This window comes from Janthinobacterium woesei, from assembly GCF_051380875.1.
Lineage (GTDB): Bacteria > Pseudomonadota > Gammaproteobacteria > Burkholderiales > Burkholderiaceae_D > Janthinobacterium.
On record NZ_JBNYXW010000005.1, the window covers coordinates 170,952 to 227,782 of the forward strand.

A 56,831-nucleotide genomic window follows, 5' to 3' on the forward strand; every position below is an offset into this window, starting at 1 on the left:
CTCGATTTCCTGTGGGAAGTGGCCGGCGAAGACGAATTCGGCTTTGCCGAACTGGGCACCGAATATTTCGGCCATGCACCATTGCCAGCGGAAGCTGCCGGCCTGATCCTGGCCCTGCATTCGGCGCCCGTGTATTTCTACAAGAAGGGCCGTGGCCGCTACAAGGCCGCGCCAGAAGTATCCTTGAAGGCGGCCTTGGCCGGCATCGAAAAGAAAAAGCAGCAGGCGCTGGTACAAGCGGCGTATGTGGAAGAGCTGAAACAGAACCGCTTGCCCGCCTCGATGCAGGCGATGGTGCTGCAACTGCTGTTCAAGCCGGACAAGAACACGATTGAATACAAGGCGCTGGAAGCGGCGTGCTCGGAATTGCACACGACACCGGCGCGGCTGATGCTGGCCGCCGGCGGTATTGCTTCGCCGAAAGACTTGCACCTGTCGAAATTCCTCTTCGAAAATTTCCCCAAAGGCGCCGGTTTCCCGGCCGTGCCCGTGCCAGCGGTGACGGCCAAGCTGCCGCTGGCCGACGTGGCCGCCTTTTCCATCGACGACGTAACCACCACCGAGATCGACGATGCCTTCTCCGTGCAGCCGCTGCCCGATGGCACGGTCAAAGTGGGTATCCACATCGCCGCGCCGGGCCTGGGCATCCGCCCGGAAGACGTGATCGACAAGATGGCGCGCCAGCGCATGTCCACCGTCTACATGCCGGGCGACAAAATTACCATGCTGCCCGATGAAGTCGTGCATGCTTTCACTCTCGCCGAAGGCACGACCTGCCCGGCCCTGTCGCTGTACGCCACGCTGGACCCGAAAGCGGACTGGGCAGTGGTCAGCACGCAGACGCGCGCCGAGCTGGTGCCGATCGCCAGCAACTTGCGGCATAACCAGTTGGATGACCTGGTCAACGAGGAAACCCTGGCCAGCGGCGAGGGAGAGTATCCGCACAAGGCCGATTTCGCCATCCTGTGGCAATGGGCGCAGCAGCTGGAACAGGGCCGCATGAAGAAGCGCGAAGCGTTTGGCCTGAAGCCGGAACAGAACAACCGCGTCGATTTCAACTTCTATGTGGAAAACGACATCGTCACCGTGGCGCGCCGCAAGCGTGGCGCGCCGCTGGACAAGATCGTCGCCGAACTGATGATTTTTGCCAATAGTACCTGGGGCAAGATGCTGCACGACCATGGCGTGCCGGGCATCTACCGCAGCCAGGGCGGCGGCAGTGGCAATAGCTGGGCGGCAAAGATGCAAGTGCGCATGGTCACCCATGCTGCGCCACACCAGGGCCTGGGCGTGGATCAATACGCCTGGAGCACTTCGCCCTTGCGCCGCTACACGGACCTGGTAAATCAATGGCAAATCATCGCCTGCGCCGAACATGGCGTGACGGCGCCCCTGGTGGCCCCGTTCAAGCCGCGCGACGCCAATTTGTTCGCCATCGTCTCCGCATTTGATGCGGCCTATGCCGCGTATGGCGATTTCCAGTCGAACATGGAACGCTACTGGTGCTTGCGCTGGCTGGGCCAGGAAAACGCGCGCCAGGTCGACGCCGTCGTCCTGAAAGACGAAATCTTGCGCCTGGTCGACATTCCGCTGGTCATCAAGCTGCCAGGCATGCCAGCCGTGGCGCGTGGCGCCCAGGTAAAACTGGACTTGCTGCGCTGGGATGAAGTCGACCTGAGCATCGAAGCGCGCCTGCTGGAAATTGCCGCCGTGCCGGAGGTGGCGGCCGATGCCGAACTCGACTACGAAGAAGCCGTTGACGACGAAGCCGCTGACGACGGCGGCGTGGCGGCCGAGCCATCGCTCGATGCGGCCAACCAAGTCAGCGACGCCGACGCGGAAGTGGCTGAACTGGCCAGCGAAGATGTGGTCAGCGAGCCAGAGGTCAAGTAAAGACTCAAGTAGGCCGTGGGGCGGTGCTGAAAATGCGTTCCGGCGCCGCCCTTTGACGTAAAATTGAGCAGTCTTGTATCTTGTGCTTGTTGCGAACTGGGTTGCGCGTGAAGTCTTTCCAAGAGTATCGTTTCCTGATGATAGCCGTGGCAGTATCGCTGCTGGCGCACGGCGCCTTGCTGGCGATGCATTTTGTCGCTCCTGCACCGCAGCGTGCCGTCGCCACCGATCCCGGCCTGGAAGTGATACTCGTCAATGCCAAGCATGCGAACAAGCCACTGAAGGCCGATGCGCTGGCGCAAGCCAACCTCGATGGCGGTGGCCAGGCCGACAAGGGCCGTGCCAAGTCGCCTTTGCCGGACATGCGCAAGGTGGAAGAGGGCGACAGCGTCAAGGCGAGCGCCCGCCGCATCGCCGAACTGGAGCAGAAGCAGCAGGAGCTGCTGACGCAGGCGGCCAAGACTACACCCTACCGCGCCGCGCCCATCACCGAAAAAGACAAGCCCAATCCCCTGGCCACCGGTTCGGACTTGATGGAAAGCAGCAAGGCCATCGCCCGCATGGCGGCCGAGATCAGCCAGACCGTGGAAGACCAGAACAAGCGTCCGCGCAAGACCTTCATTACGCCCAGTACGCAAGAGGTTGGCTATGCCATGTATTACAAGACCTTGCAAAAACGCATCGAGGAAATCGGCACCTTGAATTTCCCGCAAAAAAATGGCCGCAAGATGTATGGCGAGCTGGTCGTGTACATTCCGATCTTCCAGGATGGCACGATTTACCAGAAAGAAGGCGGCGCCCGTGTCGAGCGCAGCTCAGGCAATCCCGCACTGGATGCGGCCGCCCTGGCCATCGTGCGCCGCGCCGCACCGTTTGGTCGTTTCCCGCCGAATATGTTGTCGAGCGACAAGGATGACCTGTGGGTGGTGATTACCCGATTCAAATTTACCCGCGAAGAAAAAATGGAAGCTAACCTGACTGGCGGCAGCAATTGAACACACACACGATAAATCCTGATCAATATTGCGTCTTCGGCAATCCGATCGCCCACAGCAAGTCGCCGCTGATTCACGCCGCCTTTGCCTTGCAGACGGGCGAGGCTATCGTCTACGAGCGCCGGCTGGCACCGCTGGACGGTTTTGCGCTGGCGGCGCGCACCTTTGCCGCCGAGGGTGGCAAGGGCGCGAATGTGACGGTGCCCTTTAAACTGGACGCGTGCGCGCTGGCCACCGAACTGACGCCGCGCGCGCAGGCGGCGGGCGCCGTCAATACCCTGCGTTTCGATGGTGAAACCATTCTTGGCGACAATACCGATGGCGCCGGCCTGGTGGCCGATATTGTGCGCAACGCCGGCATGGCCATAGCCGGCAAGCGCATCTTGCTGCTGGGCGCGGGTGGTGCCGCGCGCGGCGTGGTGCTGCCCTTGCTGGAACAGGCGCCACAGGAAATATTCATTGCCAATCGCACCGTGGCCACGGCCGAGGCGCTGGTGACGCAATTTGCCGAGTCGCTCAGCCACCCCGGGCAGTTGCGTGCCGGTGCTTTCGCACAGCCCGAGGGCCAGTTCGATATTGTCATCAATGCCACTTCGGCCAGTCTGGCGGGCGACTTGCCGCCCGTGCCCGTCAGTGTCTTCGGCAGCCAGACCCTGGCGCTGGACATGATGTATGGCGCGCAAGCCACCGTCTTCATGGATTTTGCCGCCCAGCATGGCGCGCAGGTGCGCGATGGCCTGGGCATGCTGGTCGAGCAGGCGGCCGAAGCGTTTTATGTGTGGCGCGGCGTGCGGCCGCAGACGCAGGACTTGCTGGCGCAGCTGCGCAGTGCCCTGTGAGCGGCGGCAAGAAGGGTATCCGCAGCGCCAGTCGCTACGGCTGGATCAAGTGGCTGTTCATCGTGCCCGTGCTGGCCTTTATCGTCGTGCAACTGTATTTCTTCCTGCAAATCTGCTGGTGGGTCGAGCATAATCCCGGCAGTACGGCTTTCATGCGCGAGCAATTATCTGCTTTGCAAGAGAAGAACCCGAATGCGACGATCAAGCAGACCTGGGTGCCGTACAACCGCATCTCGAACAATTTGAAGCGCGCCATCATCGCCTCGGAAGATGCGAATTTTTCCGAACATGAAGGCGTCGACTGGGATGCCTTGCAAAAGGCCTATGAAAAAAACACTAAAAAGCAAAAGGTCGTGGCGGGTGGCTCCACCATCACGCAGCAACTGGCGAAGAATCTGTTCCTGTCCGGATCGCGCAGCTATGTGCGCAAGGGCCAGGAGCTGATCATCACGTATATGCTGGAAAGCCTGATGGACAAGCAGCGCATTTTTGAAATCTACCTCAATGTGGTGGAGTTTGGCACGGGTATCTTCGGTGCCGAGGCGGCGGCGCGCCATTATTACCACGTCAGCGCGGCCAGCCTGAGCGCGGCGCAAGCGGCGAAACTGGCGGTGATGCTACCCAACCCCCGCTTCTATGACCGCCACCGCGATACGGGCTACCTGAACCGGCGCACCGGCGTGATCCTGCGCCGCATGGGAGCGGCTGCATTGCCCTGACGGCAGCCAAGGTTGCTTTGCATAAAATCAAAGCTGCATCATTGCCACTATTGCGGCGCAGCATCTTAATCCACCCATTTGGTGCAGCGCCGCGCATTTTCCATGAAAAAGGGCAGTGCAGGGGTGGTCGTGAAAAGGCCTTTGCGGGTACACTTGCGCTGTTTTCATTTTTGGCGCCAGCGCCAGCACATCACGATAACCTAACCTCCGGCTGAGAGCGCGCATGATCAATGTCTTTGTATTACAGAATGGCCGGCTCAACCAGGTGCCGATCGACAGCCGCGCAGACCTGGAAAACGCTGAACCGGTGTGGGTCGACCTGACCGATCCCACCGATGACGAACGGGCCTGGGTCAAGGCCATCTACAACGTCACCCTGCCGGGCGAAGACGAAGTCAAGGATATTGAAGCGTCGGCCCGCTATTACGAAGCGGAAAACGGCGACCTGCATCTGCGCACGGACTTTTTGCGCGAAGAAGACGATGGCCCGTCGCGTGTCATCACCGTGGCGTTCATTCTTGCCCGCAAGATTTTATTTTCCATGCATACGGACGACTTGCCCGTGTTCCGCCTGGTGCGCATGCGCGCCCGTTCGCGGCCCGGTTCCATCGCCGACTACATGGATGTGCTGCTCGATCTGTACGCTACCGATGCCGAATATTCGGCGGACGTGCTCGAAGGCATCTACCAGAACCTGGAAGAAGTCAGCACGCGCGTGCTGCAAAAGGAATTTACCGATGCGCATGCGGCCGAAGCGCTGAATGCTATTGCTCACGAGGAAGATTTGAATGGGCGTATCCGCCGCAACATGATGGATACGCGCCGCGCCGTGAGCTTCCTGATGCGCGGCCGACTATTGAATTCCGAGCAGTTCGAGGAAGCGCGGCAGATTTTGCGCGATATCGAATCGCTCGATGGCCACACGTCTTTCCTGTTCGACAAGATCAACTTCCTGATGGATGCCACCGTCGGCTTCATCAACATTAACCAGAACAAGATCATCAAGATCTTCTCCGTGGCCAGCGTCGCCTTTTTGCCGCCCACCCTGATTGCCAGCGTGTACGGCATGAACTTCAAGCTGATGCCCGAGCTGGAATGGTCGTTCGGCTACCCGTGGGCCTGGGGTTTGATGATCACCAGCGCCATCGCGCCATTCCTGTACTTCCGCCACCGCGGCTGGCTGAAATAAATCAGCAGCGCCGGGACGCTCCACAGCGTCCCGGCGGCGGCATTGGTCCACTGCCGATTTCAAGGCAAACGCAGAAAATTCAAAAATCAGCGATAATCAGTGGGTTTACGTGGTATTGAATTGGTATTTTTCGCTGCTGTCACTAATCTTGCCCCGCTTGCGCTCTTCCTGAAAAAAAGTATCACTATCTGTCCGCTTTTGGCGTGGCAGCGCCCGCCTGTTCCACCCATGATCGTTGCGACGCCAGCCTAGCCGGCTCGCCGCTGCATTCCCGTCACCGTTGTTCTTCTGGAGAGTCCATGTCTGATACCGCTACCACCCCACCGCGCTTTACCCATTTGATCAGCGACTGCGATGGCGTACTGATCGACAGCGAGGCCGTGGCCCTGCGAGCGCTGCTGGAGCTGCTGACGCCGCGCCTGCCGAACTTGCCCGAAGGCATCACCGTGCAAGGCTTGATCGAGCCGCGGCTGGGCCAGCGCCTGGTGCCGCTGATGCAGGATATCTACAAGGAACTGGGCTTGCCGCAATTGCCAGCCGACGACATCATGGCCATCGGCAATGCCGTCGATGCGGCCTGCGATGCGCAATTGCGCGCCGTGCCGGGCGTGGCGCAGGCGCTGGCCGCCATTCCCCTGCCCAAGGCCGTGGCCTCAAACAGCGTCAGCGCGCGCGTGCTGTCAGCGCTCGAACGCACCGGCATGGCACCCTTGTTCCAGAGCCGCGTTTTTACGCCGGACCTGGTGGGCCACGCGAAACCGCATCCGGGTGTCTACCTGGCGGCGGCGGCCGCCTTCGGCGTGCCACCCAGCCAGTGCCTGGTGCTGGAAGACAGCGTCACGGGCGTGACGGCTGCCGTGGCAGCGGGCATGACGGTATTGGGTTTCATTGGCGGCGGGCATATCGCCGCTGGCCAGGAGGAGCGCCTGAAGGCGGCCGGCGCGCAGGTCGTCTTTGCCGACATGGCCAGCCTGCCGGCGCTGGTGGCCTCGCTCATGCAGACCGCCGACGTGCAGCAAGCTGCCTGGGTTTAGCGGCAGGTATAGCCCCCATCGATCGGCAGGCTGACGCCGCTGATCATGGCGGCGGCGTCGCTGAGCAGGAATAAAATCGGTCCGGCCACGTCTTCCGGCGTGGCGAAGCGGCGCAGCGGAATAGCGGCGAGCATGGGATCGCTCTTGGCCGGATCGCGCCACGCCCGTTCGGCCATCGGCGTCAGGGTCACGGTGGGATTGACGCTGTTGATGCGGATGCCGTGCGGCCCCAGTTCCAGGCACAGGCTGCGCGTGATCGCATCCAGGGCGGCCTTCGACGCGCAGTAGGACAGATGATCGTCCAGTGCCACCAGCGATGCCTGGCTCGACACATTTACGATGCTGCCCGCACGCCCCTCGCGCAGCATGATCTGCGCCACATGGCGCGCCATCATGGCCGCGCCGCGTGCATTGACGGCCATCACACGGTCAAAACTCTCCGCATCGAGCGCCAGGCAGGGCCCAAGCAGCGCTATGCCTGAACAATTGACGAGGCCGTCGATGCCGCTCAGCGGGGCCAGCGCGGCCACCATGGCTGGCGTATCGCTGATGTCGAGCTGCAGGGGCTGGCATCCCGTCTCGTCGGCCAGCGCGGCCAGCCGTTCGGCGTTTTGCCCGATGGCGAAGACCTCGGCGCCGGCCGCGCGCAGCATGCGGGCCGCGACCAGGCCGATGCCGCTGGAGGCGCCCGTGACGATGAATTTCTTGTGGCGAAAATCGAATAGCATGCGGTATTTACTCCTGGTTGTCGCTGTGGATGCGGTGCATCAATGGTTGCAAGGCGGGATAGGCCTCGCAGTAGCGGGCGAAGGCGTGGCGGTAGGCGCTGCTGGCGGCGGCCTGCGGCGTGCTGCGCGGCACCAGGGTGACCCAGCCCCGCTGCGCCGCTTCCTTGCCGATCAGGCCCGTGCCTAGCGCCGCCAGCAAGGCCGCACCCAGCGCCGCTTCGACGTTTTCCGCGATGGTATAGACGGGATAGCCGGTGATGTCGGCAATGATCTGCATCCACAGGCTGGACTGCGCGGCGCCGCCGACGACGATCAGCTTGTCATCGAGCGCGACATTGCCAGCCCCCTTGGCGCCGGCCTCGATATTGTGTTTCAGTGCAAAACTGACTCCTTCCAGCACGGCCCGGTACAAATGGGCGCGTCGGTGATACAGGCTCAGGCCCAGGAAGGCGCCGCTGGCCCTGGCATCCCAGATGGGGCTGCGCTCGCCCATCAGGTAGGGCAGGAACAGCACGCCGTCCGAGCCGGGCGGGATTTCTTGCGCATAGTCTTCCATCAACTGGTGCACATCGGCATGGCCCAGCTGCCTGGCCGCCTCCACATCGGCTTGGCAAAACTCGTCGCGGAACCAGCTGACGGAGGCGCCGGCCGTAATGGCGCCGCCAAACACATACAGGTCAGACTGGCTGTTGAATACATGCGGCATGCTGATCAAGCCATGGCGGGCATCAACTTGCTGATGGATATAGCCCCAGCACATGCTGGTGCCTATCATCGCCACGTGCTGCCCGGCGCGGCTGGCGCCAGCCGCAAACGTGGCTACGGCCGCGTCCACGCCGCCCGCGATCACGGGGGTGCCGGCCAGCAGGCCAAGCTGCTGCGCCGCGAGGGGCAGCAGCGTGCCCACCACCTCGGACGAGTCGACCAGGCGCGTCGGCATCATGCGCGCGGGAATGCCAAGTTCCTCCAGCATGGGCGCTGACCAGCGGCGCGCGGCCAGGTCGTACACGCCACCGATATTGCCGGCCGAACTGTGATCGACGGCCACTTCCCCGCACAGCAGATAGTTGATGTAGCTGTTCGGCGGCAGGAAGTACTGCGTTTTTTCCCAGATGGCGGACCGGTGGCGCTTGAGCCACAGCATTTTGGTGTAGCCGTAATAGCTGTCGACGCCGTTGCCGGTGACGGCATACAGGCGTTCTAGGTCGACATGTTCCTTGACCCAGGCCACTTCCTCCGTGGCGCGGCGGTCCATCCAGATCAGGCAGGGATGCAGGGGTTCCATGGCGGCATCGACGGCAATGCCGGAGCCGCCATACAGGCTGCTGACGCAGATGGCCTTGATGCTTTCCGCCGGCAAGCCGCTTTTTAGCAGCACCTGCCGCACGCACGCCAGCACGGCGTCGTACCATACGGCCGGCCATTGCTCGGCCCACAATGGCCGGGGCGTGTCGACCTGGTAGCCGTGTGCATGCTGGGCCACGATGGCGCCTTTGCAGTCGACCAGCAGCGCCTTGGTGCTTTGCGTGCCGATGTCAACACCGATGACGTAATCCATGCCGGTTTTCCTTGTTTAGTTTTGCGTTGCCGGCTTCAGCAGCACCTTGATGGAATCGAGCGAATTGGCCAGCGCGAAGGCCTGTTCCCAGTCTTCCAGCGGGAAATCGTGCGTGACGATGCCTTTGGAAGTGACCAGGCTCCGTTCCAGCAAGTCGATGGCGATCGGGTAACAATATGGTCCCAGGTGGGCGCCGCGCACGTCGAGTTCCTTGCGGTCGCCGATGATGGACCAGTCGGCGCTGGTTTCCTTGCCGAACACGCTGAATTCCACGAAACGTCCCAGCTTGCGGATCAGGTTTAAGCCCTGCGTCACGCCCGCCGGCACGCCCGTCGTTTCGATATATACATCGCAGCCATAACCGTTCGTCAAGCCATGGATGACGGCCAGCGCATCTTCGCGGCTGGGATCGACGGTGACGTGGGCGCCAAACTGCCGCGCCAGCGCCAGGCGTTCGGGTACCAGGTCGATCACCACCAGTTTTTTCGGCGTCTTCAGCGCGGCGATCTGCGCCATCATCAAACCTAGCGGCCCGGCGCCGGCGATCACCACCACGTCGTCGAGTTGCACCTCGGCGCGGTTGACCGTGTGGATGGCGCATGCCATCGGCTCGATGATAGCCGCGTCTTCCAGCGAGATGCTGTCGGGTATTTTATGCACGCGGGCGGTGGGTGGGATGCGCATGTAGTCGGCCATGCCGCCATCGGCCACCTCGCGCTGAAAACCGAAGATGTTGTGCACTTCGCACATCCAATATTTGCCGGAGGTGCAAAAACGGCACTTGTCGCAAGGAACGATCTGTTCGGCGATGATACGGTCGCCCACCTTCACGCCGAAGTGCTGTTCGCCGTTTTCTCCCGCCTCGACCACGTAGCCGAAGAATTCATGGCCTGGCACCACGGGCGGCTTGACCCACGATGGCTGGCCGTCGCCGCCCCAGAACATGGCGGCGCCGGAATGGCATTTGCAATCGCTGGCGCAAATGCCGCAGGCGGCGATGCGGATGAGCAATTCATTCAGGCGCGGCCTTGGGCGCTGGATTTTTTGCAGGCGGTAATCTTTTGGTCCGTGGCAAACGACGGCTTGCATCTCGACTTCGGTGTACTTCATGTGAGGCTCCAGGTGGGGGAAGTTGTCAGGCGCGCTTGCTGCTGTTGCGGCTGATATAAATGGCGAGCAGGATGATCACGCCCTTGATGATGTTTTGCAGGTACGGCGAGACGCCCATCATGTTCAGGCCGTTATTGAGCACGCCCAGCATGACGGCGCCGATCAGGGTGCCGATGATGGAACCGCGTCCGCCCGTGATGGCCGTGCCTCCCATGACGACGGCGGCGATCGCGTCCAGTTCGAAGCCGATGCCGGCATTCGGCTGGCCGCTCATCAGGCGAGAAGTCAGCACCAGGCCCGCGATGGCGGCCGTGCAGCCGCTGAGCGCATATACCAGCAGCTTGTATCGCGCCACGCGCACGCCGCTCAGGCGCGTCGCCTCCTCGTTGCCGCCGATGGCGTAGATATAGCGCCCCAGCGGCGTGTGATCGAGCAGTACGTAGGCAATGACGAACACCAGCAACATGATCAGGATAGGCGTCTGCAGGCCCAGCACATTGCCGCGCCCAAAGAACTCGAACCAGTCCGGCAAGTCGTTGATCGGGTAGCCGCCCGTGTACAGCAGGGCCAGTCCCCGCGCGATGCCCATCGTGGCCAGGGTGACGATGATAGGTGGCATCTTGGCGTAGGCGACAAAAAAGCCATTGCCCACGCCAAAGGCCACGCCGACGGCCAGCCCGGCCAGGATGGCCAAGCCGGGTGGCAGGCCGGCCACCATCAGGCCGGCCGTCAGGGTGCCCGTCAGCGCCATCACGGAGCCGACCGACAGGTCGATGCCGCCGCTGAGGATGGCACACGTCATGCCGACGGCAATAATGGCGTTGATCGACACTTGCCGCGCGATATTGACCAGGTTATCGCTGGAAAAGAAATGCTCGGTGGTGAGTGCCATCGCCGCAGACACCAGCAGCAGGCCGATCAGCGGAAAAAAGGCGGGCGACTGTTTCAGCATTGCCCACAGGGAGCTTGCCGACAGGAAGGACGCGGCGCTGCGGCGCGGCGCGGCGAGCGGATCAGTGTTTACCGGCTGTTGCATGGCGCATTACCTCGCTAGAATGAATGGAAGCGCCTTCAAGCAGTGCCACGATGGCGCCCTGCTTGAACACGGCGACCCGGTCGCACATGCCGGTGATTTCCGGCAGTTCCGATGAAATCAGGATGATGGAATAGCCACCGCCGGTCAGTTCGCGCATCAGGCGGTAGATTTCCGCCTTGGCGCCCACGTCGATGCCGCGCGTGGGTTCGTCGAAGATGAGAATCTTGCAGTGATGGTTGAGCCAGCGGGCGATCACCACTTTTTGCTGGTTGCCGCCGCTCAGGGTGCCCACCCGTGTGCCCGGGCCGGGGGCCTTGACGCCTACCTTGGCCATCATGGCCCGGGTGGCGGCCAGCTCGGTCTTGCGATGGATCAAGCCATATCCTGTGTATTTCCCCAGGTTATTGATGGAAATATTTTCCGTGATGTCGAAATCGATGATCAGCCCTTCGGTCTTGCGGCTTTCCGGCAGTAGGCCGATGCCGTGCCACAGCGCATCGGCCGGATCGCGCAGGCTGGCCTTCTCGCCGTGGATGCTGATATCCTTGCTCCACGCGGGATGGGCGCCGATCACGGCCAGCGCCAGTTCCGTGCGGCCCGAGCCGACCAGGCCCGCAAAACCGAGGATTTCGCCCTGCTGCAGCTGGAAATGGTTGACGGGGCCATCCTTGCTGAGGCGCACATTGCGAGCGTCGAGCACGATGGGGGGCGAGGGTGGGCGTACAGGCTTGGCTGGAAAGCTCGCTTCGAGCTTGCGCCCCACCATCATTTCCACCAGTTGGCCGATATCGGTGGCGGCCACCTCCGTCATGCCCACGTAATGGCCATCGCGCAAGACGGTGATGCGGTCGCAGATTTCGAAGATTTCTTCCATATGGTGCGAGATGAAGATCATCGCCACGCCTTGCTGCTTGAGTTCGCGCATGATGGCGAACAGGTGATCGGCCTCGCTGGGCGTCAGGGTGGCAGTGGGCTCGTCGAGGATCAGGATGCGGGCATTGAGTGACAGGGCCTTGCCGATTTCCACGAACTGCTGCTGGGCGATGCTGAGCTGGCTGATTTCGGCCGACAGGTCGATATCGATGCCCAGGCGCGCAAAGATGGCGGCCGCCTGCCGGCGCATGGCCGTTTTCGACAGCAAGCCCAGGGCATTCGTCAGCTCGCGCCCCAGGAAGATGTTTTCCACCGCATTCAGGTAGGGAATCAGGGAAAATTCCTGGAAGATGATGGCGATGCCGGCGGCGATGGCGTCGTTATAGCTGTGAAAATCGCAGGGCTTGCCATCGACCACGATGCTGCCCGCATCGGGCCGGTAGATGCCGCTGAGAATTTTCATCAGGGTGGACTTGCCTGCGCCGTTTTCGCCCAGCAAGGCGTGGATCTCGCCCTGCCGGATCGTCAGGTTGATATCGCTCAATGCCTTCACGCCGGGAAATCCCTTGGTGATGTTTTGTAACTGCAAGATCGTATGCATGATGGACCCGGAGGAACAGTGACGCTCCCGCAGCCAGGCTGCGGGAGTGGTGAATCGCGGTTACTGCGGTGCTTACCAGCTGAAAGACTTGGCGCCCGCCTTGTCGACCAGCTTGACGTCGACGGGGATCTGCGCCGGCACGTTGGCGCCCCATTTTTTTGCCATGGCGATGCCCAGCGCCAGGCGCACCTGGTCGCGCGGAAACTGGGCGGCCGTGGCGATGAACTTGGAATTCGGTTTCAGCATCGCCTTGATCGCTTCCGGCGCGCCATCGACGCTGGTCAGTTTCACATCCTTGCCGCTCGCTTCGATGGCCGACAGCGCGCCCATGGCGCCGCCATCGTTGACGCTGAAGATGCCTTTCAGCTTAGGATGGGCTTGCAAGATGTTTTCCGTGACCGTCAAGGCTTGGTCGCGCTCCTGCTTGCCGTTCTGGGTGGTGACGATCTTGATGCCTGGAAAGGCCGCCAGCGCATCCTTGCAGCCGCGCACCCGTTCCAGGATGGGCACGACGGGGATGCCGTCGAGGATGGCCACGTCGCCCTTGCCGTCCAGGCTCTTGGCCAGGTAGGTGCAAGCGAGCTGGCCCGCATTGAAATTTTTCGAGCCGACGAAGGAATCGACGGGACCGTTGGCATTGGCATCGACGGCCACCACCACCACGCCGGCCGCGTTGGCCGACTTGACGGCCGACTGGATGCCCACCGAATCGGTGGGGTTGAGCAGCAGGATGTCGATCTTTTTCTGGATCATGTCTTCCACATCGCTGGTCTGCTTCGCCACGTCATGGCGCGCGTCGGTGATCACCACCGTGGCGCCGATGCTGGCGGCCGCCTCTTCCAGCGCTTTTTTCATGGTGATGAAATACGGATTGTTGAGTTCCTGGAAGGACATGCCGATCTTCAGGGGCGCCGCGCTGGCGGGCAGGGACAGGCAGGCGGCGCACAGGGCGGTCGTGGACAGGGCCAGCAATTTCTTTTGCATCATCATCGTCTCCTTGGTTTTTTAGAATGGTTTTTGTGATCGTCGTGGCAGCGTTGCCTTGCCTGCTGCCGGGGCATGAAGCGTAAGATCAAGTGACTGCGCAGGTCGATGCCGTGGCTATTTTCAAGCCGTCGTAGCGGCGAAATTTCGATGGCGAGATGCCTTTGTGCGCGAGGAACTGGCGGTTGAAATTGGACAGATTGTTGAAGCCCACCTGGTAGCAGATATCCGTGATGCTCAGTTCGCTGTTGCTGAGCATTTCGCAGGACAGCTTGATGCGCAGCAAGTTCACGTATTGCACAAACGAAATCCCCGTGTGCTTGCTGAACGAGCGCGAAAAGGAGCTGACGTTTTGCCCGATCAGTTCGGCCAGTGTCGATTCGCGCAGGTCGGCCGACAGGTTCTTGCCGATGTAGGCCAGCGCCAGGTTGATCTTCGAGGCCATGTAGCTGTGCGGATCGGGCAGGTAGCTTGGGCTCGACAGCTTCTTGCGTTCGCCGTCGCGCAGCAGCAGTTCCAGCAATGAAATGAAGAGCAGCACCCTGCGGCAGCCGCGCGCTTCCAGCAATTCCAGCATCAGCGGCCGGGCGGCGGCGCCCGCCTGTGGCGTGAACAGCAAGCCGCTGCGCGATTCGGCCAGCAGCGCCACGACCGGCTGCAGTTCGGGAAAGGTGGCGATGGCATTGGCGATGAACTCGGATGTAAATTGCAACACCAGGCAGCGCTGCTTCACGGGTTGGTTGTCGGGCAGTTCGCTGACCCAGTTATGCGGCAGGTTGGGACCGGACATGACCAGGTTGCCCGGCTCAAAATCGCCGATATAGTCGCCGACGAAATACTTGCCGGTGGTGTCGGTGATCAGCTGGATTTCATACTCGGGATGAAAATGCCAGCGTACCGTACGGTAAGGGTAGCCGTGCGACCAAGCCGTAAACGATTCATCGGGGTGTACGCAGACAACTTCGAGATCGGGTTTCATGGCGAGCTCCGCGCGGCTCAGACGATGGGTGGAAAAGCGCGGTGGCGTCGGGGTGTGGCGGTGGCAAGGCGGATGCGTGTCATGGCGTGTCTCCTGCTGGGTTATCGTGCGCTCCGGGCCTTGTTGCCAGCCGGGCGTGTTGTTGGCTTATGTGCTCATTCTATGCAGTTGACCTTGGCAGGGCCACTCATTACATGTGAGTAAACCGATACTTTTTTTGCATTTTCATGCCAGAGGAATGGAAAAAGTCAAAATTTGTGCATTGCGTCAAATGTTGTTGAGCAATAGCGACGGGCTGGCATCGGCCGCTGGCGCAGCGAGGGAGGTGGGGCAGCAGCGGCCAGGCGGGCCGCTGCTGGGGGCAGGCAGACGCGTGGGGATTACGCCAGTTTGGCGAAGACCTTGCGCGCAGCAGCGATGGTGGCGTCGATGACGGCATCATCGTGCTGCGCCGAGACGAAGCCTGCCTCGAAGGCGGCTGGGGCGAAGTAGACGCCTTCGTCGAGCATGGCGTGGAAGAAGGCGTTGAACTTGCTGCGGTCGCCCGCCATCATTTCCGCATAGCTGGTTGGCGGCGTGGCGCTGAAATAGATGCCGAACATGCCGCCGATGTAATCGGCGCAGAAGACCACGCCCGCCTCTTTTGCGGCCGCTGTCAGGCCCTCGGCCAGGCGCTGGGCCGTGGCGCCCAGTTGCTCGTAGAAGCCAGGCTGCTGGATCAGTTTCAAGGTGGCCATGCCGGCCGCCACGGCGACCGGGTTGCCCGACAAGGTGCCGGCCTGGTAGACGGCGCCCAGCGGCGCCATGTGGTGCATCAATGCCGCGCTGCCGCCGAAGGCTGCCACCGGCATGCCGCCGCCAATCACCTTGCCCAGTGCCGTCAGGTCAGGCTTGATGCCATACAGCGCTTGCGCGCCGCCCAGGGCCACGCGCAAGCCGCACATGACTTCATCGAAAATGAGCAGGGCGCCGTGCTGCGTGCACAGCTCGCGCATCGCCTGCAGGAATTGCGGCGTGGCTTTGACCAGGTTCATGTTGCCGGCCACTGGCTCGACGATGACGCAGGCGATCTCCGTGCCGAAGCTGTCGAAGGCGTCTTTCAGCTGTTCCACGTTGTTGTAGTCGAGAACCAGGGTGTGTTTCACAAAATCTTCCGGTACGCCGGCCGAGGTCGGGTTGCCGAAGGTGAGCAGGCCGCTGCCCGCCTTGACCAGCAGCGAATCGGCGTGGCCGTGGTAGCAGCCTTCGAACTTGACGATCTTGTCGCGTCCGGTGGCGCCGCGCGCCAGGCGCAGGGCGCTCATGGTCGCTTCCGTGCCCGACGACACCAGGCGTACCTGTTCGATCGACGGCACCAGGCGCGTGATCTCCTCGGCCATCAGCACTTCGCCTTCGGTCGGCGCACCGAACGACAGGCCCAGCGCGGCGGCATCCTGCACCGCCTTGACCACGTCCGGATGGGCGTGGCCGACGATGGCCGGGCCCCAGGAACCGATGTAGTCGATATAGCGCTTGCCGTCCGCGTCCCAGAAGTACGGGCCTTCGGCGCGCGTGATGAAGCGCGGCGTGCCGCCCACCGAGCGGAAGGCGCGCACGGGCGAGTTGACGCCGCCTGGCGTGGTTTTTTGTGCGCGGGCAAACAGGATGTCGTTCTGTGAAGTCGTCGTCATGATAATCGTGCCTTGAAAGTGGATCGTTGTCTGTGTCGTGATCTATGTCGTGATCTATGGGGTGATTATTGCGCGCCCGTCAGGCGCCGGTACAGCCGGTTCGGCACCAGCTTGCCCATGCCGTAACGCTGCGCATGCGCCAGCGCGCCAGCCGTGAATTCCTGCGCCGCCACGACCACCTGCGGCACATCGTCTTCATTTTCCGCCAGGGCTAGCAGGGCGGTGGCGGCGGCCGACAGGGTACTGCCGGCGCCGTTGAAGATGCCGGGCAGGTGGCGCCACTCGTCGTGGCGCACCACGCCGTCTTCGCCGAACAGGGTATTGGCGCGCAGCTTGCCTTCGGCCGTGCCGGACTTGCTGGCGTCGGCCGGCATGCCGGTGACGAGCACGTACTCGCAGCCAAGCGCCACCAGGTAGTCGACATCGTTTTGCAAGGTGTCGTCCGGGTCGGCGTCGCGCCAGGTTTCGGCCAGGCGTTCCAGTTCGTCCGGCGAGAGCACCAGCAGCGTCGTTTGCGGGATCAGCAACTGGCGCACGGCGGTGAGGATGTCTTCATCGTCCATGCCTTGCTCCGGCAGCGCCGAAATGAAGGGGTCGAGGATCAGCGGCACATTCGGATAGTCGGAGACGATTTCGGCAATCGCCGTGACGTTTTCCACGCTGCCCAGCGCGCCGATCTTGATGGCGGCCACCGACATGTCTTCGAGCAGCACGCGCGCCTGGTCGGAAACCCAGTCCGGGTCGACCGCCTGCACGTCTTCCACGCGCGCCGTATCGCTGATCAAGAGGCCCGTGGTGACCGACAGGCCGTGGCAGCCGAAGGCTGAAAACGTGGCCAGATCGGCCTGGATGCCGATCGCGCCGACAGGATCGGACACGCCGAAGCTTAATATGAGGGGAGAAGTTTGGTTTTGCACGGCGGGTAGATTAAGATACCTAATTCAGCATTTTACTTGATTGAAGGGTGACAGAACGTGAGTAGCAACGAAACAACGCAGCAATTCCAAACGTGGATGTGTCTTATTTGCGGCTGGGTTTATGATGAAGCGGCCGGCTTGCCCGACGAAGACATCGCTCCTGGCACGCGTTGGACCGATGTGCCGATGAACTGGACCTGCCCTGAATGCGGCGCGCGCAAGGATGATTTCGAAATGGTGTCCATTTAGTCAATCCTGATCAATTGGTCTGCCGTTGTCGCGCACTGGTGTCGTGGCAGCCTATGTTATGGTATGAAAGATTGCCGAATAATTAAATGACGAGTCCCTTACTGCCCGAGGCATCGTCCGATAGCGTGTGTGCCGGCGCCACGATCCTGGTCATCGATGACAGCGCCACGATACGCAGCGCTGCCGCGAAGATCCTGGGCGCGGCCGGTTATCGCGTGGTGGTGGCGGAAAATGGTTTTGAAGCGCTGGCCAAGATAGGCGACTGCCGTCCGGCGCTGATCGTGTGCGACATTGTGATGCCGCGCCTCGATGGCTACCGTACGTGCGCGCTGATCAAGGCCAGTGCGGCATTTCATGCCACGCCGGTGCTGATGCTGTCGTCGAAAGAAGGTTTGTTTGACCGCGCGCGCGGTGCCATGGCCGGCGCCAGCGCCTGCCTGGCCAAGCCGCTGGCGCCCGAGGCGCTGCTGGCGGCCGTGCGTCAGCACCTGGCCCGCCATTTTTAGTATGCTTTATTCACCGCAGCAAGGAAGTAAAAAAGAGATGGCCATACACACAATTCTGATCGTCGATGATTCGCCGACAGAGCGCTATTACCTGAGCGAGATGCTGGTGCGTGCCGGTTACGCCGTCGTCACGGCGCAAGACGGCGCCGACGCGTTGGCGCAACTGAAGCAGGCCAGGCCCGACCTGATCCTGATGGATGTGGTGATGCCCGGTGCGAATGGTTTCCAGATTACGCGCGCGATCGCCCGCGATCCTGAACTGCAGGACGTGCCGGTGATTATTTGCTCCAGCAAGAGCCAGGAAACGGACCGCATCTGGGGCTTGCGCCAGGGCGCGCGCGATTACCTGGTCAAGCCGGTGGTCGAAGCCGACCTGCTGGTGAAGATCGCGGCGCTGGCCTGACGCATGCGCACGATGCCCGGCAATGGCGTGCCTGCTCCGGCTTTGCTGGCCATGCCGCCGTTCGAGGCTGGCGCGCGGCAAGGACGCTTGCGCCAGTACCAGTTGCAATTGATCGAGCGCGTGCAGGCCGCGCGCAGTGGCGCGCTGGCGGCACGCAAGGAGCTGGGTGTGACGCTGGCTGGACGCTGCTGCCTGCTCGATTTGACGCAACTCGGTGAAATCGTCATTCCCACCGGCGTGCAGATCCAGGGCGTGCCGCTGGCGCAGGACTGGTACCTGGGCCTGGCCGCCATGCGCGGACGCCTGACGGCCATCATCGACCTGGCCCGCTACATGGGCGAAGCTGCCTGCGCGGCCGGCAGCGATAGCCGCATCATCACGTTTTCTCCCCGTCTGGGCATGAATTGCGCGCTGCTGGTCGAGCGCGTGCTGGGCTTGCGCCAGCAGCGCGGCATGCAGGCCATGCCATCGCAGAATGCACCGCCCTGGGCGGCGCAGACGCTGCGCGATAGCGAAGGGCAGCAGTGGCTGCGCCTTGACCTGGCGCAGCTGGCCCAATCAGCGCGTTTCCTCGATGCCGGCTTTGCCGGTGCCGCCACACGCAAGGATGATCACTGATGGGCGCCAATTCGCCTATCCTGGCGTCCGGCATGGCCGAGACGGACCACGCTGCGGGAGAGCTGGCGCTGCCGGCCGACCTGCCACTGCGCCTGCGCGACGCACTGGGGCGGCGCAAATCGCTGGCCAGCACGCCGGCCAGCGATTTGAAGCTGCCGCTGATCGGCCATTTTCCGTTGCAAAAACAATTGAGCATCCTGTCGACGCTGATGGCCATGAGCCTGGCCGCCAGCCTGCTGTTCGTTGGCTTGAATACGCGCAGCGGCAATATCGCCTCGGCACAGACGCAGCTGGCCAGCGATGCGCTGATGCATTCGCAGCGCATTGGCAAGGCTGCGCCGAACGCCGTGCAAGGCAATCCGGAAGCGTTTCGCCAGCTCGAGGAAAGCCGCAATGAACTGAACCAGGATTTCCGCCTGATGCAGCGTGGCGGCACCTATCACGGGCGCGACATCGGCGAATCGCGCTCAAGCTTGCTGGCGGCGGTGGCCGACGCGCGCAAGAAATGGGCCAGCAGCGACCGTGCGGCCAGCACCATCTTGCGCCTGAAGACGGAGCTGGGCGAATTCGACAAGACCTTGCAGCAATTGAACGCGCTGTCGCCCGCGCTGCTGGCGCAGACCGAGGAAATCGCCGCATTGAAGGTGCAGCGCGGCGGCAATGCGCGCGACCTGGCCGTCATCGGCCGGCTGATGATGCTGAGCCAGCGCATGAGCCGTAGTGCCAGCGAATTCCTCTCCTCCGGCAGCATCAGTTCGGAAACGGCGTTTTCGCTGGGGCGCGACACGACGTATTTCCGCACCGCCGTCGAAGGCCTGCTCAATGGCAGTGTCTCGCTGCAACTGGCGCCCACGCGTGATGTTGAATTGCGCGACCGCCTGATGGCGCTCAAGGCCAGCTTCGACAATTACCAGAAGCTGGTGTCGTCCATCCTCGACCGCCTGGATAAATTCAGTTCGGCGAAAAGTGCCGAGCAGCTGATTTTCAACGAGAACGAAGACCTGCGCCAGCGCCTGACCCTTCTGCAGCAGATGTACCACGCGAACCAGGAAGCGCTGGGCATTGCTTTCTGGCTGATGGTGGCCGGCGTGCTGCTGACCTTGATCGCGGCGGCCGGCATCGGCCGCGTGCTGCTGCAGGACTCCGTCAACCGCACGCGCGACGCCGAGCGCCGGCGCCATGAGGCGGAAATCCTGCGCCTGCTGTCGCAGGAAAAGGAAGAGCAGGCGAAGGCCAAGAATGACCAGAACCAGGCGGCCATCCTGCGCCTGATGAACGAATTGCAGAAGGTGGCCGACGGCGACCTGACGGTGCAGGCGACCGTGTCGGAAGACATCACGGGCGCCATCGCCGATTCCGTCAACTACACGGTGGAGGAATTGCGCGGTCTGGTGGGACGGGTGACTGCCACGGCAGAACAGGTGAACCGTGCCTCGACGCAGGCGCAAAGCATCTCCAGCAAGCTCTTGATCGCTTCGCAGCAGCAGTCGCGCGAAATCCTGGACGCCAGCGCCACCGTGGTGAAGATGGCCAATGCGATTACCGACGTGTCGAAATCGGCCAGCGTCTCGGCCGACGTGGCGCGCCAGTCGGTGGCAGCGGCGCTGCAAGGTTCGACGGCAGTGGAAAACGCCATCAAGGGCATGCATGAAATTCGCGAGCAAATCCAGGATACTTCCAAGCGCATCAAACGCCTGGGCGAATCGTCGCAGGAGATTGGCGAAATCACCGAACTCATTTCCGACATCACGGAACAGACGAATGTGCTGGCGCTGAACGCCGCCATCCAGGCTGCATCAGCCGGCGAGGCGGGGCGGGGCTTTTCAGTGGTGGCCGAGGAAGTGCAGCGCCTGGCCGAACGCTCGGCCGCCGCCGCCAAGCAGATCGGCGCGCTGGTGCGCACCATCCAGGCCGACACCCAGGATGCCACCCGGGCGATGGAGAAATCCACGCAGGGCGTGGTCGAGGGCGCGCGCCTGTCCGATGCGGCAGGTGCCGCCTTGAACGATATCAGCGAAGTGTCGAAACACCTGGCCGAGCTGATCCAGGGCATCTCATTCGCCACTGGCACGCAGGCCGGCTCGGCCAGCGGCGTGGCCTTGAATATCCAGCATATCCTGAGCGTGACGGAGCAAACCCAGGATGGCACGCAGCAAACAGCGCAATCGATCCATAAGCTGTCGATGCTGGCGCAGGAACTGAAAAACTCGGTGTCGCGCTTCCGCGTCGCCGCCTGAACGCCGCGCCAGTTCATGGCGCGGCGCGTTGTGCGTACCGATTTTTGCGCTACGATTTCTTTACCGAGGCATGCATGAGCACACCTGATAGTTTGCAGCAGTCCAAGCCGTTCGACAGCGAACCCCTGTCGTGGGTGATGGTGGAAATCGGCGAAGCGCTGGGCCGCTCGAAAACGGCCCTGTTCGAAGCGGGTGGCCGCGAGCGCGAGGAACGTGCCACGGCCCTGCAGCATGCACGCTCGCACTTGCATCAGGCGCATGGCGCGCTGGTCATGGTCGACGTAGCCGGCGCCAGCCTGCTGACGGCCGGTGCGGAACAGGCGCTGGCGCGTTTTCGCGACGGCAGCCTGGAATACACGGTGGATAACGCGCAGATCGTCGCCGAGCTGTATCAAGCCTTGACCGAATACCTGGAAGATCTGGTGGCCGGCACGCCGCCGCAGCCGACCCGCTTGTTTCCCTACTATCGCGCCCTGCAAACCATGCTGGGCATTGAACGCATCCACCCGGCTGACCTGTTTTTTCCATCATCGTCCGTGCTGGAAGGGCATGCCATCGCGCTGGCCGATGCTCCTCCGGCCGCCGATTATCCGGCCTGGCGTGGGTGTTTTGAAAAATCCCTGCTGCCGTTTTTGCAGACGCAGGATGACGAGGCGCGGCGCCAGCATGCCAGCGCCCTGCACGACACCTTGATCCTGGTGGCCGACGCGCAACTGGAAGCGCCGGCGCGCACCTTCTGGTTTGCCATGCAGGCATTTTCCGGGCTGGCGGCCAGTGGGCAGGTAACGCATGGCTTGAACGTCAAGCAGCTGTTTGGCTTGATCAACCTGCAATTGCGCCGCCAGGCGCAGGGTACGGCCAGCTTGCCCGAGGCGATGCTGCGCGACGCCCTGTTCTTCATCGCCGCAGCAAACGAGCCGACACCGGCGGCACGCCAGTTGCGTGCGGCTTTCGCGCTGGAAGGCATGGTGCCTGCCGACGTGGAAACGCGGCGCTACGGCCAGGTCGACCAGGATGCCTTGCAAGGTGCGCGTGCGGCCCTGGCGCAGGCGCGCGCCAGCTGGAGCCGTCTGGTGCAGGCCGATCTCGATCCCGCGCTGGGCGAGGATTTTGGCCAGTCGCTACAGGAGGTGGCGGCGCAAGCGGGCAGGTTAAAGCTGCCTGCCCTGGCCAGCCTGCTGCGCCAGTGCGCGGCCGTGGCGCAGCAAGCCGTGGCGAGCGGGCGCAGTGCGGCCCTGGAACAGGAAATCGGCACGGCGCTGCTGTTTGCCGAGACGGGCCTGGAGCAGGTGCGCCGCCTGCCGGACGATTTCGCGGGCAACGCGGAAACCATCGCCGCACGCCTGCAGGCGCTGCTGGCTGGCGAAGCACCTCCTGCCGCGATGGCTGGTGAACTGTCGCGCCAGATCGAACAGGGGCAGACCGTCGCCGCGCTGGCCGAGAATATGAAGACTGGCTTGCGCCAAGTGGAAAAACTCCTCAACGGGTACTACGCGGATGGCGCACGGCAAGTGCCCGTTGACGGCGTGGCGCCCTTGCTGCAGCAATTGCAGGAGCAGTTGGCGGGGCTGGGGCAGGAAGATGCCAGCGTCGCCGTGTTGCAGGTCGACGCGGCCGTGCGGCAGCTGCCCTCCAGCGTGGCACAGGCCGAACAGGCCGAAGCGCTCGACGAGATCGCGCAAAACGTCAGCGCGCTGGGCTTCTTTGTCGATATGCTTGGCCGCAATGCGCAAGCGGCCAAGGGACGTTTCCATTTTGACGCCGCCGCTGGCACTTTCCGCGCACTGCCATTTGAAAAAGTCGCCGCCGCCGGTACGGTGCCGGTGCCCCTGCTTGACCAGGCCCTTGCGCCTGCCGCGCCGTCCGCCGTGGATGCCGCACCAGCGGCGGCCGATGTCGATGCGGATATGCTCGACATCTTCATCGCCGAAGCGCGCGAAGTGCTGGTCTTTGTCGACACCACCCTGGCCTTGCCGCGCGAGCAGGCCACCAGTAGCGAACACCTGGCCATGCTGCGCCGCTCGTTCCACACCTTGAAAGGCAGCAGCCGCATGATCGGCCTGGCGCAGTTTGCCGAGGCGGCAGGTTCCATCGAACGTGTCATGAATACCTGGCTCGCTGAGGTGCGTCCCGCCAGCGACGATCTGTTCACCCTGCTCAATTACGGCTGGTACCAGCTCAGTGAATGGGTGGCCGAACTGGAAGGCGGCGCAGGGCGCGAACGCGAGGCCGGCATGCTGCTGGCGGCGGCCGAGCGCGTGCGCGAAGGTGGCCCATTCGAGCTGCGCAAGCCGCGCCCGGCTGCGCCCGTTTCCAGTACGGGCAACGTGATCGGTTTTCCGTCCGCCACCGCGCCGGCCGTGCGCGAGGCGCCCGACGATCACCTGAAGCACGTGGGCGAGCTGCGCATCAGCCTGCCCCTGTACAACATCTACCTGGCCGAGACGGACGAATTGCTGCGCGTGCTGATGCGCGATTTTGGCGAGTGGCGCCATGAACAGCGCGCCGTCAGCTTTGATGCGTTGCAAGCCGTGCATACGCTGGCGGGTACTTCAGGCACGGTGGGATTCCAGTCCCTGCGCGACCTGGCGCATGCGCTGGAGACGAGCATAGAAACGGTGGTGCCGCCACTGGCCGGTCTGCGCGATGCGCAGCACGACGTGCTGGAGCGCGCCACGCAGCGCATCGCGCAGATGCTGCAGGCGTTTGCGCTGGGCGACCTGGCGCCGCCGCAGCCGGACATGATCGAAGCGCTCAACGCGCTGTGGCGCGCATTGACGGCGCCGCCTGGCGAGAGCAAGGAAGATCAGCTCGATACCCTGTTTGCCGCCACCTATGCCAGCATCGTCGGTGCGCCGGTGCAGCCTGCCGCGCCGCTCGCCGAGGTTCCGGCGCCGCAGCTCGATACCCTGTTCGCGGCGACCTATGCCAGCATCGTCGCCGATGCGCTGCAGCCGGCTGTTCCCGTCGTTCCCACTGCGCTGGCGCTGGAAATCGGCACCAGCGATGACCTGTTTGACGCCGCCTTTGAGCACGCGCCGCTATTGGATCACGCGGCGCCCGAAACGCTGGCGCCAGCCATCATGCCGGCCGATGCGGCCGCGCTGCTGGCGGCCAGCGCCGGCATCAGCGACGAGCTCGACCTCGATTTGCTGTCCGTTTTCCTGGAAGAAGGCGCCGACTTGTTGCCGCAGATCGGCGAGGCGCTGCGCAGCTGGCAGCAGCAGCCGCACGATAGCGGCCAGGCGCAAATGCTGCTGCGTACCCTGCACACGGTGAAGGGCAGCGCGCGCATGGCCGGCGCCATGCGCCTGGGCCAGCATGCGCATGAAATCGAGACGCATATTGAAAACATGCTGCACGCCGGTACAGCCACGGCGCAGGCGTTCGAGGATTTGCTGGCACATTATGATCATGCGCTGCACCTGTTCGAGCAGTTGCAGCAGCCTTTGCTGCCTTTGCCTGGGATGGAAGACACGCCCGCCACCGAGCCAAAGGCGGCGCTGGTGCGGGTGCGCGCCGATATTCTCGACCGCCTGGTGAACCAGGCTGGCGAAGTGTCGATCACGCGCTCGAAAATGGAAAACGAGGTGGGTGTGCTGGGCGCCTCGCTGGCGGAATTTTCCGATAACCTGCTGCGCTTGCGGCGTCAGTTGCGCGAAGTGGAGATGCAGGCCGAATCGCAGATCGCCTCGCGCATGGCCGTGGGCAGCGAGCGCGATTTCGATCCGCTCGAATTCGACCGCTTTACGCGCTTGCAGGAGCTCACGCGCATGATGGCCGAAAGCGTCAACGATGTGGCGTCCTTCCATGAAAACCTCAGTCACAGCGTCGATGCGGTGACGGACGACCTGGTGCTGCAGGCGCGGCTGACGCGTGAGCTGCAGCGCGACCTGATGCAGATTCGCATGGTGCCCTTTGCCAGCATCGCCGAACGGCTGTTCCGCGTGGCGCGGCAAAGCGCCAAGGAAGTCGACAAGCGCGTCAATCTGGACATTCGCGGCGGCAGCGTCGAAATCGACCGCAGCGTACTCGAACGCATGGCGGCGCCGTTCGAGCACCTGCTGCGCAATGCCATCGTGCATGGCATCGAGCCGCGCGATGCACGCCTGGCGACAGGCAAGAGCGAAACGGGCGAGCTGCTGGTGCAGGTCAGCCAGCAGGGCAATGAAGTGGCGATCGCTTTTTCCGACGACGGCGCGGGCCTGGACCTGGAACGCATCCGCACCAAGGCGCTCGGCGCCGGCCTGGTGGCGCCGGACGCGCAACTGAGTGATGCGCAGGCGGCCGAGCTAATTTTTGCGCCGGGTTTTTCCACCGCCGACAGCCTGACAGAATTGGCGGGCCGGGGTTTTGGCATGGATATCGTGCGCTCCGAAGTGCTGGCCCTGGGCGGCCGCATCGAGACCGTTACGCAGGCAGGGCAGGGCATGCGCTTCACCATCCATTTGCCTTTGAGCCTGGCCGTCACGCAAGTGGTTTTGCTGGCAGCGAACGGAAAAACCTATGCCTTGCCGTCGGTGCTGGTGGAGCAGGTACTGCACCTGAAGGGCGAGCAGCTGGAGCAGGTGCAGGCGGCCGGGCGCATCGAGTCGCACGGCCAATCGCTGGCGCTGCACCACTTGTCGGCCATGCTGGGCGAGACGCCTGTGGCGCAGACCGTGCAGCGCTATGCTCCTGTGCTGCTGCTGAGGAATGGCAATGACCGGCTGGCGCTGCAGGTCGACGATGTGCTGGGCAACCGCGAGGTGGTGGTCAAGCATGTTGGGCCGCAACTGGCCCGCATGCCGGGGATCGCCGGCGCCACGGTGCTGGGCACGGGCGACATCGTGCTGATCCTGAACCCGGTGGCGCTGGTGCAGCACCTGGAACATCATCCGGAACTGCTGTCGCAGTACGTGGTGGCGTCGGCAGAGCAGCGTGCCGCCTCCAGCGTGCTGGCCGCACCGCGCGCCTGGGTAATGGTGGTCGATGATTCCTTGACCGTGCGGCGCGTGATGCAGCGCCTGTTCGAGCGCGAAGGCTACATGGTGTTGCTGGCAAAGGACGGCGTCGATGCGCTGGAACAGCTGCACGCGCTGGAGGCGCCGGCCATGCCGGCCTTGCTGCTGGTCGATGTGGAGATGCCGCGCATGGATGGCTTTGACTTGACGCGCAATATACGCAGCGACGACAAGACGCGCGCTATCCCGGTCATCATGATCACCTCGCGCAGCGCCGACAAGCACCGCACGCATGCCTTCGAACTGGGCGTGAATGCGTATTTCGGCAAGCCGTTCCAGGAAGATGAGTTGCTGGCGGAAGTCGACCGCTTGCTGGCAGGCAGCGCACTTACGTCACCGCCTTGAGCACCGCATAGCGCGCCAGGGTTTCCTTGCGCGCTTCGTCATGTTGCACGATGGGCTGCGGATAATCGCGGCCCAGCACGATATTTTTTTGCTCTAGCAGCATGCGCGGCACCAGCCATGGTGCATGGATTTCCTTGTCGCCCAGCGCCTTGAGCTGGGGCAGGTAGCGGCGGATGAAGCGTCCGCCCGCATCGAATTTCTCTGATTGCGTGATCGGGTTGAAGATGCGGAAGTAGGGCTGGGCGTCGCAGCCCGACGACGATGCCCATTGCCAGCCGCCGTTGTTCGACGCCAGGTCGAAGTCGTTCAGGTGCAGTGCGAAATAGGCTTCGCCACGGCGCCAGTCGATGCCCAGATCCTTGATCAAGAAGCAGGCAGTGACCATGCGCAGGCGGTTGTGCATGTAGCCGGTCTGGTTCAGCTGCGCCATTGCCGCGTCGACCAGCGGATAGCCGGTGCGTCCCTCGCACCAGGCCGCAAATGCGGCGTCGGCCTCTGGCCCCGTTTCCCAGGCGATGGCGTCATACGCGGGTTTGAAGGCGCCGCCTTCCACGTGCGGGTTCTGGTACAGGATCATGGCGTAGAAATCGCGCCAGATCAGTTCCGCCAGCCAGACGGGCGCGCCATCGCCGCCACCGCCCCGCTCCATCAGGTCGACGATGGTGCGTACCAGGTAGCGCAGCGAAACGGTGCCAAAGCGCAGATGCAGCGACAAATACGACGGTCCTTTGAGGGCAGGGTAGTCGCGCGCCATGTCATACCTGGCCGCGCGCGGCAAAAAATCCTCGAATAGCCTGCTGGCGCCCGACATGCCGGTGGGGATGGCCAGCTCGGCCAGGTTGCTGGCTTCGAAACCGAGCTCGGCCAGGGTGGGCAGGGGCGGCGTATCGGTTCGAGGCGGCGCCAGGCGGGCCGCATGCGGTTCAATGTCGAACGGCGCCAGGCAGCCAGTTTCGGCGCGCATTTTCTTCAGCCAGGCGTTCTTGTACGGCGTGTAGACGGTATACGGCTTGTGCGACAAGGCCAGCACCTCGTCTTTTTCAAAGATCACCTGGTCCTTGAAGCTGAACCACAGGCGTGCGTCGTCGGTCAGCGCGGCAGCCACGTTGGCGTCGCGGGCGATGGCTTGGGGTTCGTAGTCGTGGTTGGCGAAGACGGCGTCCACCTGCAATGCGGCCGCCAGGCGCGCAATAGCCTCGGCTGCATCGGCGTGCAGCACGATCAGGTCGCCGCCCAGCTGGCGCAGTTCGGCCGCCAGTTCGGCCACGCTGGCATGGATGAAGTCGACGCGCCGGTCGCGCCGTGGCAGCCCTGCCAGGATGGCGGTGTCGTAGATAAATACACAATGCACGGCCTGGCTCTGGCGCAGGGCGTGGTGTAATGCCGCATGGTCAAACGCGCGCAAATCGCGTCGAAACCACACCAGGGAAGTCTTGATGGTCATCATTTCGTGTATTCAGGGTCAACAATAGTCGGTTTTTCGTCGCCGCCGCTGCTTTATGGCCTCTTGCGTCGTGCCTTTGGCGTCGCTGCCGTGGCATTTCAGTGTAAACTAGTGGGCAGATTTGCCGTGTTTTACGTGCGACAACAGTTTTGCGATCAATCTTACAATGGATATGGCAATGCCAAGGATGGCGCTGGTAAATGCGCTGCCATTGGATGTTGCGCAACACGCAAAGCGTAATTTTATAATCGAATTTACAACAATAATAGCGTCCGGTACTCCGGCAACGTGCGGTCACAAGTTCCGCGCGGCGGGATTGGCCAGGCGTACGACAGCAGAGGTGAGCGAGACTTGCCAGTAAGCCACAGAGAGAGCATCGCGTATGAAGAAGAGTAAAATCGACCAGACTCTACCAGGGCATCGATTGATGCAGGGCGTTGGAGAGCCGGCTGCAATCGGTTCCTCCACCCTGAATCTGGCCAATCATTTCCTGATTGCGATGCCTGCGATGCAAGATCCCATTTTCGGCGGTACGGTTGTATACGTTTGCGAACACAATGAAAACGGCGTGCTGGGCGTCGTCATCAACAAGCCCACCGACATGACCATGGAAGTGCTGTTCGAACGCATCGACCTGAAACTGGCGGCCGGCAGCGACGCGCCCATCATCCACGAGCCGATCATGTTTGGCGGCCCGGTACAGGATGACCGTGGCTTCGTGCTGCATACGCCGGGGGCGCGCTACTCTTCGTCGCTGACGGTGACGGACGAAATCGCGTTTACCACCTCGATCGACGTGCTCGAAGCCGTCGCCAAGGGCGAAGGCCCCGAGCGCATGCTGGTCTCGATCGGCTACTCGGGCTGGAGCCCGGGCCAGCTGGAAGACGAGATTGGCCGCAACGGCTGGCTGACGGTAGGCGCCTCGGCCGACGTCCTGTTCGATTTTCCCATCGAACAGCGCTATGTGGCGGCCATCAAACTGCTGGGCATCGACCCCTTGATGCTGGCGAGCGAGGCCGGACACGCATGAGCGGCGACGCCATCGACACCGTCCTCGCCTTCGATTTCGGCCTGAAACGCATTGGCGTGGCCATCGGCAATACCATGATTTGCCAGGCCAAGCCGCTCAGCGTGATCACGGCCACGGCGAACGAGCCGAAGTTTGCCGCCATCGATAGCCTGATCAAGGAATGGGGCGCCAGCCGCATCGTGGTGGGCCTGCCCAGCCACCCGGATGGCACGGAACACGAGATGAGCGCGCGCTGCCGGCGTTTTGCCAACCAGGTGCATGGCCGCTTCAACCTGCCGGTGGAACTGGTTGACGAGCGCTATTCCTCGGCCGTGATCCAGGCCAGGCGCGGTGAAGTCATCGACGACCGCGCTGCCGCCGTCATCCTGCAGCAGTATTTCGACGCGAATTATTAATCTGACCTTTGACTCACTCCTGAATGATTAAGAACTCTATGCCGTATCCTACGAATCCTTCCCAACTGGACGCCGAGGCCCTGTATGCGGTCTTGCTGCAACAGGTGCAGAGCGGCCTGGCGGGCATCCCTAACGTGGCCATCGTGGGCATCCATTCGGGCGGTGCCTGGCTGGCCGAACGCCTGGCGCGCGACCTGAACCTGCCGGGCCGCCTCGGTGTGCTCGACGTCTCGTTCTACCGCGACGACTTCGCCCAGAAAGGCCTGCATGCGGACGTCAAGCCGACGCAGATCGCCTTCGACGTGGCCGGTGCCACCATCTTGCTGGTCGACGACGTGCTGTACACGGGCCGCACTACGCGCGCGGCCATCAACGAATTGTTCGACTATGGCCGTCCGGCGAAGATCATGCTGGCGGCCCTGGTCGACCGCGGCGAGCGCCAGCTGCCGGTGGCTGCCGATTTCGTGGCCGCCTTCACTGCCGTGCCGCCGGGCCAGGCCCTGGTCCTGAAGCAAGCCGACGATGGAAAATTCACGCTCACCATAGATACCCACCATGCTTAACCCGCAACTGAATAAACACGGCGAACTGCAGCATCTGCTGACGATCGAAGGCTTGCCAAAGTCTATCGTCAACCACATCCTCGACACCGCTTCCTCGTTCGTCGGCATCTCCGACCGCGACGTCAAGAAGGTGCCGCTGATGCGCGGCAAAAGCGTTTTCAACCTGTTTTTTGAAAACTCCACGCGCACCCGCACCACCTTCGAGATCGCATCAAAAAGATTGTCGGCCGACGTCATCAACCTCAATATCCAGGCTTCGTCGGCCAGCAAGGGAGAGTCCCTGCTCGACACCATCGACAATCTGTCGGCCATGCATGCCGACATGTTCGTCGTGCGTCACGCGCAGTCGGGCGCGCCCTACTTGATCGCCAAGCACCTGATCGACACGAAGCAGCCGCACGTCCACGTGGTCAACGCCGGTGACGGACGCCACGCGCATCCGACCCAGGGCCTGCTAGACATGTACACGATCCGCCACTACAAGAAGGATTTCACCAATCTGACCGTGGCCATCGTGGGCGACATACTGCATAGCCGCGTGGCCCGTTCCGATATCCACGCCCTGACCACCCTGGGCGTGCCGGAAGTACGCGCCATTGGCCCGCACACCCTGCTGCCGAGCGGCCTGGAGCAAATGGGCGTGCGCACCTTCACCAACATGGATGAAGGTTTGAAAGGCGTCGACGTCATCATCATGCTGCGCCTGCAGAACGAGCGCATGAGCGGCGCGCTGCTGCCGTCGGCGCAGGAGTACTTCAAGAGCTATGGCCTCACACCCGAGCGCCTGGCGCTGGCGAAACCGGACGCCATCGTCATGCATCCGGGCCCGATGAACCGTGGCGTGGAAATCGATTCGGCCGTGGCCGACGGTCCGCAGGCGGTGATCCTGCCGCAGGTGACATTCGGTATTGCCGTACGCATGGCGGTGATGAGTATTTTGGCTGGTAATCAGGGCTGATAGCCCAAGGACGAGTAAGCAAGCATGACGACACTACATATCAAGAACGGCCACCTGATCGACCCTGCCAATGGCATCGATGGCTTGCAAGACCTGTTCATCGGCGACGGCAAGGTGCTGGCCGTGGGCAGCGCGCCCGCCGGTTTCAAGGCCGACACCACATTTGACGCGGCCGGCCTGGTGGTTTCCCCTGGCCTGGTCGACCTGTCGGCACGCCTGCGCGAGCCGGGTTACGAATACAAGGCGACCCTGGAATCGGAATTGCAGGCGGCCCTGCAGGGCGGCGTCACGAGCCTGGTCTGCCCGCCCGATACCGACCCCGTGCTGGACGAGCCGGGCCTGGTGGAAATGCTGAAATACCGCGCCAAGACGCAGAACAAGGCGCATGTGCACCCGCTGGGTGCGTTGACCATGGGCTTGAAGGGCAAGGCGCTGACGGAAATGGCAGAACTGACGGAAGCGGGCTGCATCGGCTTCGCGCAGGCGGAAGAGCCGATCGAAGACACCACCGTGCTGCTGCGCGCCATGCAGTACGCGAATACCTTCGGCTACACCGTCTGGCTGCGTCCGCAGGACCCGCACATCGGCCGCGGCGGCATCGCCCATAGCGGCCCGCTGGCCTCGCGCCTGGGCTTGTCGGGCGTGCCCGTCATGTCCGAAACTATTGCGCTGCACACGATTTTCGAGTTAATGCGCGCCAGCCGCGCGCGCGTGCACCTGTGCCGCATTTCATCGGCGGCCGGCCTGGAACTGATCCGCGCGGCGAAGGCCGAAGGCTTGCCCGTCACCTGCGACGTGGGCGTACACCATGTACACCTGACTGACGCCGACATCGGTTTCTTTGATTCAAACGCCAGGGTGACGCCGCCGTTCCGCAGCCAGCGCGACCGCGATGCCATCCGCGCCGGCCTGTTTGACGGCACGGTGGACGCCATGTGCTCGGACCACACGCCCGTCGATGACGATGAAAAGTTGCTGCCGTTTGGCGAAGCCTCGCCCGGTGCCACGGGCTTGGAGCTGCTGCTGTCGCTGGCCCTGAAATGGGCCGACGACTATGCCTTGACGCAGCCGCAGGCGGGCGCGCGTCCGCTGGCGCGCGCCGTGGCCAAGGTCACGTCCGATGCGGCCAGGGTGGCGGGCATTCCGGCCGGCAGCCTGGCCGTGGGCGAAGCGGCCGACATCTGCGTCTTCGATCCAAACGCCCGCTGGACGGTGTCCTCGGCGTCGCTGGCCAGCCAGGGCAAGCACACGCCATTCCTCGGCTATGAGCTGGGCGGCATCGTCAAGGCAACCATCGTGGCCGGACAGGTGGCGTTTCAGCGCTAATGCGTTATGACTGCCGGGGATTGTTCCCTTTGTCCCCGGTATTTAATTTGGTGTGATTTGAAACTTTTGCTTACCTACCGCCTTGCGCGCATCGCCATTCACCTGAGCTGCGGCATGGCCAAGAGCGCAGTGCTGTTCCCCTGGCTGGACCTGGAAGGGCGCAACTGGCGCATTCGCCGCTGGTCCACGCAGCTGCTCGATATCTGCGGCGTGCACGTGGAGCAGCCAGCCGCCAGCCAGCCAGCCATCGCGCATGCGATGGTGGTGGCGAATCACGTCTCGTGGCTCGATATCTTCGTCATCAACGCCATCCATCCCTGCCGTTTCGTCGCCAAGGCGGAGATTCGCGCCTGGCCTATCCTGGGCTGGCTGGCGGGACGTGCCGGTACTATCTTCATTTCGCGCGGCAGCAAGCGCGATCTGCGCCTGATCTTCCAGGGGCTGGTCGACAAGCTGCGCGCAGGCGAGCGCGTGGCGTTTTTCCCGGAAGGCACCACTGCAGCGCAAGGGCAGATACTGCCGTTTCACGCGAACCTGTTCGAGGCGGCCATCGACGCGCAAGTGCCGGTGCAGCCGTTCGCGCTCGTGTATGTGGATGAAAAAGGAGCGCTGTACCACGCCGTCGACTTCATCGGCGAGATGAGCTTCGCGCAAAGCATGGTGGCGATCCTGAGCGGCCCGCCGATTACCGCGCGCTTGAGCTGCCTGGCGCCCGTGGCGACGAGTGGCGCGCACCGCCGGGAACTGGCGGCGGCAACGCAAGCTGCAGTGGCCGCTGCGCTGCCGCTGGAAAAGGCTGCTTAGTTCTTCACATGCAGCCAGCGCGCGTGGGCGGCGCGGGCCAGGTAGTCCAGGATGAAGCCCAATATGCCGATCAGCACGATGGCGGCCATCAGTTCCGAGTACGCCAGGCGATCGCGCGTATCGAGGATGAAGTAGCCCAGGCCGGCCGAGACACCCAGCATTTCCGCCGGCACCAGCACGATCCAGATGATGCCAATGGCCAAGCGCACGCCCGTCAGGATGTCGGCCGTAATGCCCGGCAAAATCACCTTGAAGACGATCTCGCTGCGTGTGGCTGACAGGCTGCGTGCGAGCAGCAGCCAGTTCGGATCGAGCCGCGCCACGCCGGCCGCCGTATTGAGTAAAATCGGCCAGACGGCCGCAAACGCCAACAGGAAATACACGGGCGCGTCTCCCACGCCCAGCACCATCACGGCAATCGGCATCCACGACAGCGGCGAAATCATGCGCAGCAGCTGGAACAGCGGCATGGCGGCGCCGGAAAAGCTTTTCGACATGGCTACCAGCACGCCCAATGGCACGCCGATGACGATCGCCAGCCCCAGGCCCACGGCTACCCTTTGCAGGCTCAGCACCACGTGCAGCCAGATGTCAAGGCCGCCCAGCATTTCCCTGAACGCCAGCGCCGTCGGCAGCGGCGCAAAGGCATTGGCGATCGGCGTGGATTTCTCCAGCGCCGTCACGCCCAACGACCATAACAGCAAGGCACAGGCCAGCCCGACCAAGGGCAGGCCGAACTTCGTGAACAGCTTGTTTGTCATCGTCAGACCGCCACGGTTTCGCTGCGCAGCAGGTTGGCGGGCAAGCCGAAGGCGGCTGGACCGCCGACGGCCGTGATAGCCTTGCGCACGAAGCGGTCATCGACCAGGTCGCGCGCGGCGAATTTCGGATCGAGGTTGGCCAGGAAGCGCGTATCGCCTTCGACCTTGGTGCGGCCGATGGCGCGCACCATTTCTTCCGTGTACGAGGCAAACGGATACGGCTGGAAGTCGATGCGGCGCTGCTGCCAGTTCTTGTGCACGATCAGCCCCTGCTTTTCGTAGCTGGCGTAATCGGTGGTGGCCAGTACCTTGGTCAGCACTTGCAGCGGATGCGGCGTGTAGCGGTGTTCGCCCACGTTCGACAGCAGCTTGGCCGTGTCGACCTGGTTCGAGCGCGTCCACAGCTGCGCCTTGACGATGGCGTTGGTGACCTTCTGCGCCCATTCGGGACGCGTGTTGATGTCGCGCTCGGAAAGGAAGGTGACGCAGCAGGCGTGGTTTTTCCACACGTCGCCCGAAAAGCGCAGGATCTTGCCGATGCCAGCGTTTTCCGCCGCCGCATTGAATGGCTCGGCCACGATGTAGCCGGCGATGGACTTGCTGGCCAGGGCGGAGAGCATTTCGGCCGGCGCCAGCACGATCAGGTTGACTTCATTCGGCTTGATGGCTGCGTTGCGCGCACGCGTAACCGGCGTGAGGCCATTGGCGCTGAGGATTTGTTGCAGCAGGATGTTGTGGATCGAGTACCAGAACGGGATGGCAACCGTGCGTCCGCCCAGGTCGGAGACCTTGTTGATCTCGTTGGCCACCGTCAGCGCGGAACCGTTGACGTGGTTCCAGGCCACGACTTTTGCCGGGAACTTGGCGCCGTAGCGCACCCACAGGGTGGCCGGCGAGAGCAAATGGATGACGTTGACCTGGCCGGCCACGAACGCTTCGATGATCTGCGCCCAGCTGCGGAACAAACGTGGCGTTTCGGCTTGCAAGCCTTCGGCTTCGAACAGTTTGCGGGCATGGGCGACGAGCAGCGGCGTGGCATCGGTAATCGGCAGGTAGCCGATTTTCACGGGCTGGTCGTCGCCTTTCGGGCCTTGTTGGGCCATGGCGTCGCCGGCGAACAATAGCGGCGAGGCGACGCTGGCCGTGGCCAGGGCCGACATGCGCAGGAAGTCGCGCCGCGTCAGGCCGCAATCGCAATCGGACGAGGCGCAGATATGCAGGGGTTTGTTCTGGTCTTGGAAGGACATGGGAGTGCTCCGGTCAATTAAAGGGGGGCGAAAGAGGGCTGCTGATCCTGTCTTTGCAGCGTCTGCAGGGCGTCGAGGATGTCCATCTTCAGGGCGATGACGTCGGCGCTGTGGCCGATCCTGGGCTGGGCGATGGCGACTGGCCACTCGCGTACGATGTTGCCTGGCTTGCCGCCCATGAGCAAGATGCGGTCGGCCACCAGAATCGCTTCGTCGATATCGTGCGTGACCAGCAGCACGGCCGTGTGCCAGCGGTGCACCACGTCCACCAGCAGCGATTGCATCTCGGCGCGCGTGATGGCGTCGAGCGCGGAAAACGGCTCGTCGGCAAACAGCAGTTCCGGCTCGCGCGCCAGCGCGCGTGCCAGCGCCACGCGCTGCGCCATGCCGCCCGACAGCGCGGATGGATACAGCTTTTCGCGGCCCGTCAGCCCTACCGCTTCGATGGCTTGCGCCACGCGCGCCTGGTGCGCTGCGCGCGTCAGCTGAGGCTGGTGCCTGAAATCCAGGCCGAAGCCGGCGTTGCCCGTGACGTTCAGCCAGGGCAAGAGGCTCGCTTGCTGGAAGACGAGCGCGCTGCGCGGGTCAGGTTCGCGCATGGGTGTGCCGAGAAATTGAATATCGCCCGTGGAGGGCGGTTGCAAGCCGGCCAGCACGCGCAGCAGGCTCGATTTGCCGCAGCCGCTGCCGCCCAGCAGGCAGACGATTTCGCGCTTGCGCACGCCCAGCGAGACGTGTTGGAAAACGGGCGCGCTGCCCGGATAGGCATAGGCGAGGTCCTGCGCCTGCAGGGCCCAGTCCTCGCGCTCTGCTGCTGCCGTCATGCCTGCGCTCCCACCGCTGTCGCCGCCTGCTGGCTGTCGAATAGCTGCAAGGCCGCCTGCAATTGCGTCAGGCTGGGCGTGACGATAGGGATGAACGACGATTCGCGCCAGCGGCGGGCAAAGCCCTGCTGCTCGGCGTTCAGGTAGGCGCGCCCGCCCATGGCCTGCAGTTCCAGCATCAGCGCCTGCTGCAGTATCTCGGCCAGCTGTATGCGCAGGCGGAACATGGCCGGTGCCTGCGTCTTGAAGCGGCCGTCATGCACGCCGGCCAGCAAGGTGTCGACGGCCGTTGCCAGGGTGGCTTGCAGCGCTTCGATGCGTGGCGTGAGCGCGTTGCGCGAGCCGGCGGAAATCTGCGCCGCCTGCGCCAGGCTGGCGCGCGCCAGGCCAATCGACAAGCCGCACTGCATGCCGAGAAAGGCTGGACGTACCTGTGGCAGCCAGGCCGGCGCGTCGTCGCTGATGATGTCCGCGGCGGGGATATGCACCTGCGCCAGCTTGACGGATGCCGTATTGCTGCCGCGCAGGGCGATCAGGTCGAGGTCATCGCTGCGCTGCACGCCTGCCGCGCAGCTGTCGAAAGCCACGATGACGGGTGGTGCGCCGTCATTTGGCGCCACGGCGGCCGCCGCGACAAAGCCCGCCTTGCGCAAGTTCGTCACCCAGGCCAGGCCACCGTCAACCAGCAAACCATCGGCATGGCGCGCGCCCGTGATTTGCAGCTGCTCGATGCCGGACAAGAATTTCATGGCATTCGACAGGCCGCTGGCGCCCGCCTGCGTGCCCGCCAGCAGGCCTGGCAAGCGGCGCTCGGCCAGTGCGCGGTTCTCGCTTTGCAGCAGGAATTCGATGAAGCAGCGCTGGCCCCAGAAGACAAAGGCCGCCGTCACCGATTGCTCGGCTACCCTGGCGATGGCGTGGATGGCGTCACGCACGTCGCCGCCCGCGCCACCGTGTTCCCGCGGCACGCCAAGGCGCAGCAGGTTGTCGCCAGCCAGGGCCGGCAAGACAGTTTCAGCCAGTTGCGGCGATTCATCGAGCTGGTCGGCATGCATGTGCAGCCAGTGACTAAGGTTAGGCATCATGTTCGCCATCTCAGACGGCGCCGGGTAGGTAGGGTGTCAATTGCGGGTTGACGGGGGTGCCGGCCAAGCTGTTGGAGAAATTGCACAGGGTGGCCAGGCTGATGCCCAGCACCACTTCCAGCGCCTGCTGTTCGTTGTAGCCGGCGGCCAGGAAGGTTTGATATGCATCGTCGCTGACGGCGCCGCGCGTGGCGATGACGGCCGTGGCGAAGGCGGCGACGGCGTCCAGTTTGTTGTCGCCCGTAGGTTCGCCATGTTGCAGGGCACGCACCGTTTCCGGCGTCTGGCCCGCTTTTTTCAGCGAGATGGCGCTATGGCCAGCGATGCAGAAATCGCAGCCGTGGATGCGCGCGGCCGTGATCTGCACCACCTCGCGTTCCATCAGGCTCAAGCTGGCGCGGGCATTGATGCTTGATACGGTCAGATAGGTTTCCAGAGCCAGCGGGGCGTTGGCCAGGACGCCGATCAGGTTGGGCAAAAAGCCATTGTTGGCGATGGCTTTTTCCACGAAGGGACGGCTGTCGGTCGGGGCGGTATCAAGAGTATGCAGCGTCAGACGGGACATGGGGTGCCTTGCTAAGTTGGTAAGTAATCCATGCATTATATCGGCCATGTCGTGCGCACAACAGACGTCAGCGTCGCCCTTTTGTGCTCGTTCGTCCTTGATTTTGCAAACCTTGATCTCAGCTGGCCAGTTGACGCAGGCGCTGGTCGCGGCGATAGGCACCCGGCTGTTCGCCCGTGACGCGCTTGAAGGCGCGCGTAAAGGCAGCGTGCGAGCGGTAGCCCACCAATTCAGCCGCGCGTTCGACGGAAACGCCATCGTGCAGGCGCCGCGCCGCGATCTTCATGCGCAGCAGGAGCAAAAACTGGGCTGGCGGGTGGCCGCTGGCGCTGGCAAAATGCTTGCAGAAGCTGGCGCGCGACATGCAGGCGGCCTTGGCCATGTTCTCGATCGACCAGTCGGCTGCGGGGGCGTCGAGCATGCGTTCGAGCAGCGGCGAAAATGCGGGCTGGTGCAGCAGCGACAGCAAGCCTGCCGCCACCTGCTCACCTTGCGCCACATGGCGGATCAGGTAAAAGAACAGCAGTTCGACCAGGCGCGAGGTCAAGGGCGAGGGCTGTTCCGGGTCGCCACCTGCTTCCGCCAGGATCAGGTCGAACAGTGCCGTGGCGGCGCTGAAGGCGGGGGCGTCGCCGCGTATCAGCAAATAGGACGGGAACGAGTCGACGATCAGCGCGGAGAGGGCGCCGCGAAACTGGAAGAAGCCGCAGGCGAGCGCTGTTGCCGGGCTCTCCGTGGACGCCTGCAGCGGCAGCATGGCTTGCGCGCTCACCGCTTGCAGCGGATCGCTGTAGGGACTGAGGAAATGCGGCAAGTCGCGCAGCAGGAAGACGCCATCGCGTGGGCCGAGCGCAATCGGCGCCGCGCCATCGAAATGCAGGTAGCAATGGCCATCGAGCACCAGATGAAAGCTGCCCAGTTCCCGTCCCGCCGTGGAGGCGCGCCAGCGGCCGCAGTACTGGCCCACATGCAGTACGGCAGTGTCGAGTTCCAGGCTGCCAAGCAGCCAGCGCGCCAGCCTGTCGGTATCAGCATTCATTGGAGAGTCTGGGAAAAAATAGCATCATACGGTGGCCGCCGCCATGCGCCAACGACGTATTTTGCCTAAGCATATGCGCAGGATGACGCTTACTTCTTGCCGCTGTGCTGCTGGAAGGCGGGACAACTGACCTGCAGCAGCGAGCGGTCTTCCAGGCATACGGCGGATAATTGGCCGCCCCAGACGCAACCGCTATCGAGACCGATCAAGTCGGGCCGCAACTGCAATCCCAGCGCCGACCAGTGGCCGAAGACGACGGTGTCGCCAGCGCTTTGCCGGCCCGGCACGTCGAACCAGGGAAGCAGGCCGGAACCTGGCGGGGCGCTACCGCTTTCCTTCATCTTGAAGTCCATCACGCCGTCTTGCGTGCAAAAGCGCAGCCGCGTCATGGCGTTGATGATGCAGCGCAACCGGTCGGCGCCCTGCAGGTCATCGCGCCAGGCGGCTGGCTCGTTGCCATACATCGTGCGCAAAAAATCCACCCAGCCATCACTGCACAGCATGGCCGAGACCTCGCCGCTCAGGGCCAGCGCCTGCTGCGCGCTCCATTGCGGCAGCAAGCCTGCATGCACGAGCAAGTGGTTTTTGTGCTGCAGGGCGAGGGGGCGGCGACGCAGCCAGGCGATCAATTGCTCGCGGTCGGGCGCTTCGAGGATCTCGGCCAGGGTATCGGATGCGTGCTGCGGACGGATGCCGTTGGCCACGGCCAGCAAATGCAAGTCGTGGTTGCCCAGGACGCTGTCGGCCAGCCCTTGTTGCGCCAGCGCGTAGACATGGCGCAGGGTGGCCAGCGAAGCGGGGCCGCGGTTGATCAGGTCGCCCGCAAACAGCAGCCGGCAGGGACCGTTTGCCGAAGCCTGGATCCGTTCGACCAGCTCGACGGTCTGTGCATGGCAGCCTTGCAGATCGCCGATAAAGTAGGTTTTCATATGTTATGAGGAGAAGGTGGAGCGACGTGCATGAACTATAAACATGCATGATGCCTGAGGTGGAGCCCATTGCTATAGTATGCGCCTGATTGCCTCAGCGGCTGGAGCGGATTGAAAATGCCGGGACGGATTACTGTCTGGCCATTTTTCGGTTTATTTCTTTGCTGCTGTTTTTAGCACCAGCTGTTTTATATTCATATGCATGTCCCTGTCGCTGAGAAAAGGGGATTGCCATGAATTTTTCGGCCATCGCAATAGACGTGGGTGGATCTTTAAAAATACCATTCCGGCCATGTTTATTAATTATCCATTATTCTTCTGCGCTATTCTTCATTTAATCTTCATATGGCACATGTAAATAATCACCTGAATATGCTGAGAAAGTTGATTAATTGTGCGCCCGACGCACATATGTTTTTATAATGTAGTATATTTCACTGGATTTTATTATTTAGATTAATGTAAAGGATGTAAGCGATGGATTTGTCAACGATGACGATGCTGGAATTGCGCAAACTGGAAGATAATGTCAAGCAGGAATTGAATGGCCGCGAACGTGAAGATTTGAACAAGGCGCGCGAACAGATCATGGCCATCGCGCAGCAAGCGGGCATCCCCCTGAAACAGCTGATTCTGGATGGCCTGCATCCGCGCACGGGCAAAGTCGCGGTACGTTATCGCAACCCGGACAACGCTGCGCAGCAGTGGACAGGCCGTGGCCGCCAGCCGCTGTGGGTCAAACAGTGGGTGGAATCGGGCAAGCCGATCGATCTGCTGCGCGTATAATTTGGTATACTCTTGGCGCAGTAACAAGCTTTTTGCTTGTGACGCTCCTTTTTGTCCTAACTCTTTATACCGACCAAACCATGCTTCCATTGTCAAAAACGATCTTCAAAGCCTACGATATTCGCGGCGTTATTTCTAAAACCCTCGATGCCAGCGTGGCACGCAAGATCGGACAGGCATTTGGCCAGGCAGCGCTGGCCAAGGGTGAACAGCGGGTCGTGATCGGCCGCGATGGACGCTTGTCGGGACCTGAATTGACGGCGGCGCTGGCGCAAGGCTTGCAGGCCGCAGGCGTCGATGTGGTCGACTTGGGCGTAGTGGCCACGCCGATGGTGTACTTCGGCACCAACGTGCTCGATACGCGCTCCGGCATCATGGTCACGGGTAGCCATAATCCGCCTGACTATAATGGTTTCAAGATGGTGCTGGCAGGTGAGGCGATTCACGGCGAGGCGATCCAGGCGCTGTACCACAGCATTGTCGCCCACGATGGCAGCGATAGCACGACGCCGGGCAGCTATGCCACGCACGATATCCGCGCCGCCTACCTGGCGCGCATCCTGGGCGATGTGAAGCTGGCGCGCCCGATCAAGATCGCCGTCGATTGCGGCAATGGCGTCGCTGGCGCATTTGCGGGCGACCTGTTCCGCGGCATGGGCTGCGAAGTCATCGAACTGTTCTGCGAAGTCGATGGCAATTTCCCGAACCACCATCCCGATCCCGCGCATCCGGAAAACCTGCAAGACCTGATCCGCTGCCTGGCCGCGACGGATGCCGAAATCGGCATCGCCTTCGACGGGGATGGCGACCGCCTGGGTGTGGTCACCAAGGATGGCCAGATTATCTACCCTGACCGCCAGATGATGCTGTTTGCCGCCGATGTGCTGACCCGCCATCCTGGCGCGCAAATCCTGTACGACGTGAAATGCACGCGCCACCTGGCGCCGTGGATCAGCCAGCATGGCGGCGTGCCGCTGATGTATAAAACGGGCCACTCGCTGGTCAAGGCCAAATTGCGCGAGACGGGTGCGCCGCTGGGCGGCGAAATGAGCGGCCATATCTTCTTCAAGGACCGCTGGTACGGTTTCGACGACGGCCTGTATTCGGCCGCGCGCCTGCTCGAAATCCTCACGCGCGAAGCCGATCCGTCGGCCCTGCTCAACTCCCTGCCGCAGTCCGACAGCACGCCGGAACTGCATCTGGAGCTGAAGGAAGGCGAAAATGTCGCGCTGATGGACATGCTGCGCCGCGACGCCGTTTTCCCTGGCAATGAACAAATCATCACCATCGATGGCCTGCGCGTGGAGTATGCGGACGGCTTTGGCCTGGCCCGCTCGTCGAACACCACGCCGGTGATCGTCATGCGCTTCGAGGCGGAAACGCCGGCAGCCCTGGCGCGTATCCAGGGCCAGTTCAAGAGCGTGATCCTGGCTGCCAAGCCAGATGCTATATTGCCGTTCTAATAGCATGACCGGTCAACCTGGTGCACAGGCGCCCTTGAAAATCCTGCTGGTGCGGGTGTCTTCGCTGGGCGACGTGCTGCATAACCTGCCGATGGTGGCTGATATCGCCCGCCATTATCCAAACGCCACCATCGACTGGGTGGTCGAGGAAGGCTATACCAGCCTGGTGCGCCTGAACCCGCGTGTTGGCACCATTTTCCCGTTCGCGCTGCGGCGCTGGCGCAAGAGCCTGGGCAAGAAAGAGACGCGCGCGGAAATCGCCGCCTTTTTCCGCAGCTTGCGCCAGACGCGCTACGATTATGTGTTCGATACCCAGGGCTTGCTCAAGACGGGCATCATCATGGGTGCGGCGCGTCTGGCGCCGCGCGGGCAGAAGGTTGGCCTGGCGAACGGCAGCGAAGGCTCCGGTTACGAAGGCATTTCGCGTCTGTTTCATAGCAAAAGCATTCCCCTCGACCCGCGCACGCATGCGGTAGCGCGTGGCCGCCTGGTGGCCGCTGCCGCATTGGGCTACACGGTCGATACGCCGGCCGATTTCGGCTTGCCTGAAGTGTCGGGCCGCGAAGCGCGGCCGGACTGGATGGGTGCGGCGCCATATTGCGTCTATTTCCATGGCACGGCGCGTGACGCCAAGAAGTGGGCGCCTGAAAACTGGATCGCGCTGGGCCAGGCACTGGCGCCTATGCCCATCCTGCTGCCCTGGGGTTCGCCCAGGGAGAAGGCGGAGGCTGAGGTGCTGGCGGCTAGCCTGCCGCATGCGCGCGTGCTGCCGAAACTGTCGATGAGCGACGCCACCGTGCTGGCGCGCCATGCGGCGCTGGTGATCGGCGTCGATACGGGCCTGACGCATATCGCTGCCGCTTTCCTGCGTCCGACGGTGGAAATCTATGCCGATTCGCCGCTGTGGAAGACGGAAGGCAACTGGTCGCCGAAAATCATCAACCTGGGCGACAAAGGTGCGCCGCCCGGCGTGCCGGAAGTATTGGCTGCGGCACAGCGCCTGCTGGCCGAATATCCTCCCGCCTGACTTCAACCTTAAACAATCATGCGACTTCTTTATACCCTTGCCTGGTGGCTGGCCTTGCCCCTGGTGCTGGCGCGGCTATGGCTGCGCGGACGCCAGGAGCCCGGCTATCGCCAGCACTGGGGCGAACGCCTGGGCTTGTATGGCCGCCAGGCCAAGCCTGTTCCTCCCACGATCTGGCTGCACGCCGTCTCCGTCGGCGAGACGCGCGCGGCGGAACCGCTGATCGATGCGCTGCTGGCCGAATGGCCCGAGTACCGCATCGTCCTCACGCACATGACGCCTACGGGGCGCGCGACCGGTAAAGCCCTGTTCGCCAAACACGGTGCGCGCCTGGTGCAAAGCTATCTGCCGTACGACACGGGCGCCATGCCCGCCAGTTTCATCCGCCATTTCGCGCCGCGCATCTGCATCCTGATGGAGACCGAAGTGTGGCCGAACCTGATCCACCAGTGCAATCGCCACGGCGTGCCCGTGGTATTGGCCAATGCGCGCCTGTCGCAACGCTCGCTGGGCAAGGCGCAGCGCCTGGGCACGCTGATCGCCGATGCCGCGCGCGGCATCACCCTGGTGGCGGCGCAGACGCCGGACGACGCGCAGCGCGTGCGCCAATTGGGTGTGCCGGACGTAGTCGTCACGGGCAGCATCAAGTTCGACGTCGTCGTGCCCGATGCGGGCCTGGCGACGGGCGCCTGGCTGCGCGGCATCATCGATGCACCGGCGGGCAAGCGCCCCGTGCTGCTGTGTGCCAGCACGCGCGAAGGGGAGGAGCAACTGATTCTCGACGCCTTGCTGCGCGCCCGCTTGCCCGATGCTGCGCTGCTATTGCTCGTGCCGCGCCATCCGCAGCGCTTCGATGAAGTAGAGCAGATGGTACTGGCGCACGGCCTGGCCGTGCAGCGCAGGTCCAGCCTGACGCGCGATGCTGCTGTTGCGGCGGGCACGCAAGTGCTGCTGGGCGATTCGATGGGCGAGATGTTTGCCTATTACGCGGCCTGCGATTGCGCTTTCGTGGGCGGCAGCCTGTTGCCGCTGGGCGGACAAAACCTGATCGAGCCGGCGGCGCTGGGCAAACCCGTGCTGATCGGCCCGCATACCTTCAACTTTGCGCTGGTGACGCAGCAGGCGATCGCCGCCGGCGGCGCGGCGCTGGTGGCGGATGCCGATGCGCTGATGGCGCAGGCATCGGCATTGCTGCAAGACCCGGCGCGCCTGGCGTCGATGGGAGAAAAAGCACTGGCGTTTGCCAGCCAGCACCGTGGCGCCACGCCGCGCACGATCGCGGCCATTCAACCTTTGCTGCCAGCTTAATTGAACAAGACAGGGAGTTCCTGCGAGCGCTTCCTCAGCGCCTGCTTGGCGCCATCGTAGTCGGGATAGATCGATTCCACGGTGGCCCAGAAACGGGGGCTGTGGTTCATTTCCAGCAGGTGCGACAGTTCATGCGCCACCACGTAGTCGATCAGCGGCAAGGCGAAGTGGATGAGCCGCCAGTTCAGGCGGATCTTGCGCTCGATGGTGCAGCTGCCCCAGCGCGTGCCGGCCGACGATAGCGACAGCGCATCGTAGCGCACGCCCAGTTTTTCCGCGTATAAGTCGAGCCTTGCCTCGAACAACTGGCGCGCCTCGTGCTGGAACCAGGTTTTTACTTTTTCCTTCAACTGCAGTTCGCTGCCCGCCGGCGTGACCCACACGTGCAATTCGTTGGTGTCGCGCTGGAAGCTGGCGCGGTGGCGTGGCGCCTGGTGCAGGCGCAGGGTGATCTCGCCACCGAGATACGGCAGCACGGCGCCATCGACCCATGCCACGGGCTGGCGCTGCTGGCGCTGCACCTTGCGCTCACCGCGTTCCAGCAGTTTCGAGACAATCCAGCCTTGCTTGGCGCGGATGGCGTTGTCGATCTCGGCCAGAGTGACGCGCTTGGGCGCGGTGACGCGCAAGCCGTTATCGTCGATCATGAAGCCGATCGAACGGCGCGTGGAGCGGCGCAGGGCGAATTCGACGAGGTGGCCGCCCAGCTGCAGCTGGCGCAGTGGCGGGCCATCGGCGCTGCGTGGCGGGGAAGGCAGGGGAGGGACGGATGGCTGATTGGGCGGTGGCGCAAGAGCGACCACCGGTGGTGGCGGCAACGCTTTCGCCACAGGCGGCGCTGGCGGTGCCGTGGGGCGCACCGCCGGGGGCGTGCTGGTCGAGACGTCGTGCGCGAACAAATCCAGTTGTTGATCGCCGACCTTGATGGTCTTCATCTGCTGGCGCAGAGTCGGCTCCTGGATGACCGCGCTGATGCCGTCTAGCCAGCGTTGTAGGCGTGAGGCGAAATGACGCGCATTTCTGATTCTATCCAATTTTCCACCTGTTGCATCATGCTGTCCGGGGTTTGCCCTTCCGGCGAAATCGGTTTGCCTATCGAGACCGTGATCAATCCCGGGCGTTTGAGAAATGACTGCTTGGGCCAGCACTCGCCTGAATTATGCGCGATGGGCACCACCACGGCGCCCGTGGCGATGGCCAGGCGCGTGCCGCCACTCTTGTACTGGCCTTTTTGTCCGACCGGAATGCGGGTACCTTCCGGGAACATGATAATCCATTGACCGTCGGCCAGGCGGCGCTTGCCATGCGCCACGACGCTTCTGAACGCGTGCTTGCCCTGCTTGCGGTCGATGGGGATCATGCGCAGCAGCGCCATGGCCCAGCCGAAGAACGGGATGTACAGGATCTCTTTCTTGAACACATACACCAGCGGACGGGGCAAGCTTGGCAGCAAGAAGATGGTTTCCCAGGCCGACTGGTGCTTTGACAGCACGATGGCCGGCGCATCGGGGAAATTCTCGGCGCCCTTGACTTCATAGCGGATGCCGCAAATGACCTTGGCACACCACAGGATGAACACATTCCAGCGCGAGGTGACCCAATAGCGCTTGTTGTAGCTCAATGGCGCGGCAAAAAAGCACACGCAGGCCCAGACGATGGTGGCCACGATCATGATGATCATGAATAGCAGGGATCGCAGGAACAGGGAAATATTACGCAATGCGGTTCTCCGAAAATTAGATACTGAATGCCACGCTGAGCGCTGGCGCAGTTGGCGCCTTGAGCAGGTGGCTGACTACGGCGGCCAGGTCAGGGAAGACCTGGGTGCCGGGTGGCAGGCCACCCGTTTCCTTGGTTTTTTCGCCCTTGCCGGTCAAGACCAGGTAGGGCACGCAGCCGCTGATGAAGCCGGCCTGCAGGTCGCGCAGCGAATCGCCGACGGTGGGCACGCCTTTCAGGCTGGTGTTGTAGCGCTGCGAAATTTCATGGAACATGCCCGGCTTGGGCTTGCGGCAGTCGCAATTGTCCGCGCCCGCGTGCGGGCAAAAGAAGATGGCGTCGATATCGGCGCCCACTTGCTGCGCCAAGGTGTGCATCTTCTGGTGGATCGCGTTCAACACCGTCATGTCGAAGTATTCGCGCGCGATACCCGACTGGTTCGAGGCGATTACCACGCGATAGCCAGCCTGGTTCAGGCGGGCGATCGCTTCGAGCGAACCGGGTATCGGCAGCCATTCGGCCGGCGACTTGATGAAATCCGGCGAGTCATGATTAATGACGCCGTCGCGGTCGAGAATAATCAATTTCAGCGCCGGAATGCCCATTATGCCGCCAGCTTGGAAATGTCGGCCACGCGGTTCATCATGCCGTGCAAGGAGGATAGCAATGCCAGGCGGTTGTTGCGCAGGGCGACATCCTCGGCCATCACCATGACGTCGTTGAAGAAGCCGTCGACATCGTCGCGCAGCTGCGCCAGGGTTTGCAGGGTGCCCGCGAAATCGCCTTTGGCGAACGCCGCATCGACTTCCGGCTGCACGCGCGAGACGGCGGCGGCGAGTTTTTTCTCCGCCTCGTCCTGCAGCAGCGCCACGTTGACGCCACCGGCGGCGACCTGGCTCACGGCTTCCTCGTTCTTTTTCAGGATGTTCGTGATGCGCTTGTTGGCAGCGGCCAGTGAGGCGCTTTCCGGCAGGGCGGCAAACGCCTGCACCGCTTCCAGGCGCTGCACGATGTCGTCCAGGCGGTCCGGGTTTTGCGCCACGACCGCTTCGATTTCATTGGGCGAGAAGCCGCGTTCGCGCAGGATGCCGCGCAAGCGGTCGAGCATGAAGACGGTAACGTCTGCCACCGGGTCCTTGAAGCCGGGAATGGTGGAAAATTGCGCGGCGGCGTCCAACAGCAAGCCCTGGATCGACAGGGGCAAGCGTTTTTCCAGCAGCATGCGCAGCACGCCCAGGGCGTGGCGGCGCAGCGCGAATGGGTCCTTGTCGCCCGTTGGCGCGAGGCCGATGGACCAGATGCCGACCAGTGTTTCGAGTTTGTCGGCCAGGGCCACGGCGGTGCCGGTGGCGGTAGTCGGCAGGCTGTCGCCGGCAAAGCGCGGCTGGTAGTGCTCGGAGGCGGCCAGTGCCACTTCCTCGGCTTCGCCGTCATGGCGCGCGTAATACGTGCCCATGATGCCTTGCAGCTCGGGGAACTCGCCCACCATGTCGGTCAGCAGGTCGGCCTTGGCGAGGCGCGCGCCGCGTTCGGCCAGGGCCACGTCGTAATGCAATTTGGCGGCGATGGCGCCGGCTAATGCCGTTACTCTTTCCGTGCGGGCCGCTTGCGTGCCCAGCTTGTTGTGATACACCACGTTGGCCAGCAGCGGCAAGCGCGACTCCAGGGTTTTCTTCTTGTCTTGCTCGAAGAAGAACTTGGCGTCGGACAGGCGCGGGCGCACCACGCGCTCGTTGCCGCCGATGATGTGCTCCGGCGTGCTCGTTTCGATGTTCGAGACGATCAGGAAGCGCGAGCGCAGCTTGCCGTCGCTGTCGGTCAGCGCAAAGTACTTCTGGTTCGTCTGCATGGTGAGGATCAGGCATTCCTGCGGCACGGCCAGGAATTCTTCCTCGAAGTGGCATTCATACACCACCGGCCATTCGACCAGGCCCGTCACTTCGTCGAGCAGCGCTTCGGGCATCAAGACCTGATCAAAGCCAGCTTTTTCCAGCAACTGGCTGCGGATACGTTCCTTGCGCTCTTCGATGCTGGCGATCACGCTGGCGTTCAGAATCAGGGAAGCGGCATAGTTTTCCGCGTGCTTGATGGTGATCGGCGCGCCATCGGTCAGGAAGCGGTGGCCGAGGGTATCGCGGCCAGCCGTCAAGCCCAGCAGGGTCAAGGGCAGCACGTTGATGCCGTGCAGGGCGATCAGGCTGTGGGCCGGGCGCACGAATTGCACGGTAGTGCCGTCCGGGCGCTGGTAGCTCATCAGCTTTGGAATCGGCAGCTTTGCGCTCGACTCCGTCAACGCGGCTTGCGCGCCCGTTTCAAGCTTGCTGCCTGGCGCCGTGTAGGTGTAGAAGAAGCTTTCAGCCTTGCCGTCAGCGGCGCGTTCGAGGTCGGCGACCGTCAGCTCGGGGAAACCCAGCGCGGCCAGTTTCTTGGCCAGTGGCGGCGTGCCGTTGCCGTTCGCGTCCAGCGCCACGGAGACGGGCAGCACTTTTTCGCGGATGGATTTGTCGGGCGAGACTTCACGCACATTAGTGATGGAGACGGCCAGGCGGCGCGGCGAGGCGTAGCTGGTGGCGACGCTGTCGGCTTCCAGGAAGTCGCGCGATTTCAAGCCGTTGACAATTCCGGCGGCAAAGGCGGCACCCAGCTTGGCCAGCGCCTTCGGCGGCAATTCTTCGGTCAGCAGTTCGATGAGCAGTGTTTGGTTCATAGTGTTTCTTGTCTGGTACGGCGGTGTAGTGGCTCGAATTAGGCGGCGGGTTTTTCTGCGCCAGGCAGCATCGGGAAACCGAGGCGCTCGCGCGAGTCGTAATACGCTTGCGCCACCAGGCGCGACAGGGTGCGCACGCGGCCGATATAGGCGGCGCGTTCCGTCACCGAAATGGCGCCGCGCGCGTCCAGCATGTTGAAGCTGTGCGAGGCCTTCATGATTTTCTCGTAAGCGGGCAGGGTCAGTTGCAGCTCAATCAGGCGCTTCGCTTCCGCTTCGTAGTTGCCGAACTGCTCGAACAGCAGGTCCGTATTGGCGTGCTCGAAGTTGTAGGTCGATTGCTCCACTTCGTTTTGGTGGAACACGTCGCCATACGTCAGCTTCTTCGTGGTGCCGTTTTCTTCCCACTCGGTCCAGACCAGGTCATACACGTTTTCCACGCCCTGCAGGTACATGGCCAGGCGTTCGATGCCGTAGGTGATCTCGCCCAGTACGGGCTTGCAATCGAGGCCGCCCACTTGCTGGAAGTAGGTGAACTGCGTCACTTCCATGCCGTTCAGCCAGACTTCCCAGCCCAGGCCCCAGGCGCCCAGGGTCGGGCTTTCCCAGTCGTCTTCGACGAAGCGCACGTCATTCTGCTGCAAGTCCAGTCCCAGCGCGGCCAGCGAACCCAGATACAGGTCGAGGATATTTTCCGGCGCCGGCTTCAGGACCACCTGGTACTGGTAGTAGTGCTGCATGCGGTTCGGGTTTTCGCCATAGCGGCCATCCTTCGGGCGGCGCGATGGCTGCACATACGCGGCGCGCCAGGGTTCCGGGCCGATCGCGCGCAGGAAGGTCCCGGTGTGGAACGTGCCGGCGCCGACTTCCATGTCGTAGGGCTGGAGCAGGGCGCAACCTTGCTTGTCCCAATAGGTTTGCAAGGTCAGGATAATTTGTTGAAATGTGAGCATCGTATGAGTTCGCCGCGCGGACAGGCTGCGCTTTGTTAAGGTTTGCTTGAAGCCCGGGCGCATGCTTTGCTAGTAAAGCGCGCCCGGGCCGGAGTTTTGCTAATTTTAGCGGTTTTTACGGACCCACTGTGACTCTTCGGACAATATCGCCCGCTTATTCCTGCACGGCGGCGCCACGGCGGGCGGCGCGCGACAGCAGGAAGGCGGTCAACAGGGCCAGTGCGGCCAGGGCCAGCACCAGTTTATTGCCGTACAGAATGTATGGCGTCATGCCGCCCATGCCTTGCACCTTGGCCGCCAAGGTGGCTTGCTGTTCCGGCGGCAGCAGGCTTTGCACCACGCCCTTGCCATCGATGACGGCGGTGGCGCCCGTATTCGTCGAACGCAGCATCGGGCGGCCCGTTTCCAGGCTGCGCATCTGCGATATCTGCAGATGCTGGGGGATGGCGATCGAGTCGCCAAACCAGGCCAGGTTCGAGATATTGAGCAACACCGACGCCGACTGCCTGCCATTGCGGTGGGCGCTGGCCAGCTGGCCAGCGATTTCTTCGCCAAACAAGTCTTCGTAGCAGATATTGGGCAGCACCAGCTGGTCGCGCACGGGCAACGGCGCCTGCACCTCGGCGCCACGGCCCATGTCGCCCAGCGGAATGGCCATCATGGCGACAAACCAGTGCAGGCCGGGCGGCACGAATTCGCCAAACGGTACCAGATGGTGCTTGCGGTACTGGTAGTACGGGCCAGCCATGTTGTTGGGCGAAATCCCCAGTGCCGCATTGTAGAAGCGCTGCTGCTCGTCGAGCACCGGCATGCCGAGCAAAATCGTGCTGCCCGTCTGCTGCGCGTAAGTGGCCAGGCTATCGAGATAACCGGGCGGCAGCTGGTGCGGCAGCACGGTGACGGCTGTTTCCGGCGTGGCGATCAGGTCGGCCGGCGCGTTGGTGATGGCCGTTTGGTACATCTGCAGCGCGCCGAGCACGAAGCCGGGGTCGAATTTCTGCTGCTGTGGCACATTACCCTGCAACAGGCGCACCGTGATGGCGCGTCCGACAGGATGGGTCCAGTTCACCTGTTGCAGGCCCAGGCCGGCCGCGTACAGCGCGATTACGCCGCCCAGTGCGACCCAGCGCGTGCGGTGCGTGAGCAGCAGCAGGGCGCCGGCGGACAGGGCCGCCAGCCAGCCCAGGCCATACGCGCCTAGAATCGGTGCGTAGCCGGCCAGCGGGCTGGTATTGTGGGCGTAGCCCGTGGCCAGCCACGGAAAACCCGTAAACAGCCAGCCGCGCGTCCATTCGAACAGGGTCCACGTGGCAGGCAGCACCAGCAGGGTCATGGTGGGCAGCGACAATACCCAGCGGCGGCGCAGCCAGGCGGCCGCGCCCATGGCCAGCGCCACGTAAATGGCCATCAACAGGGCCAGCAGGGCCACGGCGATGGCCGCCAGCGGCGCGGCCATGTCGCCATAGCGGTGCATGGAGATATATAGCCAGTGCGTGCCGGCCGCGCACCAGCCGAAGCCATAGGCCCAGCCGATCAGCGCGCCGCCCTTGACGCTTGACGCGCGCAGCACCTGGTAAAACAGCACGCCCAGGCTGAGGATTTGCAGTGGCCAGTAGCCGAATGGCGCGAACGCCAGCACCGCGACGGCGCCGGCGATGGCGGCAGTCAGCATGCGCGCCCACGTGCTGCGGGGCGGTTTGGCGGGGGCGTTGGGGTCCAAGCGTCTGAAACGCATTTACAGCACGCGCATGTCAGAGTTCCAGTTCTGGCACGTTGGGCAGGCGTTCGACGAGCAGCACGTGCACCTGGCGCGCGTCGGCGCGCAGCACCTCGAAGCGCAAATTGCCCAGGTCGAAGATATCGCCCTTGTGCGCCATGCGGCCCAGGTACTTCGAGACCAGGCCGCCGATGGTGTCGACATCGTCGTCCACCAGGTGGCTGCCCACTTCTTCGTTGAACTGGTCGATCTCGGTCAGCGCCTTGACGCGCCAGCGGGGGCCGAACTGGCCTTCCTTGAGCGAGAGGATGTTGTCCTCGGCTTCGTCGAAGTCGTATTCGTCCTCGATATCGCCGACGATCTGTTCCAGCACGTCTTCGATGGTGATCAGGCCGGCGACGCCGCTGTATTCATCGACGACGATGGCCATGTGATTGTGGTTGGCGCGGAAATCGCGCAGCAGCACATTCAGGCGTTTCGATTCGGGGATGAAGATGGCGGGGCGCAGCATGTCGCGGACGTCGAAAGTCTCTTCAGCGTAATAACGCAGCAAGTCTTTCGCCAGCAGGATGCCGATAACCTTGTCGCGCTCGCCTTCGATCGCGGGAAAGCGCGAGTGGGCAGTGGACAGGACTTCGGGCATCCATTCCTGGATCGGCTTGCTGATGTCGATGACATCCATTTGCGAACGGGGAATCATGATGTCGCGCGCACAGAGATCCGATACCTGAAACACGCCTTCGATCATCGACAGGGCGTCGGCGTCGATCAGCTTGCGTTCATGCGCATCGTGTAGAACATCGAGCAATTCTGCACGGTTCTCTGGCTCGGGGGAAATGAGTGCGGTCAGGCGTTCAAACAGTGACCGGTGGGGCTTGACGTCAGTTCTGACGCCACTAGGGTGCTCGGGCATAGGAGGCGTGAGCCGTTGTTGCGAAGGGTTATAGGATACACCAAAAGTGGGGCAACACCGGATTTCCCCGCTTTTGATGTAAATTTAACACGCTTACTGCGCCGTTGCACGACGTTTCAGGCATCCGGCCCCAGCACGCGCTGGCGCAAGGCCGCCACGTCAAGCTGCCAATCGGCAAAGTGTTCGCTGTCCTGCCACAACTGGCGCAGTTCCGACGATTCTGCCGTGATGCGCTCGAAGGCCAGGCGCGCCTTCTCCAGCAGCGGCGGCGTGACTTTCTTCTTGCAGGCAGCCACCCATTCATCGACTTCGGCGGTGGCCGGATCGTCCTCGCCGGGTTTCCCTTGCAGACGGGCGATCACCTCCAGCGCCGCCAGCGCCTCGGCGGCAAATGGCGCTTCCAGTTCCGCCTCCGCGCTGTCGATGACGTTGTCGAGCGTGGTCTCGACCAGTTCCAGCGTTGTATATTCGTGCAAGTCCTGCGCCCAATCCATGGCGTAGTCGTTGCCGAAGGCGTCGATGGCCCATGTTCCCATGATGTGTCCTTGTTGCGTGCGTGATCGATGGCGCTATTGTGGCATGCCCGGGGCGGCGGCGAGCACCTGTTCGCGCAGCCAGCGCAAGCCGGAGTCTTGCTCGCTGCGGGGATGCCAGGCCAGCGACAGGTCCAGCGGGGGCACTGCCAGCGGCAAGTCGAAGGTATCGAGCTGGCCCTCGAAGCGGTCGAGGAAGCGCGAAGGCAGGGTGCAAACGAGGTCGGTGGCGGCCAGCATGGGCGGCACCAGGTTGTACTGCGCCACGGCGACGGGTACGCTGCGCGTGCGGCCGTGCTGCGCCAGCTGATCGTCCATGAAGGCGTGGAAGCTGCCATTGGTGGAGACGACGATGTGGCGCAGCGCGCAATACGCGTCCAGGTCCAGCGGCCTTGTACCGCGCGGATGGCCCTTGCGCTGGGCCATGCGGTGCTGCACCAGCAGCACGGGCGCGCTATGCAAGTTGGCGGGGATGAAGCGGCTGCCGCCCACCAGCAAGTCGATCTCGCCCCGCTCCATCTGCCCCGCCAGATGTTCGGTTTCGGGCGTGCGGAAGGCCAGCTTCAGCTGCGGCCCGCCGCTGGCCGCCACTTGCTGCACAACGCCGAGCATCAGCATCAGCACCGCGTTGTCGTTGCCTGCAATGTGGAAGGTGCGCTCGGCCGTGCGCGGGTCGAACGGCGGCGGGTCGCGCCGCACGGCTTGCCCCAGCATGGCCAGCGCAGCGCGCAAGGGCGATTGCAATTCGAGTGCGCGCGGCGTGGCCAGCATGCCGCGGCCAGCGTCGGCCGGCACCAGCAGGGCGTCATCGAACAGCGCGCGCAAGCGGGCCAGCTGGGCCGACATGGCGGGCTGGCTCAGGTGCAGGCGCGCTGCCGCGCGCGTCACATGTTTCTCTTCTAATAAAATATCCAGCGAGACCAGCAAGGGTAGGTCGACACCACGTATATCCAGCATTTGGATGGCTCCAATTAAAATAATCGATTTCACTTATGCATGATAAACGGGTTTACTGGCGCATTATCTTTTGAAAGGCGCACATGTTTTCCATGAAACCCCTGGCCAGGTTGTTAGCAACTTCGTTGACTGGTTTAACGCTCTCCCACGCCGCGCTGGCCGCCGTTCCGTTCGACCAGGGCCAGGCACCCGGCATCTACCGCATGATGCTGGGCCAGTTCCAGGTGACGGCCCTGTCGGACGGCACGGTCACCATCGCGCTCGACAAGCTGTTGACGGAAATCAAGCCAGCCACCCTGGCCGCCAGCCTGCGCGACAACCATTTGGCGCCAATGGCGGAAACCTCGATCAACGCCTTTCTGATCAATACGGGCAAGCAGCTGGTGCTGGTCGATACGGGCGCCGGAGATCTGTTCGGCCAGCCCATGGGCGCGCGGGCGGGCCGCCTGCAGCGCAGCTTGCGCAATGCGGGCTATACGGCGGAACAGGTCGACTTTGTTCTGCTCACGCACATCCACGCCGACCATTCCGGCGGCTTGTCGCACGATGGCCAGCGGCTGTTCCCGAATGCGCACGTGTATGTGGACCAGCATGACGCCGATTTCTGGCTCAATAGCGCCAACCAGGCCGGTGCTGCCGAAGGCCAGCGCCACGGTTTCGACGAGGCCCAGGCGATGCTGGCGCCCTACGTGGCAGCAGGGCGCTTGAAGCCATACCAGGGCGGTGACGAAATCGTACCCGGCATCCGCGCCGTGCCGGCCTATGGCCACACGCCGGGCCACAGTTATTATATGGTGGAGAGCGGCGGGCAGAAATTGCTGCTGCTGGGCGACATGCTGCATGCGGGCGCCGTGCAATTCCCTCATCCAGGCACCACCATCCTGTTTGACGTGGACGCGGCCGGCGCCAAGGCGCAGCGGGCGCGTGAAATGGCCGATGCCGCCAGCAAGGGCTACTGGGTCGGCGCGGCGCACCTGAGCTTCCCCGGCATCGGGCATATCGTCAAGGATGGCAAAGCAGACGCCTATCGCTGGGTGCCGGCCAATTACAACGCATGGTAGGGATGTAAAAAAGCCGGCTTGGGCCGGCTTCGTTCACTGTGACTGCTGATCCGCGTACGGGTCTGCAATGCCGAGTTTTGCCAGGATGTCCGTTTCCAGCCCTTCCATCTCGGCCGCTTCCTCGTCATCCATGTGGTCGTAGCCCTGCGCATGCAGCACGCCGTGCACGATCAGATGGGCCGTGTGCTCTTCAACGCTCTTCTTTTGCTCCGCAGCTTCCTTTTCCAGCACGTCCGTGCACAGGATGATGTCGGCGCGCGTCGGCTCATCGTCCGCCAGCTCTTCGCCTTCGTTGTAGGCAAAGGTCAGCACGTTGGTGGCGTAGTCCTTTTCGCGGTAGTCGCGGTTCAAGGCACGGCCTTCCTCTGCGTCGACGAAGCGGATGGTCAATTCGGCTGGCGCGAACAGGGCCGCCTTGACCCAGCGGCGCACTTTTGGCCGCGTGATCAGCGTTTCCAGGCGGGCATCCGGGTATTGCACGGACAAGGACAGTTTATTTTTTTCGGACATTTTTGGCGGCAGCTGGTTTGATCAAGGGAGTGAGCAGGGCGGCGTCGGTGCCGGTGGCCTGCGCCGTTTCATAGGCGTCGACGATGCGCGCGACAAGCGGATGGCGCACCACGTCGGTGCTGTTAAATTGCGTGAAGCCGATGCCGCGCACGTCTTTGAGCACTTGCACGGCATCGATCAGGCCACTTTTCTGGCTCTTTTGCAGGTCGACCTGGGTCACGTCGCCCGTCACCACGGCCTTGCTGCCAAAGCCGATGCGCGTCAAGAACATCTTCATCTGTTCGACGGTGGTGTTTTGCGCCTCGTCGAGGATGACAAACGCATGGTTCAGGGTGCGCCCGCGCATGTAGGCCAGCGGGGCGATCTCGATCACCTGTTTTTCGAACAGTTTTTGCGTGCGGTCAAAGCCCAGCAAATCGTACAGCGCATCGTACAGGGGGCGCAGGTAGGGATCGACCTTTTGCGCCAGGTCGCCCGGCAAAAAGCCCAGGCGCTCGCCCGCTTCGACGGCAGGGCGCGTCAGGATGATGCGCTTGACGGCGTCGCGTTCGAGCGCGTCGACGGCGCAGGCGACGGCCAGGTACGTCTTGCCCGTGCCAGCCGGGCCCACGCCGAAGCTGATGTCGTGTTCGAGAATGTCGCGCAGGTAGGCGATCTGGTGCGGCGTACGGCCGCGCAGGTCGCTGCGCCGTGTTTTCAGCACGGGGCTGGCGATGTCCGGTTCCACAAACGTGCTGATGGGCGCGCTGGCATGGTGCTCCGAGGCGGCCGACAGGCCGGCGCGCTGCTCGACCAGGGCCAGCTGCACTTCTTCCAGCGGCACGACCTTATTGGCAATGGCGTAGAACTGCTCGAGGATTTCCACGGCGCGCGCGGCGTTGCTGCCGCCGACGATGAATTTCTCGCCGCGGCGGAAGATCGTCACGTCGAGGGCGGCGGAAATCTGGCGCAGGTTTTCATCGAGCGGTCCGCACAGGTGCGCCAGGCGCGTGTTGTCGAGCGGTTCGGGGATGAAGTAATGCGGCTGTATCGGGGCTTTGGTTTTCAACTGGCTCTTTTCAATGCTTGGGCGCCAGCGACGAGTTCGCCGCGCAGGGTGTAGGAATGGCTCTCGGTGATGCGCACGTCGACCAGCTGGCCGATCAGTTGCAGAGCATCGGGGCCGGCGTCAAAATTGACCACGCGGTTGTTTTCGGTGCGCCCTTGCAGTTCGCTGTCGTCCGTGTCCTTCTTCGAGCGGCCTTCGACGAGGATGGTTTGCACGCTGCCCACCATGGCCAGGCTGTACTTGCGCGTGTTGGCGTCGATGGCGGCCTGCAACTGCTGCAGGCGGGCCAGCTTGGTTTCATGCGGCGTGTCGTCTTCCAGGCTGGCGGCCGGCGTGCCGGGGCGCTTGCTGAAGATGAAGCTGTAGCTGTTGTCGAAGCCAACGTCGGCAATCAGCTTCATCATGGCGTCGAAGTCGGCCTGGGTCTCGCCAGGAAAACCCACGATGAAGTCCGAGGAAATGGCCATGTTCGGGCGCACGGCGCGGATGCGGCGGATGATGGACTTGTATTCGAGGCCCGTGTAGCCGCGCTTCATGGCGCCGAGGATCTTGTCGGCACCGTGCTGCGCCGGCAGATACAGATGGTCGACCAGCTGCGGGATCTTGGCGTAGGCGTCGATCAGGCGCTGCGTGAATTCCTTCGGGTGGCTGGTGATGAAACGCATGCGGGCGA

The 56,831-nt window shown here is 63.0% G+C and carries 52 protein-coding genes (2 of these 52 cut by a window edge); 23 read left to right on the forward strand and 29 right to left on the reverse strand.

Going from position 1 to position 56,831, the window contains the following annotated elements; translation table 11 throughout:
* The 6 genes from ACQ4W6_RS07000 to ACQ4W6_RS07025 all read left to right on the forward strand — a co-directional run.
* Window positions 1-1,893, forward strand: the 3' portion of a protein-coding gene (locus ACQ4W6_RS07000) for a ribonuclease catalytic domain-containing protein (protein ID WP_436566457.1). The gene continues 195 nt to the left of window position 1, outside the view; 1,893 of the gene's 2,088 nt are visible here — the last part of the coding sequence; its start codon lies beyond the left edge, outside the window; its stop codon occupies window positions 1,891-1,893.
* Between the two features lie 137 nt (window positions 1,894-2,030).
* Window positions 2,031-2,888, forward strand: a complete 858-nt coding sequence (locus ACQ4W6_RS07005; RefSeq protein ID WP_436566586.1) for an energy transducer TonB family protein — start codon at window positions 2,031-2,033, stop codon at window positions 2,886-2,888.
* Entirely contained in the window at window positions 2,885-3,727 is an 843-nt protein-coding gene (gene aroE / locus ACQ4W6_RS07010; RefSeq protein ID WP_436566458.1) for a shikimate dehydrogenase, read from the forward strand. Before ACQ4W6_RS07005 ends, aroE begins: the two co-directional genes overlap by 4 nt.
* Window positions 3,724-4,446 (forward strand): monofunctional biosynthetic peptidoglycan transglycosylase, encoded by a 723-nt coding sequence (gene mtgA / locus ACQ4W6_RS07015; protein WP_436566459.1) that lies wholly within the window; start codon window positions 3,724-3,726, stop codon window positions 4,444-4,446. Before aroE ends, mtgA begins: the two co-directional genes overlap by 4 nt.
* 223 nt (window positions 4,447-4,669) lie before the next feature.
* Window positions 4,670-5,635: a magnesium/cobalt transporter CorA gene (gene corA, locus ACQ4W6_RS07020; protein ID WP_034746658.1), complete on the forward strand. Its 966-nt coding sequence runs from the start codon at window positions 4,670-4,672 to the stop codon at window positions 5,633-5,635.
* A 299-nt stretch (window positions 5,636-5,934) separates the two neighbouring features.
* Entirely contained in the window at window positions 5,935-6,669 is a 735-nt protein-coding gene (locus ACQ4W6_RS07025; protein WP_436566460.1) for an HAD family hydrolase, read from the forward strand.
* Here the strand turns inward: ACQ4W6_RS07025 and ACQ4W6_RS07030 are convergent.
* From ACQ4W6_RS07030 to thiD, 9 genes are all read right to left on the reverse strand, one after another.
* The gene (locus ACQ4W6_RS07030) at window positions 6,666-7,397 is read right to left on the reverse strand and encodes an SDR family oxidoreductase (protein ID WP_436566461.1); all 732 of its coding nucleotides are present in this window, start codon (window positions 7,395-7,397) and stop codon (window positions 6,666-6,668) included. The genes ACQ4W6_RS07025 and ACQ4W6_RS07030 overlap by 4 nt on opposite strands.
* 7 nt (window positions 7,398-7,404) lie before the next feature.
* A complete protein-coding gene (locus ACQ4W6_RS07035) occupies window positions 7,405-8,955 on the reverse strand; it encodes an FGGY-family carbohydrate kinase (RefSeq protein ID WP_436566462.1) in 1,551 nt (516 codons plus the stop codon).
* A 15-nt stretch (window positions 8,956-8,970) separates the two neighbouring features.
* Window positions 8,971-10,065 (reverse strand): alcohol dehydrogenase catalytic domain-containing protein, encoded by a 1,095-nt coding sequence (locus ACQ4W6_RS07040; RefSeq protein ID WP_436566463.1) that lies wholly within the window; start codon window positions 10,063-10,065, stop codon window positions 8,971-8,973.
* A gap of 25 nt (window positions 10,066-10,090) precedes the next feature.
* Complete coding sequence (locus tag ACQ4W6_RS07045; RefSeq protein WP_436566587.1) at window positions 10,091-11,017, reverse strand: ABC transporter permease; 927 nt, start codon at window positions 11,015-11,017, stop codon at window positions 10,091-10,093.
* A 61-nt stretch (window positions 11,018-11,078) separates the two neighbouring features.
* Window positions 11,079-12,575, reverse strand: a complete 1,497-nt coding sequence (locus tag ACQ4W6_RS07050) for a sugar ABC transporter ATP-binding protein (RefSeq protein WP_436566464.1) — start codon at window positions 12,573-12,575, stop codon at window positions 11,079-11,081.
* A 72-nt stretch (window positions 12,576-12,647) separates the two neighbouring features.
* Entirely contained in the window at window positions 12,648-13,559 is a 912-nt protein-coding gene (locus ACQ4W6_RS07055) for an ABC transporter substrate-binding protein (RefSeq protein ID WP_436566588.1), read from the reverse strand.
* 88 nt (window positions 13,560-13,647) lie between these two features.
* Window positions 13,648-14,538 carry a helix-turn-helix domain-containing protein gene (locus ACQ4W6_RS07060; protein ID WP_436566465.1) on the reverse strand — a complete coding sequence of 297 codons (891 nt, stop codon included), beginning with the start codon at window positions 14,536-14,538 and terminating at the stop codon, window positions 13,648-13,650.
* Window positions 14,539-14,918: 380 nt separating this feature from the next.
* Window positions 14,919-16,208, reverse strand: coding sequence for a glutamate-1-semialdehyde 2,1-aminomutase (gene hemL / locus ACQ4W6_RS07065; RefSeq protein WP_436566466.1), 1,290 nt, complete (start codon window positions 16,206-16,208; stop codon window positions 14,919-14,921).
* Between the two features lie 65 nt (window positions 16,209-16,273).
* Window positions 16,274-17,125: a bifunctional hydroxymethylpyrimidine kinase/phosphomethylpyrimidine kinase gene (gene thiD / locus ACQ4W6_RS07070; RefSeq protein WP_436566467.1), complete on the reverse strand. Its 852-nt coding sequence runs from the start codon at window positions 17,123-17,125 to the stop codon at window positions 16,274-16,276.
* 96 nt (window positions 17,126-17,221) lie between these two features.
* On the opposite strand from thiD, the gene ACQ4W6_RS07075 reads away from it, so the two are divergent.
* The 6 genes from ACQ4W6_RS07075 to ACQ4W6_RS07100 all read left to right on the forward strand — a co-directional run bounded on the left by ACQ4W6_RS07075 (window position 17,222) and on the right by ACQ4W6_RS07100 (window position 26,486).
* Complete coding sequence (locus ACQ4W6_RS07075) at window positions 17,222-17,374, forward strand: rubredoxin (RefSeq protein WP_436566589.1); 153 nt, start codon at window positions 17,222-17,224, stop codon at window positions 17,372-17,374.
* Between the two features lie 86 nt (window positions 17,375-17,460).
* On the forward strand, window positions 17,461-17,880 hold the full coding sequence (locus ACQ4W6_RS07080) for a response regulator (protein WP_436566468.1): 420 nt from the start codon (window positions 17,461-17,463) through the stop codon (window positions 17,878-17,880).
* 37 nt (window positions 17,881-17,917) lie between these two features.
* Window positions 17,918-18,283 carry a response regulator gene (locus ACQ4W6_RS07085; RefSeq protein WP_436566469.1) on the forward strand — a complete coding sequence of 122 codons (366 nt, stop codon included), beginning with the start codon at window positions 17,918-17,920 and terminating at the stop codon, window positions 18,281-18,283.
* 3 nt (window positions 18,284-18,286) lie between these two features.
* Window positions 18,287-18,901, forward strand: coding sequence for a chemotaxis protein CheW (locus tag ACQ4W6_RS07090; protein ID WP_436566470.1), 615 nt, complete (start codon window positions 18,287-18,289; stop codon window positions 18,899-18,901).
* Entirely contained in the window at window positions 18,901-21,138 is a 2,238-nt protein-coding gene (locus tag ACQ4W6_RS07095; protein WP_436566471.1) for a methyl-accepting chemotaxis protein, read from the forward strand. The genes ACQ4W6_RS07090 and ACQ4W6_RS07095 overlap by 1 nt, the downstream gene beginning before the upstream one ends.
* Window positions 21,139-21,212: 74 nt before the next feature.
* On the forward strand, window positions 21,213-26,486 hold the full coding sequence (locus ACQ4W6_RS07100) for an Hpt domain-containing protein (protein WP_436566472.1): 5,274 nt from the start codon (window positions 21,213-21,215) through the stop codon (window positions 26,484-26,486).
* On the opposite strand, the gene ACQ4W6_RS07105 is transcribed toward ACQ4W6_RS07100, so the two are convergent.
* Window positions 26,470-27,930, reverse strand: a complete 1,461-nt coding sequence (locus ACQ4W6_RS07105; protein WP_436566590.1) for a cryptochrome/photolyase family protein — start codon at window positions 27,928-27,930, stop codon at window positions 26,470-26,472. The genes ACQ4W6_RS07100 and ACQ4W6_RS07105 overlap by 17 nt on opposite strands.
* Window positions 27,931-28,357: 427 nt before the next feature.
* Between ACQ4W6_RS07105 and ACQ4W6_RS07110 the strand changes: the two genes are divergently transcribed.
* From ACQ4W6_RS07110 to ACQ4W6_RS07135, 6 genes are read left to right on the forward strand one after another with little or no spacing between them, the layout of a single operon-like run.
* Entirely contained in the window at window positions 28,358-28,960 is a 603-nt protein-coding gene (locus ACQ4W6_RS07110; protein WP_436566591.1) for a YqgE/AlgH family protein, read from the forward strand.
* Window positions 28,957-29,355, forward strand: a complete 399-nt coding sequence (gene ruvX, locus ACQ4W6_RS07115) for a Holliday junction resolvase RuvX (RefSeq protein ID WP_436566473.1) — start codon at window positions 28,957-28,959, stop codon at window positions 29,353-29,355. Before ACQ4W6_RS07110 ends, ruvX begins: the two co-directional genes overlap by 4 nt.
* 38 nt (window positions 29,356-29,393) lie before the next feature.
* Window positions 29,394-29,918, forward strand: coding sequence for a bifunctional pyr operon transcriptional regulator/uracil phosphoribosyltransferase PyrR (pyrR, locus tag ACQ4W6_RS07120; RefSeq protein ID WP_436566474.1), 525 nt, complete (start codon window positions 29,394-29,396; stop codon window positions 29,916-29,918).
* Window positions 29,911-30,876 carry an aspartate carbamoyltransferase catalytic subunit gene (locus tag ACQ4W6_RS07125; RefSeq protein ID WP_436566475.1) on the forward strand — a complete coding sequence of 322 codons (966 nt, stop codon included), beginning with the start codon at window positions 29,911-29,913 and terminating at the stop codon, window positions 30,874-30,876. The genes pyrR and ACQ4W6_RS07125 overlap by 8 nt, the downstream gene beginning before the upstream one ends.
* Window positions 30,877-30,900: 24 nt before the next feature.
* Complete coding sequence (locus ACQ4W6_RS07130; protein WP_436566476.1) at window positions 30,901-32,202, forward strand: dihydroorotase; 1,302 nt, start codon at window positions 30,901-30,903, stop codon at window positions 32,200-32,202.
* A gap of 57 nt (window positions 32,203-32,259) precedes the next feature.
* Window positions 32,260-33,006, forward strand: a complete 747-nt coding sequence (locus tag ACQ4W6_RS07135; RefSeq protein WP_436566477.1) for a lysophospholipid acyltransferase family protein — start codon at window positions 32,260-32,262, stop codon at window positions 33,004-33,006.
* Here the strand turns inward: ACQ4W6_RS07135 and ACQ4W6_RS07140 are convergent.
* The 7 genes from ACQ4W6_RS07140 to ACQ4W6_RS07170 form a co-directional block, all read right to left on the reverse strand.
* Window positions 33,003-33,767, reverse strand: a complete 765-nt coding sequence (locus ACQ4W6_RS07140; RefSeq protein WP_436566478.1) for an ABC transporter permease — start codon at window positions 33,765-33,767, stop codon at window positions 33,003-33,005. The genes ACQ4W6_RS07135 and ACQ4W6_RS07140 overlap by 4 nt on opposite strands.
* 2 nt (window positions 33,768-33,769) lie before the next feature.
* A complete protein-coding gene (locus ACQ4W6_RS07145; protein WP_436566479.1) occupies window positions 33,770-35,014 on the reverse strand; it encodes an ABC transporter substrate-binding protein in 1,245 nt (414 codons plus the stop codon).
* A gap of 17 nt (window positions 35,015-35,031) precedes the next feature.
* Window positions 35,032-35,838: an ABC transporter ATP-binding protein gene (locus ACQ4W6_RS07150; protein ID WP_436566480.1), complete on the reverse strand. Its 807-nt coding sequence runs from the start codon at window positions 35,836-35,838 to the stop codon at window positions 35,032-35,034.
* Window positions 35,835-36,920, reverse strand: coding sequence for an acyl-CoA dehydrogenase family protein (locus ACQ4W6_RS07155; protein ID WP_436566592.1), 1,086 nt, complete (start codon window positions 36,918-36,920; stop codon window positions 35,835-35,837). Before ACQ4W6_RS07155 ends, ACQ4W6_RS07150 begins: the two co-directional genes overlap by 4 nt.
* A gap of 13 nt (window positions 36,921-36,933) precedes the next feature.
* Window positions 36,934-37,488, reverse strand: coding sequence for a carboxymuconolactone decarboxylase family protein (locus ACQ4W6_RS07160; RefSeq protein WP_436566481.1), 555 nt, complete (start codon window positions 37,486-37,488; stop codon window positions 36,934-36,936).
* 118 nt (window positions 37,489-37,606) lie between these two features.
* Entirely contained in the window at window positions 37,607-38,527 is a 921-nt protein-coding gene (locus tag ACQ4W6_RS07165) for an AraC family transcriptional regulator (RefSeq protein WP_436566482.1), read from the reverse strand.
* 89 nt (window positions 38,528-38,616) lie between these two features.
* On the reverse strand, window positions 38,617-39,456 hold the full coding sequence (locus ACQ4W6_RS07170; RefSeq protein ID WP_436566483.1) for a symmetrical bis(5'-nucleosyl)-tetraphosphatase: 840 nt from the start codon (window positions 39,454-39,456) through the stop codon (window positions 38,617-38,619).
* A gap of 477 nt (window positions 39,457-39,933) precedes the next feature.
* Between ACQ4W6_RS07170 and ACQ4W6_RS07175 the strand changes: the two genes are divergently transcribed.
* The 4 genes from ACQ4W6_RS07175 to waaA all read left to right on the forward strand — a co-directional run bounded on the left by ACQ4W6_RS07175 (window position 39,934) and on the right by waaA (window position 44,040).
* A complete protein-coding gene (locus ACQ4W6_RS07175) occupies window positions 39,934-40,242 on the forward strand; it encodes an H-NS histone family protein (RefSeq protein ID WP_436566484.1) in 309 nt (102 codons plus the stop codon).
* A gap of 80 nt (window positions 40,243-40,322) precedes the next feature.
* Window positions 40,323-41,705, forward strand: a complete 1,383-nt coding sequence (locus tag ACQ4W6_RS07180; protein ID WP_436566485.1) for a phosphomannomutase/phosphoglucomutase — start codon at window positions 40,323-40,325, stop codon at window positions 41,703-41,705.
* A gap of 4 nt (window positions 41,706-41,709) precedes the next feature.
* Entirely contained in the window at window positions 41,710-42,732 is a 1,023-nt protein-coding gene (gene waaC / locus ACQ4W6_RS07185; protein ID WP_436566486.1) for a lipopolysaccharide heptosyltransferase I, read from the forward strand.
* An 18-nt stretch (window positions 42,733-42,750) separates the two neighbouring features.
* The gene (gene waaA, locus ACQ4W6_RS07190) at window positions 42,751-44,040 is read left to right on the forward strand and encodes a lipid IV(A) 3-deoxy-D-manno-octulosonic acid transferase (RefSeq protein ID WP_436566487.1); all 1,290 of its coding nucleotides are present in this window, start codon (window positions 42,751-42,753) and stop codon (window positions 44,038-44,040) included.
* On the opposite strand, the gene ACQ4W6_RS07195 is transcribed toward waaA, so the two are convergent.
* From ACQ4W6_RS07195 to ACQ4W6_RS07235, 9 genes are all read right to left on the reverse strand, one after another.
* On the reverse strand, window positions 44,037-44,975 hold the full coding sequence (locus tag ACQ4W6_RS07195; protein ID WP_436566593.1) for a M48 family metallopeptidase: 939 nt from the start codon (window positions 44,973-44,975) through the stop codon (window positions 44,037-44,039). The two genes, waaA and ACQ4W6_RS07195, sit on opposite strands and share 4 nt — an antisense overlap.
* A 44-nt stretch (window positions 44,976-45,019) precedes the next feature.
* Complete coding sequence (locus tag ACQ4W6_RS07200; protein ID WP_436566488.1) at window positions 45,020-45,760, reverse strand: lysophospholipid acyltransferase family protein; 741 nt, start codon at window positions 45,758-45,760, stop codon at window positions 45,020-45,022.
* 16 nt (window positions 45,761-45,776) lie between these two features.
* Complete coding sequence (gmhB, locus tag ACQ4W6_RS07205; RefSeq protein WP_436566489.1) at window positions 45,777-46,364, reverse strand: D-glycero-beta-D-manno-heptose 1,7-bisphosphate 7-phosphatase; 588 nt, start codon at window positions 46,362-46,364, stop codon at window positions 45,777-45,779.
* Entirely contained in the window at window positions 46,364-48,466 is a 2,103-nt protein-coding gene (glyS, locus tag ACQ4W6_RS07210; RefSeq protein WP_436566490.1) for a glycine--tRNA ligase subunit beta, read from the reverse strand. The genes gmhB and glyS overlap by 1 nt, the downstream gene beginning before the upstream one ends.
* A 38-nt stretch (window positions 48,467-48,504) precedes the next feature.
* On the reverse strand, window positions 48,505-49,419 hold the full coding sequence (gene glyQ, locus ACQ4W6_RS07215; protein ID WP_436566491.1) for a glycine--tRNA ligase subunit alpha: 915 nt from the start codon (window positions 49,417-49,419) through the stop codon (window positions 48,505-48,507).
* 154 nt (window positions 49,420-49,573) lie between these two features.
* A complete protein-coding gene (gene lnt / locus ACQ4W6_RS07220; RefSeq protein WP_436566492.1) occupies window positions 49,574-51,091 on the reverse strand; it encodes an apolipoprotein N-acyltransferase in 1,518 nt (505 codons plus the stop codon).
* Window positions 51,092-51,170: 79 nt separating this feature from the next.
* On the reverse strand, window positions 51,171-52,049 hold the full coding sequence (locus tag ACQ4W6_RS07225; protein ID WP_436566493.1) for a CorC family transporter: 879 nt from the start codon (window positions 52,047-52,049) through the stop codon (window positions 51,171-51,173).
* 116 nt (window positions 52,050-52,165) lie between these two features.
* On the reverse strand, window positions 52,166-52,585 hold the full coding sequence (locus ACQ4W6_RS07230) for a DUF4259 domain-containing protein (protein ID WP_436566494.1): 420 nt from the start codon (window positions 52,583-52,585) through the stop codon (window positions 52,166-52,168).
* A gap of 33 nt (window positions 52,586-52,618) precedes the next feature.
* On the reverse strand, window positions 52,619-53,539 hold the full coding sequence (locus ACQ4W6_RS07235) for a LysR family transcriptional regulator (RefSeq protein ID WP_436566495.1): 921 nt from the start codon (window positions 53,537-53,539) through the stop codon (window positions 52,619-52,621).
* An 83-nt stretch (window positions 53,540-53,622) separates the two neighbouring features.
* Here ACQ4W6_RS07235 and ACQ4W6_RS07240 point away from each other — a divergent pair, with 83 nt between their 5' ends.
* On the forward strand, window positions 53,623-54,600 hold the full coding sequence (locus ACQ4W6_RS07240) for an MBL fold metallo-hydrolase (protein ID WP_436566496.1): 978 nt from the start codon (window positions 53,623-53,625) through the stop codon (window positions 54,598-54,600).
* A 33-nt stretch (window positions 54,601-54,633) separates the two neighbouring features.
* Here ACQ4W6_RS07240 and ybeY read toward each other — a convergent pair whose 3' ends face one another.
* The 3 genes in view from ybeY to miaB are tightly spaced (each overlapping or abutting the next) and all read right to left on the reverse strand, a layout consistent with a single transcriptional unit that may run on beyond the window.
* The gene (gene ybeY / locus ACQ4W6_RS07245) at window positions 54,634-55,110 is read right to left on the reverse strand and encodes an rRNA maturation RNase YbeY (RefSeq protein WP_436566497.1); all 477 of its coding nucleotides are present in this window, start codon (window positions 55,108-55,110) and stop codon (window positions 54,634-54,636) included.
* Window positions 55,094-56,158, reverse strand: coding sequence for a PhoH family protein (locus ACQ4W6_RS07250; RefSeq protein ID WP_436566498.1), 1,065 nt, complete (start codon window positions 56,156-56,158; stop codon window positions 55,094-55,096). Before ACQ4W6_RS07250 ends, ybeY begins: the two co-directional genes overlap by 17 nt.
* A protein-coding gene (gene miaB, locus ACQ4W6_RS07255; RefSeq protein ID WP_436566499.1) for a tRNA (N6-isopentenyl adenosine(37)-C2)-methylthiotransferase MiaB crosses the window boundary here: on the reverse strand, window positions 56,155-56,831 show its end. It continues 691 nt past the right edge of the window; the window shows 677 of its 1,368 coding nt (coding positions 692-1,368); its start codon lies beyond the right edge, outside the window — the gene reads right to left on this strand; the stop codon is at window positions 56,155-56,157. The genes ACQ4W6_RS07250 and miaB overlap by 4 nt, the downstream gene beginning before the upstream one ends.

Coding starts and splice junctions, on each gene's coding strand:
- ACQ4W6_RS07005 (WP_436566586.1), top strand. CDS start 2,031: ATGATAGCCGTGGCAGTATCGCTGCTGGCGCACGGCGCCTTGCTGGCG.
- corA (WP_034746658.1), top strand. CDS start 4,670: ATGATCAATGTCTTTGTATTACAGAATGGCCGGCTCAACCAGGTGCCG.
- ACQ4W6_RS07025 (WP_436566460.1), top strand. CDS start 5,935: ATGTCTGATACCGCTACCACCCCACCGCGCTTTACCCATTTGATCAGC.
- ACQ4W6_RS07030 (WP_436566461.1), bottom strand. CDS start 7,397: ATGCTATTCGATTTTCGCCACAAGAAATTCATCGTCACGGGCGCCTCC.
- ACQ4W6_RS07035 (WP_436566462.1), bottom strand. CDS start 8,955: ATGGATTACGTCATCGGTGTTGACATCGGCACGCAAAGCACCAAGGCG.
- ACQ4W6_RS07040 (WP_436566463.1), bottom strand. CDS start 10,065: ATGAAGTACACCGAAGTCGAGATGCAAGCCGTCGTTTGCCACGGACCA.
- ACQ4W6_RS07045 (WP_436566587.1), bottom strand. CDS start 11,017: ATGCTGAAACAGTCGCCCGCCTTTTTTCCGCTGATCGGCCTGCTGCTG.
- ACQ4W6_RS07050 (WP_436566464.1), bottom strand. CDS start 12,575: ATGCATACGATCTTGCAGTTACAAAACATCACCAAGGGATTTCCCGGC.
- ACQ4W6_RS07055 (WP_436566588.1), bottom strand. CDS start 13,559: ATGCAAAAGAAATTGCTGGCCCTGTCCACGACCGCCCTGTGCGCCGCC.
- ACQ4W6_RS07060 (WP_436566465.1), bottom strand. CDS start 14,538: ATGAAACCCGATCTCGAAGTTGTCTGCGTACACCCCGATGAATCGTTT.
- hemL (WP_436566466.1), bottom strand. CDS start 16,208: ATGACGACGACTTCACAGAACGACATCCTGTTTGCCCGCGCACAAAAA.
- ACQ4W6_RS07075 (WP_436566589.1), top strand. CDS start 17,222: ATGTGTCTTATTTGCGGCTGGGTTTATGATGAAGCGGCCGGCTTGCCC.
- ACQ4W6_RS07080 (WP_436566468.1), top strand. CDS start 17,461: ATGACGAGTCCCTTACTGCCCGAGGCATCGTCCGATAGCGTGTGTGCC.
- ACQ4W6_RS07085 (WP_436566469.1), top strand. CDS start 17,918: ATGGCCATACACACAATTCTGATCGTCGATGATTCGCCGACAGAGCGC.
- ACQ4W6_RS07090 (WP_436566470.1), top strand. CDS start 18,287: ATGCGCACGATGCCCGGCAATGGCGTGCCTGCTCCGGCTTTGCTGGCC.
- ACQ4W6_RS07095 (WP_436566471.1), top strand. CDS start 18,901: ATGGGCGCCAATTCGCCTATCCTGGCGTCCGGCATGGCCGAGACGGAC.
- ACQ4W6_RS07100 (WP_436566472.1), top strand. CDS start 21,213: ATGAGCACACCTGATAGTTTGCAGCAGTCCAAGCCGTTCGACAGCGAA.
- ACQ4W6_RS07105 (WP_436566590.1), bottom strand. CDS start 27,930: ATGACCATCAAGACTTCCCTGGTGTGGTTTCGACGCGATTTGCGCGCG.
- ACQ4W6_RS07110 (WP_436566591.1), top strand. CDS start 28,358: ATGCAGGGCGTTGGAGAGCCGGCTGCAATCGGTTCCTCCACCCTGAAT.
- ruvX (WP_436566473.1), top strand. CDS start 28,957: ATGAGCGGCGACGCCATCGACACCGTCCTCGCCTTCGATTTCGGCCTG.
- pyrR (WP_436566474.1), top strand. CDS start 29,394: ATGCCGTATCCTACGAATCCTTCCCAACTGGACGCCGAGGCCCTGTAT.
- ACQ4W6_RS07125 (WP_436566475.1), top strand. CDS start 29,911: ATGCTTAACCCGCAACTGAATAAACACGGCGAACTGCAGCATCTGCTG.
- ACQ4W6_RS07130 (WP_436566476.1), top strand. CDS start 30,901: ATGACGACACTACATATCAAGAACGGCCACCTGATCGACCCTGCCAAT.
- ACQ4W6_RS07140 (WP_436566478.1), bottom strand. CDS start 33,767: ATGACAAACAAGCTGTTCACGAAGTTCGGCCTGCCCTTGGTCGGGCTG.
- ACQ4W6_RS07145 (WP_436566479.1), bottom strand. CDS start 35,014: ATGTCCTTCCAAGACCAGAACAAACCCCTGCATATCTGCGCCTCGTCC.
- ACQ4W6_RS07150 (WP_436566480.1), bottom strand. CDS start 35,838: ATGACGGCAGCAGCAGAGCGCGAGGACTGGGCCCTGCAGGCGCAGGAC.
- ACQ4W6_RS07155 (WP_436566592.1), bottom strand. CDS start 36,920: ATGCCTAACCTTAGTCACTGGCTGCACATGCATGCCGACCAGCTCGAT.
- ACQ4W6_RS07160 (WP_436566481.1), bottom strand. CDS start 37,488: ATGTCCCGTCTGACGCTGCATACTCTTGATACCGCCCCGACCGACAGC.
- ACQ4W6_RS07165 (WP_436566482.1), bottom strand. CDS start 38,527: ATGAATGCTGATACCGACAGGCTGGCGCGCTGGCTGCTTGGCAGCCTG.
- ACQ4W6_RS07170 (WP_436566483.1), bottom strand. CDS start 39,456: ATGAAAACCTACTTTATCGGCGATCTGCAAGGCTGCCATGCACAGACC.
- ACQ4W6_RS07175 (WP_436566484.1), top strand. CDS start 39,934: ATGGATTTGTCAACGATGACGATGCTGGAATTGCGCAAACTGGAAGAT.
- ACQ4W6_RS07180 (WP_436566485.1), top strand. CDS start 40,323: ATGCTTCCATTGTCAAAAACGATCTTCAAAGCCTACGATATTCGCGGC.
- waaC (WP_436566486.1), top strand. CDS start 41,710: ATGACCGGTCAACCTGGTGCACAGGCGCCCTTGAAAATCCTGCTGGTG.
- waaA (WP_436566487.1), top strand. CDS start 42,751: ATGCGACTTCTTTATACCCTTGCCTGGTGGCTGGCCTTGCCCCTGGTG.
- ACQ4W6_RS07195 (WP_436566593.1), bottom strand. CDS start 44,975: ATGAAGACCATCAAGGTCGGCGATCAACAACTGGATTTGTTCGCGCAC.
- gmhB (WP_436566489.1), bottom strand. CDS start 46,364: ATGGGCATTCCGGCGCTGAAATTGATTATTCTCGACCGCGACGGCGTC.
- glyS (WP_436566490.1), bottom strand. CDS start 48,466: ATGAACCAAACACTGCTCATCGAACTGCTGACCGAAGAATTGCCGCCG.
- glyQ (WP_436566491.1), bottom strand. CDS start 49,419: ATGCTCACATTTCAACAAATTATCCTGACCTTGCAAACCTATTGGGAC.
- lnt (WP_436566492.1), bottom strand. CDS start 51,091: ATGCTGACTGCCGCCATCGCCGGCGCCGTCGCGGTGCTGGCGTTCGCG.
- ACQ4W6_RS07225 (WP_436566493.1), bottom strand. CDS start 52,049: ATGCCCGAGCACCCTAGTGGCGTCAGAACTGACGTCAAGCCCCACCGG.
- ACQ4W6_RS07230 (WP_436566494.1), bottom strand. CDS start 52,585: ATGGGAACATGGGCCATCGACGCCTTCGGCAACGACTACGCCATGGAT.
- ACQ4W6_RS07235 (WP_436566495.1), bottom strand. CDS start 53,539: ATGCTGGATATACGTGGTGTCGACCTACCCTTGCTGGTCTCGCTGGAT.
- ACQ4W6_RS07240 (WP_436566496.1), top strand. CDS start 53,623: ATGTTTTCCATGAAACCCCTGGCCAGGTTGTTAGCAACTTCGTTGACT.
- ybeY (WP_436566497.1), bottom strand. CDS start 55,110: ATGTCCGAAAAAAATAAACTGTCCTTGTCCGTGCAATACCCGGATGCC.